This is a genomic window from Enterobacter sp. GER_MD16_1505_Eko_090 (assembly GCF_003331015.1).
Classification (GTDB): domain Bacteria; phylum Pseudomonadota; class Gammaproteobacteria; order Enterobacterales; family Enterobacteriaceae; genus Enterobacter; species Enterobacter roggenkampii.
Window position 1 is genome coordinate 230685 of sequence record NZ_PUQF01000002.1, and the last position, 55590, is coordinate 286274.

The window sequence follows — 55590 nt, forward strand, 5'->3', positions numbered from 1 at the left end:
CGATCAGATCGTTGTTCGCAATCGGGCGGAACACCTGCACGGCGCCCTCTTCGGAGAGCTGAACCAGGCCTTTCAGCAGCTGTTTCTGCTTAAGCGGATCGCGCAGACGAATGCGGCGGAACAGCTCCGGCGCGAAGTTCGGAATACCGGTGAACTTCATCATTTCGCCCTGGGTGAAGGTATCACCGATCTGGATGGTGCCGTGGTTGTGCAGCCCGATGATGTCGCCCGGATAGGCCTCTTCAACGTGCGAACGGTCACCCGCCATAAAGGTCAGCGCGTCGGAGATGACAACGTCTTTACCGATACGCACCTGGCGCAGCTTCATGCCCTTTTCATATTTACCGGACACCACGCGCATAAAGGCCACGCGGTCACGGTGTTTCGGGTCCATGTTGGCCTGAATCTTAAACACGAAGCCGGTGAACTTCTCTTCTTTCGCTTCCACTTCACGGGTGTCGGTTTTGCGCGGCATCGGCTGCGGCGCCCACTCCACCAGACCGTCGAGCATGTGGTCAACGCCGAAGTTACCCAGTGCGGTACCGAAGAAGACCGGGGTAATTTCGCCGCTCAGGAACAGCTCTTTGTCGAATTCGTGAGACGCGCCCTTGACCAGCTCCAGCTCGTCGCGCAGTTGCGCGGCCAGCTCTTCGCCGACCGCCGCGTCCAGATCCGGGTTGTCCAGACCTTTCACGATGCGCACTTCCTGAATGGTGTGGCCTTTACCGGTCTGATACAGGTAGGTTTCGTCTTTATAGAGGTGGTAAACGCCTTTGAACAGCTTACCGCAGCCAATTGGCCAGGTGATTGGCGCACAGGCGATCTTCAGCTCGTTTTCCACTTCATCCATCAGCTCCATCGGATCGCGGATGTCACGGTCGAGTTTGTTCATAAAGGTGAGGATCGGCGTATCGCGCAGACGGGTAACTTCCATCAGCTTACGGGTACGATCTTCTACACCTTTCGCGGCGTCGATCACCATCAGACAGCAGTCCACCGCCGTCAGGGTACGGTAGGTATCTTCGGAGAAGTCTTCGTGACCCGGGGTGTCCAGCAGGTTCACCAGGCAGTCATGATACGGGAACTGCATCACGGAGGTGGTAATCGAAATACCACGCTGCTTTTCCATCTCCATCCAGTCAGATTTTGCATGCTGGCTGGAGCCACGGCCTTTAACGGTACCCGCAGTCTGGATCGCCTGTCCGAACAGCAACACCTTCTCAGTGATGGTCGTTTTACCGGCATCCGGGTGCGAGATAATGGCAAAAGTGCGGCGCTTGGCCACCTCTTGCAGATAAGGAGACAACGTCATAATTAAATCTTCTTTTATAAGCGCGGCAGCACGCCACGCATCATGGAATACAAAATTGCGGCTATTTTACCCATCAACGGGGGGCAGGCAATCATTGTTTACACAGGAGTTGCTCCAGTTCGTTCAACGACGTCACGGTCCAGGTCGGCTCGATGCCTTCAGGCTTCACGCGGCCATGCGCATTGAGCCAGACGGTCGACAGACCAGCCTTCATGCCGCCCAGAATATCTGACTCTGCGGTATCCCCCACCATCAGGACACGATCGCGGTCGGGATTGCCGGCCTGCGCCAGCGCGTAGTCGAAAATTCGCGGATCCGGCTTCGGCACGCCAACCTCTTCCGAGATCACCAGCGCGTCAAAATGATCGCGCAGGCCGGTGCGCTCAAGGCGGATCTGCTGCAGGGCGGTAAAACCGTTGGTGATGATCCCCAGTTTCACCTTACCTTTCAACGCATTCAGCAGGGAAACCGCGCCCGGCAGGGGCGCACAAATATCGGCCATGGCGTTGAGAAAAGCCTCGTTCAGCGTTCCCGGACTGACCTTTAAGCGTTCCGCCCAGACGTCAAAGCGCTGGTGCTGAAGCTGTAACGCGGTGATGGCACCGTTCTGGTAATCCACCCACAGCGGTTTGTTGACCGCCTGATAGTCCTGAAAATCTTCAGCGGTGAAGGTTACGCTATAGTCGAGAAACATCCGCTGCAGGCCGCCGAACGAGTCGAACGTAAACAGCGTTTCGTCGGCATCAAAGAAAATCCAGTCCCATTTCATCGTTACAACCTTATTTTTTATTATCCAATCGGCAGAGCCATTATGATGGCGTCTTCACGTCCCTCTGCGGTGGGGTAGTAGTTACGGCGGATTGTCGCCTCGTTAAAGCCTAAGCTTTCATAGAGCGCGATGGCGGCGACATTCGACGCGCGCACCTCCAGCCACAGGGTGAAAACGTCACGGGTTTCGAGCTCACGGATGAGGTGCTCAAGCAGTTCTCTTCCAAGCCCGCGGCGCTGAAACGCGGGATCAACCGCGATATTAAACAGCGTCGCTTCATCAAGAACAACCTGCGTGATCGCGAAAGCGGCCATGGTGCCGTCAACGTCCAGGCGGTAGTTCAGATACCGTTCGCCCTGATTGCTGGCGAAGGTTTTTTCGCTCCACGGAAACGCGTGGGCGCGTGTTTCAATCGCGAACGCGGTGGACAGGTCAGGCGTCGTGAGGGAAGAAATCGTGTTCATATTCGCAGATTTGTTGCCATAGCGCGCTGCGCGCTTTTGGGTTGGCTTTCAGTTCGTCCAGCGCTGGCGTGCAGATCTGGCTCCCCTGAAGAGAGATCTCATTTGCCTCTCCGATACGCCAGCTGTTACAGCGGCTATCAGGAGGCAGCATCGCGACACGCTCTGGCGTCAGCGGTAAAACCTGGTCGGCCGTCAGCTTCAGGCTGCGAAGAACATCACCGATCAGGGGGTCATTCAGGGCAGGCAGTGCTTCCGCCACCATCACCAGGCGAACGTGCGCCGGGATGGAGATAGCGATTTCGCCCTGCAACGCCGTCGGGCGACGCAAAGCCCACTGGGTAATGCCCAGCTGCTGCAACTGCCAGTCTCGTCGGGATGTCATAGGGAAAACTCCTGTCTCTCAGGCGCGCAAATATAGCAAATGTGTCGAAAGTGCGCCATCTACCTACTATAATCCCCGCCTGAGTTTATTGAGGAACAATTCATGTCTGCATTTACCCCGGCAAGTGAAGTCTTGCTGCGTCACAGTGATGATTTCGAAGAAAGCCGTATTCTGTTTGCCGGAGATATGCAGGATGACCTGCCCGCGCGTTTCGACTGTGCTGAAAGCCGTGCCCACACCCAATACTACCACCACTGGCAGGTGCTGAGCCGCCAGATGGGCGAGCGCGCGCGCTTTAGCCTGGTGGCAGAGCAGAGCGATATCGCCGACTGCGATACGCTGATCTACTACTGGCCGAAGAATAAACCGGAAGCCCAGTTCCAACTGATGAACCTGCTCTCCCTGCTGCCGGTCGGCTGCGATATTTTCGTGGTCGGTGAAAACCGCAGCGGCGTGCGTAGCGCGGAACAGCTGCTGGAAGGCTACGCGCCGCTGAATAAAGTCGACAGCGCTCGCCGCTGTGGTCTGTACCATGGCCGTCTGGAAAAACAGACAACGTTTGATGCGCAGGCATACTGGGACGAGTACCAGCTTGACGGCCTGACCATCAAAACCTTGCCGGGCGTGTTCAGCCGCGATGCGCTGGATACGGGCAGCAAGCTGCTGCTTTCCACCCTGACGCCGCACACCAAAGGCAAAGTGCTGGACGTAGGCTGCGGCGCGGGCGTGCTCTCTACCGTGCTCGCCAGCCATTCGCCAAAAGTGCGCTTAACCCTGTGTGACGTGAGCGCCCCGGCGGTTGAAGCCAGCCGCGCAACCCTTGCCGCAAACGGCATTGAAGGCGAAGTCATTGCCAGCAACGTCTTCTCCGACATCACCGGTCGCTTCGACATGATCATCTCTAACCCGCCGTTCCACGACGGTATGGAGACCAGCCTGGAAGCGGCACAAGCGCTGATCCGTGGCGCAGTTCGTCACCTCAACAGCGGCGGTGAGCTGCGTATCGTCGCGAACGCCTTCCTGGCATACCCGAAAGTGCTGGATGAAACTTTTGGCTTCCACGAAGTTATCGCCCAGACCGGCCGCTTTAAGGTCTACCGCACCGTGATGACGCGTCAGGCCAAAAAGTAATCGCCTCCCCTCCAGGCCGGATAAGCGAAAGCGCCATCCGGCTATACACGGCGCGTCCATCGGCCATTTTTGCATCAATCAAGGCATCACGCGCACTTTTCTGTTGACGTAAAGCTGAAAACATCTAGAATGCGCCTCCGTGGTTACGATACTTTTACAGTATCGATGGTATGCGAAGGTGGCGGAATTGGTAGACGCGCTAGCTTCAGGTGTTAGTGTCCTTACGGATGTGGGGGTTCGAGTCCCCCCCCTCGCACCAACGAGGCGATATCAACATAGCAATAAAGAGTAAGATGACTGTGCGAAGGTGGCGGAATTGGTAGACGCGCTAGCTTCAGGTGTTAGTGTCCTTAGGATGTGGGGGTTCGAGTCCCCCCCCTCGCACCAATTATCTTACAACCCCTCTGAATTTCTTCTTTTTCCCTGTTATTTCAAACTCATCAGTATCACCAGAATTCCGCTGACCAGCGCGACACAGGATGGCAGTAAAACAAAGTGACGTAGTTGCTTATGCCAGATCATGCCTGACGTGGCTAACAGTCCTGACGCGATGATGGCTTTCCAGGTATCGAGAGAGAGATCGGCAAACGTCAAACCGCCGAGAATGGCTCCCGGTAGCAGTACCCCCCAACCACTGCCCAGCGCTCTGTTCAACATGATTTCCCCTCTTTCAACGATAATGATAACCAATATCATATAACAAAAATTATCATTTGCCAGCTGAATGAATCAAAATCCATCGACCTTTACCTTTCCCGTAATGACAGGAATTGTCTAAGGTGATAAATTGCGCACCTGTTAACAACGTCTAAAGATTTTCTGATAATTACTCTTTGAGTTTTTTGCATATTTTATTGCGAAATAACACCTATTTATCTGTTTTAATTAAATTTTAATAAAAACACGCGACTATGACATCACAATCCTGGCGGTCTTTGGTTCACAGAAAATATCAATTATCGTTACGTTTATTTTTATTTCTGAACGCAACCTCGGCAGTGTTCTCGGTAACAAATCCGCTCAATTCTGTACGCCTGTTTTCTGCCCCTCTGATTGCTATTTTCGCCATCAGTACTGGCCTGTTCGTCTGGCACTGGAGAAAGCGCGCGCGGAAGATAAATATTCCTGTCGTTTCAGCGATCTTCGGTATTTTATGGGCCTGGCAAATTGTCTCCAAATTCGCCTTAATTACTCAGGACCATGCGACGTATTTGCTAATTGCTCTTTTAACGGTACTTTTTATCGGCACGCTGGCGTTCGCCAGTAATATCAAAGCGTTTACGCTGCATTCATTGCCCACCTTTATTGTCTGCCTGTGGTTAAGCGATCACGATATATGGCTGCGAATGACCTATTCTTTCGCACTTCCTGTGGTGGCAATTGCTATTCATAACATTTTGCAAAGACGCAACGACCGTTTCGCTCAGGAGCTGCTCTCTCGCCTTCTGGAAGAACGAGAAACCCTTACCGACCTCAGCATGATGGACCCGCTTACCGGGCTCTATAATCGTCGCGGTCTGCAAAGCCGTCTGGAGAATCTGCCCACGGTAGAAAATGGCGAACACTTTGTCCTGCTGATGGATATCGACCACTTCAAAGCCTATAACGACCATTACGGCCATATGATGGGCGACCAGGCGCTGAAGCGCGTCTCTGCGGCAATCCGTGACGCCGTACGTTCTCGCGATATTGTGGCGCGTTTTGGTGGGGAAGAGTTTATGGTGCTGCTGACCAACATTTCACTCGAACACGCTCGCCAGACGGCCGAGCGGATCCGTCAGAAAGTGTATGATTTGAAAATCCCGCATCTGTTTAACGAAAGCGTCGCGACAAACGTCACTATCAGCATTGGCATCGCCATTTTTGAGGATGAAGACGTGGAAGGCGCGCTGGAAAAAGCGGACAAAGCCCTCTATGAAGCAAAGCATATGGGACGCAATAACATTCTGTTAAGCGAAGAGATTCAGACGGCATAAACCTACCGACGAGGTCACCAGGACAAAAGTCTTGCCATTGGTATGAGCAATAGTTAGGATTGGCAATCATTATCATTTAGATTTCTATCTATACTATGGCCACGCATACCGCACACATCGTCGAACCTCTCCTCTGGCGAGCGCCGCTCACCAGCGGGAATGCTTCGCTTGCAGATGCGATACGGGAAAAGATTGCGGAAACGCGTGCCCACCTGCTGGACTTTATCCGGCTTGATGAAGCGCCCCCGTCCCACGCGATGACGCTCTCAGAGTGGCGCCAACCGTCTAAGCTGCAATCACTGCTGGCCACCTATTCCGACCATATCTATCGCAACCAGCCTACCCTTACGCGGGAAAATAAACCCCTGCTCTCCCTCTGGGCGCAGTGGTATATCGGGCTGATGGTGCCTCCGCTCATGCTGGCGCTGTTAACACAGAAGAGCATGCTTGAACTCTCGCCGGATAATTTCCACGTCGAGTTTCACGAAACCGGACGTGCGGCCTGTTTCTGGATTGATCTCCACGAAGACCACAGCGCTGAACGCCTCACTGCTCAGGAACGTATGGAGCGGCTCATCACGCAGGCCCTGATCCCGGTGGTGGAAGCGCTGGAAGCGACGGGAGAGATTAATGGGAAGCTTATCTGGAGCAATACGGGCTATTTAATCCACTGGTATTTAACGGAAATGAAGCCGCTTCTCGGTGATGAGAACGTTGAGGCCCTGCGTCAGTCCTGTTTCTTTGCAAAGCAGCTTTCCGATGGCCGTGACAACCCGCTATTCCGTACCGTCGTGCTCCGTGATGGGCTTCTGGTTCGCCGCACCTGCTGCCAGCGCTATCGCCTGCCGGACGTTAAGCAGTGTGGGGATTGCACGCTGAAGTAAAGCAGTGATTTGCCCGGTGGCGCTTCGCTTACCGGGCCTACAAAAACAAAAAACGGCAACCTGGGTTGCCGTTTTGTTTTTACCTATGCCACCTGCTGATTGTCCTCTTCCGCGCTACGCTGCGCTTCTTCCGCTTCCTGCTCCAGCAGCTGCTTCTCATACACTTTGAAGAACGGGAAGTAGATGATCGCCGATACGCAGGCCAGAACCACAACCAGAATCGCCGCGCGGAAATCCCAGCCCAGGGCCCACGCTGCGCCTATCGGCGCCGGTGCCGTCCAGGGAACCACGGAGATGACGCGCCCAATCAAATCAAAGGTCATCGCCGCCCACGCCAGAACGGCGTTAACCATCGGTGCCAGCAGGAACGGGATAAAGAACACCGGGTTCATCACGATTGGCGTACCGAAAATGACCGGCTCGTTGATGTTAAAGAAGCTGGGTACTACGCTCAAACGCCCGATAGAGCGTAAATGCGCTGAACGGCTACGCAGATAGCAAATCACCAATCCCATCGTGGCGCCCGACCCGCCAATCACGATAAAGAACGTCCAGAACGCTTCCATAAAAATATGCGGCAAAGGCTGACCGGCGGCCAGCGCGGTCTGGTTTGCGCCAAGGTTCGTCAGCCAGAACATCTGCAGCATCCCGGAGACGATAGCGGCACCGTGGATCCCGGCGAACCAGAGCAGATGACCAATCAACACGGCCAGCAGGATCGCAGGCAGGGAATCTGCCGCGGAAACCAGAGGTTTAAAGACCGACATAATGGCCTGCGGGATCAGCATACCAAACTGAGACTGAATCACCAGGCTCAGAGGATAAAGGGTCACCACTACCACCAGCACCGGGATCAGCAGATCAAAAGAGTTTTTGATCATCGGCGGGACCTGGTCCGGCAGGCGAATGCCGATGTTATGCGCTTTGAGGAAACGCATCATCTCAACGCAGTAAATCGCCACCAGAATCGCGGTAAAAATGCCCGTTCCCCCCAGACTGTCGACAGGGAGCGTGCCTTTGGTTTTGGGTGCCGCGACCAGCAGAAACGCCATCAGCGACAGCATGGCGCACATAAACGGGTCCAGCTGATGAGATTTGACGTAGTGTTTGCCAAGGTTATAGGCAATCGCCGCACAGATATAAATGGACATAATGCCCATTGTCATATCAAACGGCGTCAGGATCTGGCCTTCAAACTGCTTCGCCATATCCAGCCAGGCGCGGGCGAAACCCCAGGTGGTATCAGGCGAAAAAGGTGGGTAAGCGAACACTAACAAAAACGAACCCACAATCATAAACGGCATCGCGGAGATGAACCCGTCACGAATCGCCATAACGTGACGCTGGGAAGAGATCCGCCCGGCTATCGGGCTGACGTAATTTTCGACGAAACGGAATATCAGATTAAACGCAGCATGGTTGGCAGACATGGCAGATCTCCTGTCAGACGTTTGTTACGGGCACATACGCGCCGCACGTTGTTCCATACATCAGCTTCACAACCTTGCTGGCTTGCCAACCAGCGGTACTGCTCAGACGAAATGGTTTCATATTTGGCTCTTATTATTGGATACAGGGGACGTTACGTACTCAGTATTAATCTACGCTCCGCGCTCTGCAACCGGTTACTGTAACCGGTTTCTGTGATTGTGAAGGGGATCCAGAAATCAGCCGTTTGGGGTATTTGTTACTTAAGAGATATTTACAGAGCATAAATTCTTATGACAGATTACGCAGGATATTTGTCAGGAGGAAACAATGAGTTTGCAGTCTGTACAGCAGTTTTTTGCCGACAACGCGCCGGATATAGACGTTATTGAGCTTAGTCAAAGTACTGCTACCGTTGCGTTGGCTGCTGCCGCCCATCGTGTCGAGCCGGGACAAATCGCCAAGACCCTTTCACTCAAGGTTAAAAATGAGGTGATCCTGGTGGTGGCGAAAGGCGACGCGCGTCTGGATAACAAAAAGCTCAAAGACACGTTCGGTGCGAAAGCGCGCATGCTCAGCAGTGATGAAGTGGTGACCATTACCGGTCATCCCGTTGGCGGTGTATGCCCGTTCGGGCTGGAAAACCCGCTCGCGGTATATTGTGATATCTCTTTGAAGCAGTACGCCGAAGTGCTGCCCGCCGCAGGCGCAATTCACAGCGCTGTGCGCATTTCACCTGACAGAATGGCAGAACTGACTTCCGCAAAATGGGTGGATGTCTGTATCTGATTGACGCGCCAGAGTGTATCTGGCGCGCAAAAGACGGGTTATAAAAATGTGGGCGTGAGGAGAGCCAAACATTGCGGCTCTCTTGCAGGAAGATGCGTAATAATATCCGCCGCATCGAGCAACCCTACGTCTGAATTCACGCCCAGTTTCACCATCGCATTAAACTTATGTGCCCGAATGGTCTTAATATTCCGTTCAAGCTGTGCCGCGATTTCAGGGATGGAATACCCGCAGGACATATAACGCAATATTGCCCGCTCTGTGGGGCTTAGCATCCTGTTCTGACTCCGGTACCAGTGATTCAGCATATTGTCATTGATGCGCAGCGTTTCGCTCAGCAACTCCACGAGTTCCTTCTGCAGATGCTCAAGCGTCACCGATTTACTGACTACTCCGTGCAGGCGCGATGGCGAAAGATGGCTAATTAGCCGTGCTTCCATCTCGTCAGAAACCAAAATGATGCGCTGGATATGACCGTGCGTAAACGCCAGATCCCGCAGGTGCGCCAGGCAGTTACGGCGCTCCTCTCGCGCATCGGAAAGGGAGTAGATCAGCGAGAAAAAATTAACGTGATGAAGTGCATTCTTAAAACTGTCAAATTCACTAAACAGGTGTAGCTGATAATGGCTCAGGCCGGGCATCGCAAAAAGATGCTGTAGCCCGACGGCACTCATCGCGCAATTTTCGATGATGGCGATATGTCTTGTTGAATCGGTTTTTTCCATTCCTCGAACTCTCCATAGGCTGATAGCAAACTCAGCTCTCTCATTCCCTGTGTACTGTTGATCCAGGCATACATATCCGCATTACTTCGTAATGACAGCCGTCGCATCGCACTGTTTTTCTGCGCACTGATGGTTTTATTGCTCTTCTTGAGCAATGTGGCGATTTGGTTAATCCCCCATCCTTTCCCTAACAGACGCAGGACCTTACGTTCGGAGTGCGTGAGCGCGATAACGTGTTCATTTTCATTCTCCGTACTCTGAGGTTCCGGAGTTAATAACGTCTGGCTAATCCGCTCTGCCCGCTCGCTACCGGCCCGAATAGCGTTAACCACGCCTTCAATAGGCTCCATGTCAGAAAGCAACGTGCTTTCCGGGCGCATAAGTAACTCAACCGCAATAGGGTAAAGCGGCCGCGAGACTAAAAAGATCCAGTGAATATCCCGGTATTGATTCAATAAACCGTAATACTCTTCAAGCGCACCCCGAGGGTTTCTGTATTCGCCTGAAATATCGGCAATAATGACGTCCGCGCGGCGCAACTGGAGCAGCGTTAATTCCTGCAATGAGCGGCAATAGCTCAATTCAAATTCGGGGAAATGACGTGCCATCAGGCCCCCTAACCCGTTTTGCATCACGGGCATCCGGCTAATGACAACGCCATGCTTACCATGCAATGACAACATAGACCCTCCGTGTCCATTTTTCATTTGATGAGTAACGTTAAAACGCATCAACGTATGAGTATTTTCGTCCCTGAGTGTAAGACTGGTTAATACAAGCAGAAGATGAGATGTATGCTTAGTTTAAGAAATGCCTAAACAGCAGTAATATCTCACAAAGCGAAACAAAAATTAATTGTGGAGACATTAAAATAACGACAATATAAAATTAGAATAACTAAATACAAATATTTTATATTTTGGTATTTATAATTCATGGTATTGATAAATTAATCCCTTCCCCCTTCCACGACACGGACTGCAACTGTTTGCACAAACCTTGATCTGGCCCACAGCAAGAGGGACTGCACTCTGTGCTAAAAGTACCCACTATGGGTTAACAGATAGCTATCCATCTTTTTCCAGGACAATACATGCAGGCAGAGCGGTCAACGCAGCGTGCTATCACGCGGCTATGTATTCAGTGCGGTCTTTTTCTGCTCCAGCACGGCGCGGAAAGCGCGCTGGTTGAGGAGCTTTCCACCCGGCTGGGGCTGGCGCTAGGGATGGACAGCGTCGAAAGCGCAATCTCATCCAACGCCATTGTGCTGACCACAATCAAGGACGGTCAGTGCCTGACCTCCACGCGCAAAAACCATGATCGCGGCATCAACATGCACGTCGTGACCGAAGTGCAGCACATTGTCATCCTTGCAGAACATAAGCTTCTCGATCTCAGTGACATTGAAAAACGATTCAACCAGATCAAGCCATTACGTTATCCGCGCTGGCTCGTCGTGGTGATGGTAGGGCTCTCGTGCGCCTGCTTTTGTAAGCTCAACAAAGGGGGCTGGGACGGTGCAATCATCACCTTTTTCGCCAGCAGTATCGCCATGTATGTTCGCCAGCTGCTGACGCATCGGCAGCTGCATCCGCAAATTAACTTCTGCATTACCGCGTTTGTCGCCACCACGGTTTCCGGTCTGCTGCTGCGCCTGCCGCAGTTTGCCAACACGCCGACCGTTGCCATGGCCGCCAGCGTGCTTCTGCTGGTCCCGGGCTTTCCGTTGATCAACGCCGTCGCCGACATGTTTAAAGGGCACATCAATACCGGCCTGGCTCGCTGGGCTATCGCCAGCCTGCTGACGCTGGCGACCTGCATCGGCGTGGTCATGGCCATGACACTTTGGGGGTTACGCGGATGGGCGTGATCGATTTTCTGCTGGCGCTTGCTCAGGACATGCTTCTGGCCGCCATTCCTGCCGTCGGCTTCGCGATGGTATTTAACGTACCGCAACGCGCGCTGCCGTGGTGTGCGCTGCTGGGCGCGATTGGCCATGGCTCGCGAATGGTGATGATGACGGCGGGTTTTAACATCGAATGGTCAACATTTATGGCATCCATGCTGGTCGGCAGTATCGGCATCCAGTGGTCGCGCTGGTACCTGGCGCATCCCAAAGTATTCACCGTTGCGGCCGTGATCCCCATGTTTCCGGGGATATCGGCCTATACCGCGATGATTTCCGCGGTGAAAATTAGCCATTTCGGCTATACCGAGCCTCAGATGATCCTTCTTCTCAGCAACTTTCTTAAGGCGTCATCCATCGTCGGCGCGCTCTCCATCGGGCTGTCGATCCCCGGCCTGTGGCTGTACCGTAAACGCCCACCCGTTTGATATTTGTGTTATTTCGCTGCCGTGGAGATAATCCGTCTGGTCCGTTTGGTGAAAATAAGGAAAGGATGTGGCTAACCCTGGCAGCGAACACCCCGAGCACAGTGAAGAATCCAGCCTGAAAGAGAAAATCTTTCAGAGCGCCATCGCGCTTTTTGCCGAGTATGGATTGAACGGTGCACGGATGGAACAGATCGCAGAGAAAGCGGGCACCACCAAACGCATGGTGGTTTACCATTTCAAGAATAAAGAGAACCTCTATCTCCTCGTACTTGAACATGTTTACACCCAGATTCGCGCCAGCGAAAAAGCGCTAAGCCTGACGGGAATGCCCCCGGTCGAAGCGCTGGTCAATCTGGTTGAAGCCACCTTTGACTATCATGCCGACCACCCTGACTACATTCGGATTATCTGCATGGAAAACATGCAGCGCGGCCGCTTTATGCAGCAGTCGAGCTATCTCCGCCAGGTCAACCGCAGCGCGCTCGACCTGCTGGAGGAGATCCTGCGCCGGGGGAAAGAAAAACAGCTCTTCAGTGAGACGGTTGACGCCCGCGATCTTCATCGTCTGATAAGCAGCTTCAGCTTTCACTACGTTGCCAACAGCTACACCTTTACGCTGCTGTTTGAAGAAGGCGCAGACGAGCAGGCGCAGCGCCAGCACTACCGTAAAATGGCCGTTCAGGTGGCGCTCCGTTACACCTGCCCATAAAATTGCTTGCAATTAAATCGTACACTATCTATATTCATATCATGAACGCGAAAACGAACGATGCAACCGCTGCGCTCAAGCTGGATAACCAGCTCTGCTTTGCCCTCTATTCGGCAAACCTGGCGCTTAACAAGCTGTACCGGCAGCTGCTGGCCCCGCTGAACCTGACCTACCCGCAATATCTGGTGATGCTGGTGCTGTGGGAGCAGGATGATATGACGGTGTCGGACATCGGTGAACGGCTGTTCCTTGACTCTGCGACCCTGACGCCGCTGTTGAAACGTCTGGAAAGCGCCGGGCTCATCAACCGCCACCGTTCGCGCAAAGACGAGCGTCAGGTCGCCGTCACCCTGAGTGAAGCGGGACGTGAACTCCAGCAGCAGGCATTGGGTATCCCCCATGCGGTGGGTTGCGCAGCGCAGTGTGATACAGACACCTTGCTGGCACTCAAACAGCAGCTCGAGCTTTTGCGACAACAGCTACACCGCGCGTAACGCTATACTTTACGCGTCACTATTTACCTATATATATCGCACGCTATTTAATAGCACGCATTAAAACAAAATGAGGAACCTGCCATGTCTTTAGAAAAAGTTGTTTATACCGCCAAAGCAAAAGCCACCGGTGGCCGTGACGGTCGTGCCACCTCCTCCGATGGCGTACTGGACGTCAAACTGGGTGTGCCAAAAGAGATGGGCGGCATGGGTGGAGACGTGACCAACCCTGAGCAGCTGTTTGCCGCGGGCTACTCTGCCTGCTTCCTGGGCGCGATGAAGTTCGTGGCGGCACGCGACAAATTTACCCTGCCAAAAGATGCCTTTATTGAAGGCGAAGTGGGTATTGGCCCGCTGCCTACCGGTTTTGGTATCGAAGCAAAACTGAACATCCATGTTGAAGGTATGGATCCTGCGGAAGCTAAAAAGCTGGTCGATGCGGCACACATTGTTTGCCCGTACTCTAACGCGACCCGCGGCAACATCGACGTCACGCTGAACATCATTGCGTGATAACTGCCTGATGGCGCTGCGCTTATTCGGCCTACGACTGTAGCCCCGGTAAGCGCAGCGCCACCGGGGAAATCCCCTCCTTTCCTTCCCCCTCTCTGTGCTACCATAAGCCCCTATCACGCCCGTAGTAATCAGTAGAGTAAGCGTTATGTCCTCCAGAATTCTGACCACCAGCATTGCTGGTATTGATGCCTTTATGCGCGACCCACGCGGTGTGTTGACCCACGCCGAAGGCGGCACGGTTGCGGTTTTTGCCGACAACGCGCCAGCGTTTTACGCAATCACACCGGAGCGTCTGGCACAGCTTCTGGAGATCGAAGCGCAATTGGCACGCCCGGCAAGCGATGTCACGCTGGATACCCAGTTCTTTGATGAACCGGTTAACGTTCCCGTGACCGTTCCGATGGGTAAATTTGCCCTCTATGCGGGCTGGCAGCCGGATGCAGATTTTCAGCGGCAGGCCGCGCTGTGGGGCATTGCGTTAACCCAACCCGCCACCGCGGAAGAGCTTGCCGCGTTTACCGCCTGGTGGCAGGCGGAGGGTAAAGTGTTCACCCATATTCAGTGGCAGCAAAAGCTCGCGCGTCATCTTCAGATTACCCGCGCCGGCAACAACGGCCAGCCAAAACGTGATATCAATGCCTTTTCAGAACCGGATAAACAGATCCCCAGCGGATTCCGAGGTGCGAAATGAAGAACGTCGGCGACCTGATGAAACGTTTGCAAAAAATGATGCCTGCCAACGTGAAGCCTGCTTTCACCACCGGTGAAGAGCTGCTGGCGTGGCAAAAAGAGCAAGGCAAGATCCGCGCCGCCGCGCTCGCCCGCGAAAATCGGGCGATGAAAATGCAGCGCACCTTTAACCGTTCCGGTATTCGTCCCCTGCACCAGAACTGCTCGTTCGATAACTATAAAATTGAGACCACCGGGCAGATGAACGCGCTCGCCGCCGCGCGTCAGTACGTGGATGAATTCGACGGCAATATCGCCAGCTTCATCTTTAGCGGCAAGCCGGGCACCGGCAAAAACCACCTTGCTGCCGCCATCTGCAACGAGCTGCTTCTGCGCGGTAAATCGGTCCTCATCATCACCGTGGCCGATATCATGTCCGCGATGAAAGACACCTTCAGCAACCGTGAAACCAGCGAAGAACAGCTGCTTAACGATCTGAGTAACGTCGACCTGCTGGTCATCGATGAGATTGGCGTTCAGACGGAATCCCGCTATGAAAAAGTCATCATCAACCAGATTGTCGATCGCCGCTCCTCGTCCAAACGCCCGACCGGCATGCTGACAAACCACAACATCGACGAGATGACCCGCCTGCTGGGGGAACGCGTCATGGACCGCATGAAGCTGGGTAACAGCCTGTATGTCATCTTCGACTGGGACAGTTACCGCAGCCGCGTCACCGGGAAAGAGTATTAAGACAGTTCCAGGAATCGCCGACAGGTCGCAGGTATATACTGGAACCCCTTCGGCCCAAAACGGACCTTTTTGAGAGAGCCATGATGAAAAAACAGATTCTAATCAGCACCTTTTTAGGCGCGCTGCTGGTAACCGGCGCAGCGCAGGCGGCGTCCTGGCAGGAGTCCCTGTCAAGCGCAGCAAATGAGCTGACCAAAGAGAGCAGCAGCACGCAGGGCGGACTCTCCGCCTCTTCCCTCACCAGCCTGCTGGGCAACAGTTCCCAGAGCCTGAGCGCGGGGACGATGAACAACGCGGCGGGGATTCTGGAATATTGCGCGAAGCAAAAGCTGGCCTCCGTGACCGACGCGCAAAATGTAAAAAACCAGGTGCTGGGTAAACTGGGTCTGGATACCCAGGAGCAAAAAGCGGACACCAACTACATGGACGGCATTCAGGGCCTGCTTAACGCGCAGAACGGTCAGCAGCTTAACCTGAGCACCCTCGGCAACTCTTCTCTGGCCAAACAGGTGAAAACCAAAGCCTGCGATCTGGTGCTGAAACAAGGCGTTAATTTCATCTCCTGATCCACCCCATTTTCTGCCACAACACGCCGCGTTTAGTGCGATAGTCTTGCAGCGCGGCGCTAAATGAGCGTTTTTCCTGCCTGCCACCGTCTCAGCGTCCGTTTGTCAGGATGTGCACATCTTCATAAAAACGATTTTCTAAACCAAATCCTAACAACAGCACACTTTCGTGACACTAAAATTGCAGCTTAACGACATCGCAATTACATTGTATCACCAAAAAAATAAACAGTTAGCCAGCGAAGCACCTGGCGTCATGAGGATATGCTGTTGTCAGAATTCTTGTCTCTTATCCTTTTTCTGGCTTCTGTCGGCGTTTACGCCTGGAAAGCCGGCCGTCACACCTGGTGGTTTATCGCCACGCTGGTGGTGCTCGGCATTTTTATTATTTTAAACATTACCTTATACGCCAGCGATTACTTTACCGGTGACGGTATTAACGATGCGGTGCTCTACACCCTGACGAACAGCCTGACGGGCGCAGGTGTGGGTAAGTACATACTTCCGGGGCTCGGCCTTATCGTCGCGCTGGTGATGATTTTTGGCGCGCTGGCCTGGGTGCTGCGTCGCCGTCGCCATCATCCGCACCATCATGGCTACAGCCTGCTGGCGTTATTCCTGGCGCTGGCCTCCGTCGACGCCAGCCCGGCGTTCCATCAGATCACCGAGCTGGTGAAATCCCAGTCGCGCGATGGCGATCCGGATTTCGCGGCTTACTACAAAGAGCCGTCGAAAACGATCGCCAACCCGACGCTCAATCTCGTCTATATCTACGGTGAAAGCCTGGAGCGCACCTACTTTGATAACGATGCCTTCCCGGACCTGACGCCAGATTTGGGCGCGCTGAAAAATGAAGGTCTCGATTTCAGCCACACCATGCAGCTGCCCGGCACGGATTATACGATTGCCGGGATGGTTGCCTCCCAGTGTGGTATCCCGCTGTTCGCGCCTTTTGAAGGTAACGCCTCAGCCTCCATGTCGACCTTCTTCCCGCAGAATATTTGCCTCGGCGATATCCTGAAAAACTCCGGCTACGAAAACTATTTTATGCAGGGAGCAAACCTGCGCTTCGCCGGAAAAGATGTGTTCCTGAAATCCCACGGTTTTGACCACCTGTACGGCTCAGAAGAGTTAAAAACGACGGTTGCCGATCCGAGCTACCGCAACGACTGGGGCTTCTATGACGATACGGTACTCGACGAAACCTGGAAGAAATTCGAGGAGCTGTCCCGCGCGGGCAAGCGTTTCTCTCTCTTTGCGCTGACGGTGGACACCCACCATCCGGACGGGTTTGTCTCGCGCACCTGCAAGCGCAAAAGCTATGAGATTGATGGCAAAAACAACAAATCGTTCAGCGCCGTCACCTGCAGTCAGGAGCACATCGCCGCACTGGTCGAGAAAATCAAAGCCTCGCCCTGGTTTAAAAATACCGTCATCGTCGTCTCATCTGACCATCTGGCGATGAAAAACAGCGCGTGGGATCAGCTCAACAAGCAGGATCGCAGCAACCTGTTCTTCGTCCTGCGCGGCGACAAGCCGCAGCAGGAGGAGATCGCCACCAAACGCAACTCCATGGATAACGGCGCCACCGTGCTGGACATTCTGGGCGGCGACAACTTTATTGGCCTGGGCCGCAGCACGCTGTCGGGGCAATCCCTGTCGGAAGTGTTCCTCAACATGAAGGAAAAAATTCTCGCCTGGAAGCCAGACATCATCCGCCTGTGGAACTTCCCGAAAGAGATGAAAGACTTCACCGTCGATCGGGATAAAAACACCATTGCCTTCTCGGGCAGCAACTTCCGTCTGCCGCTGCTGCTGCGCGTCTCGGAAGGACGCGTTGAGCCGCTGCCGGAAAGCGAGTATTCCGCGCCGCTGCGCTACCAGCTGGCCGATTTTGCGCCACGCGATAACTTCGTCTGGGTCGACCGGTGCTACAAAATGGGCCAGCTCTGGTCGCAGCCGCTGGCGCTCTCGACCGACTGGTGCGTCTCGCAGGGCCAGCTTGGCGGAGAGCAAACCGTGCAGCACGTGGATAAGGGGCAGTGGAAGGGCAAAACCGCCTTTAAAGATACGGTGATAGATACCGCGCGCTATCAGCGTAACGTCGACATGCTGAAAATCGTCGACAACGATATTCGCTACAAAGCGGACAGCTTTATCTTTAACGTGGCCGGCGCGCCGGAGGAAGTGAAACAGTTTAGCGGCATCTCGCGGCCGGAGTCCTGGGGACGCTGGTCCAACGCGCAGTTGGGCAATGAGGTGAAAATTGAGTACACCCATCCCCTGCCTGAACAATTTGATCTGGTGATCACCGCCAGGGCCTATGGGCCTAATGCTAACAAGCCCGTACCCGTGCGCGTGGGCGATCGGGAGCAGACGTTAACGCTTGGAAACGACGTGAGCACACAAACGCTGCATTTTGAGAATCCTTCGCGCAGCAATACCCTGGTGATTGTACCGCCGGACCCGCAGTCCACGAATGAGGGAAATATTCTTGGGCATTCGCCGCGCGAGATCGGAATTGGCATGGTCGAAATCAAAATCATCAGCAAAGCGGGCTAATGCACGTCGCGCCCGGCGTTCTGCCGGGCGCTTATGAAAATAAATAATCCTTTATAAATCTTATAAAATAGATAAAAACACTTTATATAAGCCATTTTTATCTATAAATATCCTGTCAAAATCCAAATCCATAAAATGTGCAGCTCCTGAAATCACCACGGAGCGTTACGCACTTTTATCATGCTAACCGGCTATAAGTTCGAATCCATCCGGGCACTGCGCAGTGAAAATGTGATTGCCTGGGAGGTATTGTCCACGGCAAAGCCCCACGTCAATCTTGAAGATTACTTTGGCTCGATGGCCGCGAACCAGCGTAAAGCGCACTTCTTTGCGCAGCTTCGTCACGCCATGTTTTGCAAGGATGGCGACAAGTATTACCTCAATGCGACATCGGATTTACTGCTGGACACGGACTTCCTCGACAGGCTCAAAGAAGAAACACCCTGCCCGGAGAGACTTGCTATCGAGGTCACCGATCTCCATTCGATGATACAACTCGACGATACGCAAAGCCGGGCGCTGCGGAAATGCATCGCAACGCTCCATGAGTGGGGGATAGAAGTGTGGGCAGACGATGTTTGCGAAGACCTTCTTCCCGAACTTCTGACCAGCCAGATCCGCTTCTGCGGCATCAAAATTGACAAACATACCTTCTGGAACGGACGGACCGAGCAGGCGAAGTTTCTGCATCTCACCCGCCAGTGCAAGCGCGTCGCCAGCAAGGTGCTGATCGAAGGCATTGAAACCGCAGGTGATTTCGCACTGGCCCGCGCCAGCGCGGCCGATTACGGCCAGGGCTATCTGTGGGGCAGAAAATGACCCCTCTCATTCCGAATGCTGGCGATATGGTCATCGTTCTGCGCGGCAATGCCTGTTTATGGCCTTGCCCCACTTGTTGCTGCCACAACCTGGCGGCATTCCATCAAAAACGCTGCCTGCTGGACGCTCAGTCATTCGCTTTGTAATTGCACTGTTACTCACGTCAGGAAATAAGATCATGAAAATTATTCCCACCGTTGTATGTTGTTCCGTTCTCCAGCTTCCTGCTGCTGCGATCGCCGCAGACAGCACCGCAAGCGCGACGATGCACGTATCACTTGAGGTCGTGAAGTCGTGCACCCTCAAAGCCAACGACCTCAACTTCTCGCGTCACGGCTCCGATGAGTCGAGCGAAATCCAGGCCAAAACGCAGGTCGATATCGTCTGCACCAACGGCACGCCGTTCACTCTGACCGCCACCAGCAACGACGGCGAAAATGGAACCTTCTGGCTGAAGCCGGAAAACGGCGACACGGGCGCGCAGAAGATTGCGTGGAAACTCTTTGCTGACGAAGGCAAACAGACGCAAATCACCGGCACGAATGGCCTGGACGATACCGGCAACGGTGCGGAACAGGAAGAAACGTTGTATGGCGTGATTGACGCCGGGGCGCTGACAACCGCCCAGGCAGGTACCTACAGCGACGATATCACGTTAAAACTGGAGTACTGATCGTGCGTCGCTATCTTTCCTGCTTCATTCTGTGGCTCATGATGCTGGCGCTGCTGTCACGCTACGCGCTGGCCGCCACGCTTCAGGTGGCCCCGGTAACGCTCGATCTGCAGAGCGACCAGCGGGCAGCGGCTATCTATCTCACTAACAGTGGGAAAGCGGCCATCCATGCGCAGATTCGGGTGTACGAATGGACGCAAAAAAACGGTAAAGATGTTCTGGTGGCCACCGGGGAGGTGGTCAGCAGCCCGGCGATGACATCACTGGCGCCGGGCCAGCAGCAGCTGGTGCGTATTATCGTCATGCAGCCCGGCATCCGTGCACAGGAGCAAAGTTACCGGCTGGTCATCGACGAACTGCCGGACGCCACGTCCCGTGCCGCCAATCCCACCGCGGTGCACTTCCTGCTGCGCTACTCGATTCCGGTGTTTATTGCCGGGAACCAGAGCGCGCCCGTCAGCCACGATGCCCTGAGCTGTGAGCAGTCTGAAATACCGGCCACCCTTCGCTGCTTTAATGCCGGAAACCGCCACATCCGTCTGAGCCACCTTGAGGCCCTGACGGCCGATGGGCAGGTTGTAGGGTCGATTAAAGGCCTGGCGGGCTATGTGCTCCCGGGACAAACCGCCCTTTTGCCGCTTAAACACGCTTCACGTCACGCGCTCAGCACGCTGCGCGTCTATCTCAATGATGACCACCATGCCAGCCAGATACCCCTGCGCCCGCTCGCTTCTCGCGCTCCTGTTTTGGCTACCGCTCATGCTGTCAGCCCGGACTGAACCCGCCGACACCGTACAATGGCTGGCCATTACCGTGAACCACGCCCCGCGAGGCGAGCTCTGGGCCTGCCGGGTGGTGGATAATGCGTTATGGATAAGCCGCAGCGACATGAAAAAGCTGGGGCTTCACGCCCCGGACGATCGCGCCGAATGGGTTGAGCTGACGTCCCTGCCGGGCCTGAAGGTTAATCTCGACGTGCTGTCCCAGCAGGTGTCGATTACCGCTGAGGCAGAGGCGCTCGAGGGCCAGCAGCATCTCACCGCCTCAAAGCCCGCGCCGATGTATCGCTACCCTGATGCGCAACCCGTCAGCGCCTATACGCTCGGATACGCGCTCTACGCCAGCGATGCGCAGGGGAAGCGCCAGCTCAACGCCCAGACCATGCTGACCGCATCCGGAGGATTACCCGGAACGTTCAGCAGCAGTTTCTCAAGCCATGCCGGGGAGGAAAACAGCGCCGGTCGACCGACCCACACGCGTCTCGAAACCCGCTGGCAGTGGGACAACACCGACTCGCTGACCACGCTGGCGCTGGGCGACAGCATCACCACCGGCGCACGCTGGAGCCGACAGGTGCGCTTTGGCGGGCTGCACTGGGCACGTAATTTTGAGCTCAATCCGCAACTCAATACTGAACCGCGCAGCCGCTACAGCGACACGGCCGTACTGCCTTCCACGGTCGATTTGTATATCGACGGCCTTAAGCAGAGCAGCCAGCGCGTCACGCCGGGTGACTTTCTGCTGGATACCCTGCCCTCCTTCACCGGAAGCGGGCAGGCGGAGGTGGTCATTACCGATATCAACGGCCAGCGTCGCACCGTACAGCTCGATCTCTACGGCGCGCCGGGCATGCTGGCGGAAGGGCTCAGCAGCGGTTCGCTGGACATCGGCTGGATGCGGGAAAACTACGCCCTGCACTCCGACGACTATGCCGCCTCGCCGCTGCTGGACGCGGGCTGGCGCTATGGGGTGAATAATCACCTGACGCTGGCGCTGCATACGGAGCAGCAGCGCAGGCTGCACAACGTGGGCACGGGCGCTGACTGGCTGGTCTCTCCCGCCGTAGGGGTGGTTAGCCAGCACGTTGCCGTGAGCGACAGCCCTTACGGTCAGGGCGTTCAGTGGGGCCTCGGCTGGCAGTGGAACGGCAGAGGAACGGGCATTTCTGCCAGCACCGTCCGCACCGAGGCGGATTTCGCCGACAACGCCCGCATGAGCGGTGCCGCCCCCGTCAGACGCAGCGACAGCGTTTGGGTAAGCCAGTCCGTCCCCCACTTCGGCACCGTGGGCGCGGGCTGGGTACAGCAGAACATTCAGGGCAGCACGCAGCGCTACCTCAATGCCTCCTGGTCGGTGTCGCTGCCGGCACACATCTCCACCACGCTGAGCTATACCCGCTCGTTTACGGATGCGTCGAGTCAGGTTCAGCTACTGCTTTCCGTCCCATTGGGTCGCGAGGACACGCTCTCCGTTCAGGCCAGCCGGGATAAACCACGCATGGATTACCGCCACCAGCCGGACGATGAGGCCGGCGGCTGGTCATGGGAGCTGGGCCAGGGCTTTGGCGAACGACGTGAAAGATATGCAGACGCAGGCTATCTGGGCCGCGCGGGCGAATGGCACGTTGGGCTGCAGCAAGGTGCCAGCCAGCGCAACCAGTACGCCTCAGCCGAAGGGAGCCTGACGCTGCTGGACGGCAGCCTGCACGCGCTGCGCTACATCCAGCAGGGCATGGCGCTGGTCTCCACGCACGGCATTGGGCACGTACCGGTGATGCTGGAAAACCGCCCGGCCGGTGAAACGGATGAAGACGGTTATCTCCTGCTGACCGACCTGCCGCGCTACCACAACAGCAAAGTCAGCATTAACCCGCTCGATCTGCCTGCCGATGTGATCGCCCCTGTAACCGACATGCATGCCAGACCGGGCAACAGCAGCGCGGTGAAAATCGAGTTTAACGTCCATCACGCCGTCACGGTTCAGGCCCGGCTGGTCGACAGCCGCCGCAGGCCGCTCCCGCTGGGCAGCGTCGTGTCAACGCCGCAGGGTGCCACCATCGTGGGCCGCGATGGCTTTATCTGGCTTGAAGATCCGCCCCTGCCGGGTGAACTGGTGGTGAAGACCGGTGAGGGAGAGTGCCGGGTCGCGCTTCCGGCGCCGCGCACCGGGTCATCTATACAGAATATCGGAGAACAACTGTGTCATTAAGAGCGCCGTTATTATTGCTGCTCGTCCTGTCCGTAAAGGCGATGGCGGCAGCCTGCTGGATAACCTCCATGCCCGCCATTAACTTTGGCAACGTCGTGGCGGGCAATACCACCTCCGTCAACACCGAGGTCAAGTTTAGCTGCCAGGCCGACAACGAGGGCAGGACGGAATATCTCAACGTCTGCCTGAGCAGCGTAGACGCCCCGCCCTTTGAGATGATCTCGCCGGGGGACCAGGAGGGAAAACAGTACACCCTCCTCTTCCGCCTGCTGAACGGCGCAGCACGCTCTCAGGAGCTGGGGCCTGCCAGCAGCGGGAACCTGATTCAGCAGACTCTGGCCGCGCAAAGCAATGCCAACGTCAGCGGTACCTTTCCGCTTATCGCTACCATTCCGGCCGGGCAAAGCCAGCTTCCGGCCTACCACTATTACAACTACAACATGAATCTGCGCATCGCCTGGCACAGCGCCCTGCGTCAGGATGCCCTGCAAAACTGCTCGGACGGTTCCGCAGAGGGGGAGCAGGTGCAGGGCGGCACCAGCGCGCAGGCCGAAATCAGCCAGGGATGCTACATCGAGCGCGTGACGCCCCTTAACTTCGGCACCCTGACCAGCACCGCGACCCTGCGTCCGACGCGTTCCACCGCCACCCTGACCACGCGCTGCCCGGCCGGAACCGCATTCACCCTTGCCATGGGCAAAGGCAACCATGCCAGCGGTAATCAGCGGCAGCTCTGCAACAGCGAGGGCCAGTGCCTGCGCTACGGGCTCTGGCAGGATGAGGCGGCCACGCAACGCTGGGGAGATCAAAGCAGCGGCGATGCGCTGCAGGTCACCAATCCCGCTGGCGGCACCCAGAACTACACCGTTTACGGCGAGGTCCCGGCACAGCCGCTAACCGGTACCGGGGAATTTATTGATGACGTGATTATCACGCTGACTTATTAAACCACCCAAAATCCTGTCTGGATCAATGTTATCGGTAACAGTGGCGTTAAAATAGCCAGCAATGCAGCCCGGAAGGCGTAGACCTTCTCTTTTTATTTTTTATCTCTGTTTTTATTACAACAACTTATGAAATACCTGCTTGCTGACGCCATCGTCTATAACGACGAGGACGGTTCTGTTTCTCTTATCAATGCGCCGGATGAGGATGCGCAGCTCCTCACCTGTACGGCCAATACCATCATGAAGCTGCTGGTACAGCATCATGGGAACGTGGTTGAACGGGAAACCTTTCTCCAGGAAGTCTGGGATCGGCGAGGGCTTCAGGGATCTAACAACTCCTTAAACCAGTACATCAGCATTTTGCGCAAGATGCTGGCGGCCCTGCTTCCCGACGCGCTGCTTATCGTTACCGTACCGAAAACGGGCTTTATGCTCAGCGCGGACGTTACGGTCACTCCGCTGGAGGAGGCTCCACCGACCGCCGAAACGGCGAAACCTGCATGGCGCGTTCGCCCGGAATGGCTGTTCTGCGGCGCGCTCACGCTGGTCGTCGTTGCGCTATGCCTCTGGATCGCGCTAACCAAGCCAGAAAATTCACAAAGGGAGATCCATCTGCTGACGCATATCGGCACCTGCCCGGTCTACACCTTTACGCCGCTGGCGGACGTATTTCACGGGAAGGCAATAACGCTGGCGCAAACGCTTCAGAAGGACGGCCATCTTCCGTGCCTGAAAAATTCAATTTTCTACATGCACATTCAGAGAACGCTTTTCTACGGCCACGAAGGGCGGCTGGTGCTCTCCCAATGTTCCCTCACGCAGGGTAAAGCCAGCGCCTGTCGTACGCTTTACTATTACGAGTGGTGATGATGAGACACAAAAAAGTTTGGCTAACCCTGATCCTCAACCTGCTGCTGCTGGGCACCGTGCTGGCGTGGTACTTTCACACGCCCCCGCTGTCGGTGGCCTGCGACGGAAACCTGACCTTTTCCGACCGGCGCGACAACCACGATTTCACCTTTGACGGTGAGATCATTATGCGTTTTCATCCCGACAAAACCGGGTACATCACGGTTAACGGCAGCGTGGTGAATGCCCCACGCAGCTGGGAGGTTTCCCGCCAGGAGATGTTTAAATGGCGTCACGTGGAGGGCGAACTGTATGAGATCGCTATTCAAAAAGTGGAGCGTTTTAGCCATGACGCCATGCCGCCCGGGGTCTTTGAAAAATACGTTGCCGGCCTGACGCTGGGCAATAAAAGGCTTCTGACGATCGAGCGCACGCCGGAAGACGCGCTGGTGATCAGCAATTTCTATTCGCCGGTGCTGATCTGCTCGGAATAATGTCGACGGGTCAGGCTATACTTGCCGCCATGACTCTTCGCATTCGCCCCACCACCCTCAACGACATTGCCGCCCTGCCCGCCATTGAACGCGCGGCGGCCGGGCGCTTCCGTGACTTCCCGGCACTCGCCTGGCTTGCCGGTGGCGAGGTCATTTCCGCTGAGCAACACCTCGACTATGTCGAACGCGGGTTAAGCTGGCTGGCGCTGGCAAACGACCAGCCCGTCGGGTTTATCCTTGCCGAAGCCCATCCGTCTTCACTGTTTATTGTCGAACTCTCGGTTGATCTGGACTGGCAGGGAAAAGGGATCGGCAGGCAGCTCATCACCCGCGTGGCAGACCATGCCCGTAACAGGGGGATGACAGCGCTGACGTTGACGACGTTCAGGGACGTCCTGTGGAATGCGCCGTTCTATGCGCGGCTGGGGTTTGAAAAAATAACGACGCTGACGCCTGAACTGCGTCAGAAAAGGGAAGAAGAGACGGCGCACGGTTTCGCGTATGAAACGCGCTGCGCCATGCGCCTGCCTCTGTAATACCGCCCGGTGGCGCTGCGCTTACCGGGCCTACAAAACCACAAACCGTAGGCCGGGTAAGGCGTAACCGCCACCCGGCAAAAGCCACAAACCGTAGGCCGGGTAAGGCGCAGCCGCCACCCGGCAAAAGCCACAAACCGTAGGCCGGGTAAGGCGCAGCCGCCACCCGGCACAACCACGAACCGTAGGCCGGGTAAGGCGCAGCCGCCACCCGGCACAACATACGGCGTTAGAACGTTTCCCAGTTATCACCTGCATCAGCGGTAACCGTTTTACGCGCCATCGCCGGTGCTGCAACGGTTTTCGCAGAAGCGAACTCACGCGCTTTCATCTGCTCCTGCTGAATGCGGAACACCGCCACGGCCTGGGTCAGACGGCTTGCCTGCTCTTCCAGTGCGGCCGCCGCTGCGGCAGACTCTTCCACCAGCGAGGCGTTCTGCTGGGTCACGCGATCCATCTCTGCCACCGCCAGACCGACCTGGTCGATACCGCGGCTCTGCTCGTCAGACGCAGAGGCGATTTCACCCATGATGTCCGTGACGCGGGTAACCGCATTCACGATCTCACCCATGGTTTCACCGGCGCTTTCGACCAGCGTTGAACCCACTTCCACGCGACCCACGGAGTCTTCGATCAGGCTCTTGATCTCGCGTGCCGCCTGGGCGCTGCGCTGGGCCAGGTTACGCACTTCACCTGCCACCACCGCAAAACCACGGCCCTGCTCGCCCGCACGCGCCGCTTCTACCGCCGCGTTCAGTGCCAGGATGTTGGTCTGGAAAGCAATGCCGTCGATCACGCTGATAATGTCGGCAATTTTCTGCGAACTGCCCGCGATATCGCGCATGGTCTGCACCACGTTGTCCACCACTTTGCCGCCTTTCTGCGCGGTTTCAGAGGCGCTCAGCGCAAGATGGCTCGCCTGACGGGCGTTCTCGGCGTTCTGCTTAACGGTCGCCGTCAGCTGCTCCATGCTGGCAGCGGTCTCTTCCAGGGAAGCGGCCTGCTGTTCAGTACGGGAGGAGAGGTCGTTGTTGCCCATCGCGATTTCACTCGCGCCGCTGTAGATCGCATTCGCGCCGTTACGCACGTCGCCAACGGTACGCACCAGTTCGCCCTGCATATGACGCAGCGAGTCGGCCAGTTCACCCATCTCGTTGGTGCCCTGAACCTCAATGCGCTTCACCAGATCGCCGCTGGCGATATGGCGAATGTTGTCGATCAGACGATTCAGCGGGGAGATCAGCGTCTGCTTGATGTTGAGCCAGACGGCCACAATCACCACCAGCACGGCAATCAGGACGCTAATCAGCACCCAGATAGCCTGGCTGTAGGAGCTGTTGCTGTCTTCGACCGCCATCTGGTACAGCTTGTCGTTCTGCTGCAGGTAGCTCACGTACTGCTTCTCAAAACCGTCCTGGTAACTCTGGGTTGGCTGGTCGAAGAAGGCGTTGATTTTGCCCGCGCCCAGCAGCTGGATCAGCTCCGCCAGCGCGCCGTGGTAAATATCATAGTTACGCTTGATCTCCATGGCATCCGCATCGCTTTGACGCGGATCGCGCGGCAGGGCTTCGTAGGCAGCCCAGTTTTTTTCCGCCTGTTTCAGAGACGCAGACGCGATTTGCATCAAATCGTTCACGGTCGCGCCGCTGCCGATATTGCTCTGATCCATCATGTAGCGGATACCCGCACGGTTCAGGGTATTACGGGTTTGCAGCAACGCTACCCAGCTGGCGTTCAGCGTGGACTGTTGCTGGCGAATGGTTTGCAGGACGGTGAAATTCTCTTTGTCATTCTTCAGAGCATTAAAGAAAAGACCACCGGATGTGAGTTGTAAAAGGCCAAATATCGCTAAAACCAGCATTAAGCTGGTGACAATCTTGATACGGTTTAACATGTTTTCTCTTTCCTCAGACAGATACAGAATTTTCGGCCTGGAAAGGGAAAACTTTACGAAATTCATCCTGAAATTTGTGGTTTTTACTCTTCTTCCCGCGCTGCGTTATGTCGGTTTCCGAGTTCAATAAACTCTTCCAGCAGCGCCGTCAGCTGTTTCATCTTCTCCGGCGTATATTCCGCCTCAATCTGCTGATACGCCTCCTCTACCTGCGCCTGGGCGTGCTCATACAGCGCATTGCCCTCTTTGGTCAGCGAGACGTACAGCTTGCGCTGGTCGTTCAGCGGCTTTAAGCGCAGCACCAGGCCGTCGCGCTCCATGCGCGTCAGAATGCCGGTGAGGCTCGGGCGCAAAATGCAGGTGCGAAACGCCAGATCGTGAAAATCCATCGACGGATGTTCAGCCAGCACGCGCACAATGCGCCACTGCTGCTCGGTCAGGTTATGGCGCTTCACGATCGGACGGAAGTAGGACATCGCCGCTTCCCGCGCCTGCAGCAGCGCGATGGTTAATGAATCATGCATAGCCTCTCCCCTTCACATCATTAACACGTAAACAATTCATAAAAGATGCTTTTATAAACAACACGTTTTCCGTCAAAAAGTCTAACAGAAACCCACTAATTTTATTAACCATCTGATTTTAATATCAATAAAAACCAATATGTAAATTTATTGTTATTCGTATCACAAATATTTCACTTCTGATTGCGAAATAATCAGCAAAAGCATAAAACCAGATCATTAACATATTAATGAAATCCAAACCGGACCTCCGGCCTGAGGAGTATGTGAATGAAAGGTACCGTCTTTGCCGTCGCCCTCAACCATCAGAGCCAGCGCGAAGCCTGGCGAGAGGCGTTTGAAAAAGCCCCCTACAACACGCCGCCGAAAACGGCGGTGTGGTTTATCAAACCGCATAACACCGTGATCCGTGCAGGCGAGCCCATTCCGTTCCCGCAGGGGGAAACGGTGCTGAGCGGCGCTACGGTAGCGCTGGTGGTCGGTAAAACCGCCAGCAAGGTGCGCGTGGAGGACGCCGCGGCGTACATCGCCGGATATGCGCTGGCCAACGAGGTGAGCCTGCCGGAAGAGAGCTTCTACCGTCCGGCCATCAAGGCCAAATGCCGCGACGGATTCTGCCCGCTCGGCGAACCGGTCGCCGTTGATAACGTGGATAGCCTGACCATCATCACGGAGATCAACGGCCGCGAAGCGGACCACTGGAACTCCGCCGATCTGCAGCGTAACGCTGCCGAACTGCTGAGCGCCCTGAGCGAGTTCGCCACCCTTAATCCCGGCGATGCGATCCTGCTCGGTACCCCGCACAGCCGCGTTGAGATCCGCCCGGGCGATCGGGTGCGTATTCTGGCGGAAGGATTTCCACCGCTGGAAAACCCGGTGGTGGACGAGCGCGACGTCGCTAGCACGCACCGCACGCCGCCGCACGCCACGCTGTTTGCCCTCGGCCTGAACTATGCCGATCACGCCAGCGAGCTGGACTTCAAGCCGCCCACCGAGCCGCTGGTCTTTATCAAAGCGCCGAACACCTTCAACGGCGACAACCAGACCTCGGTGCGCCCGAACAACGTCGAGTACATGCACTATGAAGCGGAGCTGGTGGTGGTCATCGGCAAAACCGCCCGCAAGGTGAGCGAAGCCGAGGCGATGGACTATGTTGCGGGCTACACGGTCTGCAACGACTACGCCATTCGTGACTATCTCGAAAACTACTACCGCCCGAACCTGCGGGTGAAAAGCCGCGACGGGCTGACCCCCATTTCCCCCAACATCGTGCCAAAAGAGGCCATTCCGGACCCGCACAACCTCGCCCTGCGCACCTTCGTCAACGGCGAGCTGCGTCAGGAAGGCACCACGGCGGATCTGATTTTCAGCATCCCGTACCTGATTGCGTACCTGAGCGACTTTATGACCCTGCAGCCGGGCGACATGATTGCCACCGGCACGCCGAAGGGGCTCTCCGACGTGGTGCCGGGCGATGAGGTGGTGGTGGAAGTGGAAGGCGTGGGACGCCTGGTGAACCGAATTGTGAGTGAGGAGACGGCAAAATGAAAAAGATAAACCATTGGATCAACGGTAAAAACGTCGCGGGCAGCGACTACTTCCAGACCACTAACCCGGCCTCCGGCGAGGTCCTGGCAGAAGTGGCCGCCGGCGGCGAAGCCGAAATCCATCAGGCCGTTGCCGCCGCCAAAGAGGCGTTTCCGAAGTGGGCCAACCTGCCGATGAAGGAGCGCGCGCGCCTGATGCGCCGCCTGGGCGATCTGATCGACCAGAACGTGCCCGAGATCGCCGCCATGGAAACCGCCGACACCGGCCTGCCGATCCACCAGACCAAAAACGTGCTGATCCCCCGCGCCTCGCACAACTTCGAATTCTTCGCCGAGGTGTGCCAGCAGATGAACGGCAAGACCTACCCGGTCGACGACAAGATGCTCAACTACACCCTGGTGCAGCCGGTGGGCGTCTGCGCGCTGGTGTCGCCGTGGAACGTGCCGTTTATGACCGCCACCTGGAAGGTCGCGCCCTGTCTGGCCTTAGGCAATACCGCGGTGCTGAAGATGTCCGAGCTCTCCCCGCTGACCGCCGACCGTCTGGGCGAACTGGCCCTCGAAGCGGGTATTCCGGCGGGCGTGCTCAACGTGGTGCAGGGCTACGGCGCGACGGCAGGCGATGCGCTGGTGCGGCATCACGACGTGCGCGCGGTCTCTTTCACCGGCGGCACCGCCACCGGGCGCAACATCATGAAAAACGCCGGGCTGAAGAAGTACTCCATGGAGCTGGGCGGCAAATCCCCGGTACTGATTTTTGAAGACGCAGATATCGAGCGCGCGCTGGACGCCGCCCTGTTCACCATCTTCTCCATCAACGGCGAGCGCTGCACCGCGGGCTCGCGCATCTTCATCCAGCAGAGCATCTACCCGGAATTCGTGAAGCGCTTTGCCGAGCGCGCCAGCCGCCTGCGCGTGGGCGACCCGACCGATCCGAACACCCAGATTGGCGCGCTCATCAGCCAACAGCACTGGGAAAAAGTCTCCGGCTATATCCGCCTCGGCATCGAGGAAGGCGCAACCCTGCTGGCGGGCGGCCCGGACAAACCGACCGATCTGCCTGCGCACCTGAAGGGCGGCAACTTCCTGCGCCCGACCGTGCTGGCGGATGTTGATAACCGCATGCGCGTGGCGCAGGAGGAGATCTTCGGGCCGGTGGCCTGCCTGCTGCCGTTCAAGGACGAAGCGGAAGGGCTGCGCCTGGCCAACGACGTGGAGTACGGCCTGGCGTCGTATATCTGGACCCAGGACGTCAGCAAAGTGCTGCGTCTGGCGCGCAGCATTGAAGCCGGCATGGTGTTCGTCAACACCCAGAACGTGCGCGACCTGCGCCAGCCGTTTGGCGGCGTGAAGGCCTCCGGCACCGGCCGCGAGGGCGGCGAGTACAGCTTCGAGGTATTCGCGGAGATGAAGAACGTCTGCATCTCCATGGGCGACCATCCGATTCCAAAGTGGGGGATCTGAAAATGGGCAAATTAGCGTTAGCGGCAAAAATCACCCACGTGCCGTCGATGTATCTCTCCGAACTGCCGGGCAAAAACCACGGCTGCCGCCAGGGCGCCATCGACGGACACAAAGAGATCAGCAAGCGCTGCCGGGAGCTGGGCGTCGATACCATTATCGTCTTCGACACCCACTGGCTGGTGAACAGCGCGTATCACATCAACTGTGCGGACCATTTTTCGGGCGTCTACACCAGCAACGAGCTGCCGCACTTTATCCGCGACATGACCTACGACTACGACGGCAACCCGGAACTCGGCCAGCTGATCGCCGACGAAGCGGTGAAGCGTGGCGTGCGCGCCAAAGCGCACAACATTCCGAGCCTCAAGCTTGAGTACGGCACGCTGGTGCCAATGCGCTACATGAACGCGGATAAGCACTTCAAGGTGGTCTCCATCTCGGCGTTCTGCACGGTTCACGACTTCGCCGACAGCCGCAGGCTGGGCGAGGCCATCGTCAGCGCCATTGAGAAATACGACGGCACCGTGGCGGTACTCGCCAGCGGCTCGCTGTCGCACCGCTTTATCGACGACCAGCGCGCGGAAGAAGGGATGAACAGCTACACCCGGGAGTTCGACCGCCAGATGGACGAGCGCGTGGTGAAGCTGTGGCGCGAGGGTCAGTTCAAAGAATTCTGCAGCATGCTGCCGGAGTACGCCGACTACTGCTACGGCGAGGGCAACATGCACGACACGGTGATGCTGCTGGGGATGCTCGGCTGGGACAAATACGACGGCAAGGTGGAGTTTCTCACCGAGCTGTTCGCCAGCTCCGGCACCGGCCAGGTCAACGCCGTTTTCCCCCTGCCCGCGTAAGGAGCCTCCATGCCGCACTTTATTGCTGAATGTACCGACAACATCCGCGAGCAGGCCGACCTGCCGGGACTGTTCGCCAAAGTGAACGAGGCGCTCGCCGCCACGGGCATCTTCCCTATCGGCGGTATCCGCAGCCGCGCCCACTGGCTGGACACCTGGCAGATGGCCGACGGCAAGCACGATTACGCCTTTGTCCATATGACGCTGAAGATTGGCGCGGGGCGCAGTCTGGAGAGCCGGGAAGAGGTCGGTGAAATGCTGTTTGCGCTGATTAAAACGCACTTCGCGGCGCTGATGGCGAGCCGCTATCTGGCGCTGTCGTTTGAGCTGGACGAGCTGCACCCAACGCTCAATTACAAACAAAACAACGTGCACGCGTTGTTTAAGTAGACATCTTTTCCGCCCGGTGGCGCTTCGCTTACCGGACCTACAACGGCTCGAACGTAGGCCCGGTAAGCGCAGCGCCACCCGGCAACAGCCGCATAAAGGATACGCCATGCTCGATAAACACACCCATACCCTGATCGCCCATCGTCTGCATCAGGCGGAGCAGTCCCGGGAGCAGATCCGCCAGATCTCCCTCGACTACCCGACGATCACTATCGACGACGCCTACGCCGTCCAGCGCGAATGGGTCAGTCTGAAGATCGCCGAAGGCCGCGTGCTGAAGGGCCACAAGATCGGCCTCACCTCTAAAGCGATGCAGGCCAGCTCGCAGATTAGCGAGCCGGACTACGGCGCGCTGCTGGACGACATGTTCTTCCACGACGGCAGCGACATCCCGGTCGACCGCTTTATCGTCCCGCGCATTGAAGTGGAGCTGGCGTTCGTGCTGGCAAAACCGCTGCGCGGCCCGAACTGCACGATCTTCGACGTCTATAACGCCACGGACTACGTGATCCCCGCGCTGGAGCTGATCGACGCCCGCTGCCACAACGTCGACCCGGACACCCAGCGCCCGCGCAAGGTGTTCGACACCATCTCCGATAACGCCGCCAACGCGGGGGTGATCCTCGGCGGCCGTCCGATTAAGCCCGACGAGCTGGATCTGCGCTGGATATCCGCCCTGCTCTACCGCAACGGCGTCATCGAAGAGACCGGCGTCGCCGCAGGCGTGCTTAACCACCCGGCCAACGGCGTGGCGTGGCTGGCTAACAAGCTCGCCCCGTATGACGTGCAGCTGGAGCCTGGCCAGATCGTTCTCGGCGGCTCGTTTACCCGCCCGGTGCCCGCCAGCAGAGGCGACACCTTCCACGTCGACTACGGCAACATGGGCTCCATCAGCTGCCGCTTTGTCTAGGAGATAACCATGCAAAACGCATTCAAAGCGGCGCTGCAGGCGGGCCGTCCGCAAATTGGGCTATGGCTGGGGCTGACCAGCAGCTACAGCGCGGAGCTGCTGGCCGGAGCAGGCTTCGACTGGCTGCTGATCGACGGCGAGCACGCGCCGAACAGCGTGCAGACCGTCCTGACCCAGCTGCAGGCCATCGCCCCTTATCCCAGCCAGCCGGTGGTTCGCCCGGCGTGGAACGACCCGGTGCAGATCAAACAGCTGCTGGACGTGGGCGCACAAACTCTGCTGGTGCCGATGGTGCAAAACGCCGACGAAGCGCGGCAGGCGGTACGTGCCACCCGCTACCCGCCCGCGGGTATTCGCGGCGTCGGCAGCGCCCTGGCGCGCGCCTCGCGCTGGAACCGCATTCCGGATTACCTGCAGCAGGCCAACGACGCCATGTGCGTGCTGGTGCAGATCGAAACCCGCGAGGCGCTGAAAAACCTGCCGCAGATCCTGGACGTGGACGGCGTCGACGGCGTGTTTATCGGCCCGGCGGATCTCAGCGCCGACATGGGCTTTGCCGGCAATCCGCAGCACCCGGAGGTGCAGGCCGCCATTGAACAGGCGATCGCGCAGATACGCGCTGCGGGTAAAGCCCCCGGCATCCTGATGGCGAACGAGCCGCTGGCAAAACGCTATCTTGAACTCGGCGCGCGGTTTGTCGCCGTCGGCGTCGACACCACCCTGCTCGCCCGCGGCGCGGAAGCGCTGGCGGCACGCTTTATCGAACAACCGGTTACGTCAGTTAATAACAATAAATCCGTCTACTAAACGTAAGATCTGGAGCGCACCATGACGACCTCTACCCTGCAAACCCATGATAATAAAGCCGTTGAACACCGCGTCATTCACAAGCTGTTCCGACGCCTGATCGTCTTTCTCTTTATCCTGTTTGTTTTCTCGTTTCTCGATCGCATCAACATCGGCTTCGCCGGGCTGACGATGGGCAAAGATCTGGGCCTCACCTCAACCATGTTTGGCCTGGCCGCGACGCTCTTTTACGTCACCTACGTGCTGTGCGGGATCCCGAGCAACATCATGCTGGCGAAGATCGGCGCACGCCGCTGGATCGCCGGGATAATGGTGGTGTGGGGTATTGCCTCCACCTGCACCATGTTCGCCACCAGCCCCGAAACCCTCTACGTCCTGCGCATGCTGGTGGGCATTGCCGAAGCGGGCTTCCTACCGGGTATTCTGGTCTATCTCACCTGGTGGTTCCCGGCCTATCACCGCGCCCGCGCCAACGCGCTGTTTATGATCGCCATGCCGGTGACCATGATGCTCGGCTCGATCCTCTCCGGGTACATTCTGGCGATGGACGGACTGTGGAACCTCAAGGGCTGGCAGTGGCTGTTCCTGCTGGAGGGTCTGCCGTCGGTGGTGCTCGGCGTGGTGACCTGGTTTTACCTCAACGACACCCCGGATCAGGCCACCTGGCTGGATGAGGACGAAAAGCGGGCGCTCAAAACGATGATCGCCCGCGAGCAGGAGGTTGCCATTGCCCAATCCGTCACGCCGCGCTCGACGCTGCGCGAGGTGCTGACCCCGGCGGTGCTGCTCTACACGCTGGCCTACTTCTGCCTGACCAATACGCTGAGCGCGATCAACATCTGGACCCCGCAAATCCTGCAGAGCTTCAACACGGGGAGCAGCAACATCGTCATCGGCCTGCTGGCGGCGATCCCGCAGTTCTGCACCATCCTCGGGATGATCTGGTGGAGCCGCCGCTCCGACAGGCTGAAAGAGCGAAAAAAGCACACCATCCTGCCGTACCTGTTCGCCGCGGCGGGATGGATGCTGGCCTCCGCGACCGATCACAGCCTGATCCAGCTGCTTGGCATCATCATGGCCTCAACCGGATCGTTTACCGCCATGGCGATATTCTGGACCACGCCGGATCGGGTGATTAGCCTGCAGTCCCGCGCGGTGGCGCTGGCGGTGATCAACGCCATCGGCAACGTCGGCTCCGCCGTTAGCCCATTGCTGATTGGGATCCTGCGCGACGCGACCGGCAGCTTCAGCTCGGGACTGTGGTTCGTGGCGGGTCTGCTGGTGGTCGGCGCGCTGGTGCTGACGCGCATTCCGATGACGCAGCGGGATCAACAGAGGAACGATCATGTGCCAGAGCCCTATCGCCAACATTGATATCAGCAAGGAGTACGACGAAAGTCTGGGCACCGACGATGTGCACTACCAGTCGTTCGCCCGCATGGCGGCCTTTTTTGGCCGCGACATGCAGGCGCATCGTCACGACCAGTATTTTCAGATGCACTTTCTCGATACCGGGCAGATTGAGCTCCAGCTCGACGATCACCGCTATTCGGTGCAGGCCCCGCTGTTCGTCCTCACCCCGCCGTCGGTGCCGCACGCGTTTATCACCGAATCCGACAGCGACGGACACGTGCTGACGGTGCGCGAGGATCTGATCTGGCCGCTGCTTGAGGTGCTCTACCCCGGCACGCGGGAGGCGTTTGGCCTGCCGGGGATCTGCCTTTCGCTTGCCGACAGGCCGGACGAGCTGGCGGCGCTGAAGCACTACTGGCAGCTGATTGCCCGGGAATCCACGGAGCAGCTGCCCGGGCGCGAGCATACGCTGGTCCTGCTGGCCCAGGCGGTGTTCACCCTGCTGCTGCGCAACGCGAAGCTCGACGACCACGCGTCAGGCGGCATGCGCGGCGAGCTGAAGCTGTTCCAGCGGTTTACCCAGCTGATCGACAGCCACTACCACCAGCACTGGACGGTGCCAGAATACGCCAGCGAACTGCACCTGACCGAATCCCGCCTGACCGATATCTGTCGCCGCTTCGCCAACCGCCCGCCAAAACGGCTGATCTTCGACCGCCAGCTGCGGGAGGCCAGGCGCCTGCTGCTCTTCTCCGACAGCACCGTCAGCGAAATTGCCTGGCAGCTGGGGTTTAAGGATCCGGCCTATTTTGCCCGCTTTTTTAATCGCTTAGTGGGGTGCTCGCCGAGCGCGTATCGGGCGCAGAAAGTACCGATCTCTTAGAATGAGACCTTCAGACGTACTGGATATTCATCGTGCCGCGATCGGTTCGATAGATGGAGGCATCCACCTGCCAGGTTGACTGAATCAGCTCCGGCGTAAGCACGGCGGCAGGTTCACCGGATGCCACAACTCTTCCTTCATTCAGAACGACAAGGTGCTGACAATAATTCGCCGCCAGATTGAGATCGTGTAAAGCCACGATGACGGTAACAGGCAACGCGGTAACAAGACGCATCAGCTCAAGCTGGAACTGGATGTCCAGATGGTTAATCGGCTCGTCCAGCAGCAGAATATCCGGCTGTTGAGTGAGCGCACGCGCTATCTGGCATCGCTGACGCTCACCGCCAGAGAGCCTCTGCCAGGTTCGGTGGGCCAGGGCATTAAGTTTCATCATCGAAAGCGCCTGCTGTACCGCATCCTCATCAGCCTGATGCCAGGGCGTAAACGCTCTGCGATGCGGTGTGCGCCCAAGGCGAACAATATCAAGAACGCTCATTTCCGCCTCCGCTTCCGCATGTTGCGGAACGAAAGCCAGCTTGCGGGAAAGCTGACGCTGGCTCAGGGTATTCGTCTGCTTACCGCCCATTGTGATTCCGGCATAAGTGCAGGGCTGGACGCCCGCCATGGCACGGATCAATGTCGATTTTCCCGACCCGTTAGGGCCGAGTAGCCCTACCGTTTGCGACCGTTGTGCCATAAAACTGATGTCAGACAACACCCGGCGCGCCTGGAGCGTCACGCTCAGCTTATCCACCACGACATGCATGCTTATTTCTCCCGGTTACGGTACAGAATCAGGGCAAAAACAGGCGCACCAACCAGGGCGGTGACCACACCAACTGGCAAAACCTGGTGGCTAATCAGCATGCGCGAAATCAGGTCTGCAAGGATCATGAAATGACACCCGCCGAGGAAGGCGAGAGGGACAGTGAGCAAATGGCGGTGCCCAGCAATCATGCGGGTAATATGCGGGATGACCAGCCCAACAAAGCCCACCGCACCAATAGCACTGACGATGACCGCCGTTATCAGCGCGGTGGTCAGCAGTAAAATCACGCGTACCCGCTGAACGCGTGTGCCAAGCGTCGCGGAAACGTCCATGCCAAAATTAAAGGTATCCAGTGAACGGGCGTAGCAGATTGTTATCAGCAACCCTGCCACAACGACGGTGAAGCACAGGAGTGCATCAGCCCAGCGCACACCGCTCAGACTCCCCAGCAGCCAGAACATGACCCCACGAGACTGCTCCGCGTTAGCCGACGTACTGACAATGTACGACGTGAGCGCGTTAAACAGCTGCGTACCGGCGATTCCGGCCAGTACAATCCGTGCTGCTTTCTCGCGCATACCGCCTGATAAGACGACGATCAGCAGAAACGCCATACAGGCACCAATAAACGCTCCGGCGCCTGTCGTAAGGACACCGCTGCCAATCCCCAACAGCATTACGCTGACGGCACCGGTTGAGGCACCGGCAGAGATCCCCAGCAGGTAAGGGTCCGCAAGCGAATTACGCAACAGCGACTGCATGACCAGACCGCACAACGCCAGGCCACCGCCGCTGCTGGCCGCCATCAGCGCACGACTCATACGGTATTGCCAGACAATTCCGGCTTCAACGGCAGGCAAATCGACGTGGGTGATACCCAGACCATTGGTTATTGCCCAAAACGCAGTGGCATAGCTCACCGGTATATCACCAGTCGCAGCAGCCAGCGTTATCATGATCGGCAGACTCAGGATCCCAGCGCAGATGATCGTGCCGGTTCGCCAGTAATAAACGGTCTTGTGCATCATCTGGCTTGAGTCATCTCTTTCATATGCTGGCCGATGAGCTCAACCGCTTCGACGTTACGCAGTGAGGGATCCAGCGACATGGCAGGAACCACCACGATATTCCCTTGCCTGACCGCAGCCATTTCACGCGTAACGGGATCGGTTTCCAGGAACCGTTTTTTTGTCACCACGTCATCTGCGGGATGCAGTCGTCTGTCCATACTCGCGATGACGATAATATCAGGCTGAGATTTAACGATATGTTCCCACGTCACCGCAGGCCACTCCTCGCCAGAATCGATGATATTTGTCAGACCAAGGGTTTTACTGATCCAGCCTGGTGCTCCTTTATTGCCCGCTACCCACGGATCGCCTTTCAGGCGGGAGCTTGAAAACCAGTAAACCACCTTAAGCGGCGCCTGCGCGTGCTGCTGCGCGGTGGCAATGCGCCCGGAAACTTTCTGTTTCAGCGCTTCGCCACGTGCCGGTACGTCAAAAATGCGAGCCAGAGCCGTAATCTCTTCAAGAATGATATCAATGGAGTAAGGCGCAGAGCGTGCGCCGTCGCCATTGGAGGTGGCTGTGACGGCCTTATTGGTACAGTCGGCTGGCGAGATCCAGGTCTTGATGCCTAACTGTTCAAATTGCTGACGCGTAGCAACCTCACCTTGCGGCCCGACATGCCAGCTGTACTGGGCGAGAACAAGCTCAGGACGTTGAGCGACTACGGCTTCGAACCCAGGAGCATTCTCTGCCAGTCGCTTAAGTCTAGCACCCTGCGCGCTGACATCGTCGGGTAAGGCGCCAAACCAGACGGTAGTACCCGCAATCTTATCTGCCAGCCCCAGGGCGAGCATCAGTTCTGTTTCGTGCTGACCAATTGTCACCACGCGTGAAGGGGCATGCGTGAAGGTTTCTTTAATGCCGCAGTTTTCGATGGTTATCGGATAACGAGTATCAGCCGTGCTCACCAGAGGAAAGGTCAGCAATGCAGAGAGCATAAGGGGGATTGTAAATTTCATCATTTCGCTCAAAGTTATGTTATAACATAACAATATGCACAGTATAAAACATGCTGTCAAGTCAACGCGAGGCGAGGCGACAACGATCACAAAGCCCATACCCACCCGAAAAGTACCCGTCGTTGTCCCAATCGTCCCTTCACGTTACGCCCCTCTCAGGCTTCAATTAAACAACAAAAACAAAACATAAATTTAACAACACAATTCCGATACGAGGTCCCTATGAAGCCTGAAGAGTTCCGCGCAGACGCCAAACGCCCGTTAACCGGTGAAGAGTATTTAAAAAGCCTGCAGGACGGACGCGAGATTTACATCTACGGCGAGCGCGTCAAAGACGTCACCACCCATCCGGCGTTTCGCAATGCGGCGGCCTCCATCGCGCAGATGTACGACGCGCTGCACAAGCCGGACATGCAGGACACGCTCTGCTGGGGCACCGACACCGGCAGCGGCGGCTATACCTACAAGTTCTTCCGCGTGGCGAAAAGCGCCGACGACCTGCGCCAGCAGCGCGACGCCATCGCCGAGTGGTCGCGCCTGAGCTACGGCTGGATGGGCCGCACGCCGGACTACAAAGCCGCGTTCGGCTGCGCGCTGGGCGCCAACCCGGCCTTCTACGGCCAGTTCGAGCAGAACGCCCGGAGCTGGTACACCCGCATTCAGGAAACCGGCCTGTACTTTAACCACGCCATCGTTAACCCGCCGATCGACCGCCACAAGCCAGCGGACGAGGTAAAAGACGTCTACATCAAGCTGGAGAAGGAGACCGACGCCGGCATTATCGTCAGCGGTGCGAAAGTGGTGGCAACCAACTCGGCGCTGACCCACTACAACATGATCGGCTTCGGCTCCGCGCAGGTGATGGGCGAAAACCCAGACTTCGCGCTGATGTTCGTCGCGCCGATGGACGCCGAGGGCGTGAAGCTGATCTCCCGCGCCTCCTACGAGATGGTGGCAGGCGCAACCGGCTCCCCTTACGACTACCCGCTCTCCAGCCGCTTTGACGAAAACGACGCGATCCTGGTAATGGATCACGTGCTAATCCCGTGGGAAAACGTGCTGATCTACCGCGATTTCGACCGCTGCCGTCGCTGGACGATGGAGGGCGGCTTTGCGCGAATGTATCCGCTGCAGGCCTGCGTGCGTCTGGCGGTGAAGCTCGACTTCATCACCGCCCTGCTGAAGAAATCCCTGGAGTGTACCGGCACCCTGGAGTTCCGCGGCGTGCAGGCGGATCTCGGCGAAGTGGTGGCCTGGCGCAACATGTTCTGGGCGCTGAGCGACTCCATGTGTTCCGAAGCCACCCCGTGGGTCAACGGTGCGTATCTGCCGGATCACGCGGCGTTGCAGACCTACCGCGTGATGGCCCCGATGGCCTACGCCAAGATCAAGAACATCATCGAGCGTAACGTCACCTCCGGGCTGATCTACCTGCCGTCCAGCGCGCGGGACCTGAACAACCCGCAGATCGACCAGTATCTGGCGAAATACGTGCGCGGCTCCAACGGCATGGACCACGTCGAACGCATCAAGATTTTGAAGCTGATGTGGGACGCCATCGGCAGCGAGTTTGGCGGCCGTCACGAGCTGTACGAAATTAACTACTCCGGCAGCCAGGATGAAATTCGCCTGCAGTGTCTGCGCCAGGCGCAGAGTTCCGGCAATATGGACAAGATGATGGCGATGGTCGACCGCTGTATGTCCGAATACGACCAACACGGCTGGACGGTGCCACACCTGCACAACAACAGCGATATCAACATGCTGGACAAGCTGCTGAAATAGCGCAGCGGGAGGTTGCAATGCATTCAGATGAACAACGCCTGCGTTTTCGCGACGCAATGAGTAGCCTGTCGGCGGCGGTTAACGTGGTCACCACCGAGGGCGAGGCGGGCCGCTGCGGCATCACCGCCACCGCCGTCTGCTCGGTCACGGACACCCCGCCGTCGGTCATGGTGTGCATCAACGCCAACAGCGCCATGAACCCGGTATTCCAGGGCAACGGCAGGCTGTGTGTTAACGTGCTGAACCACGAGCAGGAGATCATGGCGCGCCATTTCGCCGGGATGACCGGTATGGCGATGGAAGAGCGCTTTGCCCTCTCCTGCTGGCAGAAAGGGCCGCTGGCGCAGCCGGTACTCAAGGGCGCGCTGGCCAGCCTTGAAGGCGAAATAAGCCAGGTGCAAACCATCGGCACGCATCTGGTTTATCTGGTTGAAATTAAAAACATCATTCTGAGTGACGCGGGCCACGGCCTGATCTACTTCAGGCGCCGCTTCCACCCGGTCATGCTGGAGACGGAAGTCGCCGTGTGACCCCCCTCGCGCTGGCCTTTTTTCCGGCCAGCGCCGCTTTCTGCAAAAACTCCTAAGGTTTCCGCTAAATCACGCCGTTATATACCCATAAGAGAAATTTTCTGTGCCTGAATACTGACGCCGCCTGTCAGTGCACCCGCATCATTCAGCGCATACCTATATATACAGGATGACCTTATGGCTAAAACGACGCGGAGCCGCTCGGCTGAACGTCTGGTCGATATTCTCCTTGAGCTACATTTAAACGGTGTGGTAAACCGCGGTGCGCTAATGGAGAAATTTAAAATTACCGAACGCACCGTCTACCGGGATTTAAATGCCCTCTCGCCCATTGTTGAACATACCGGTAACGGTCTATATCGGCTGATTCATTCCGCACAATCGCCGGGTGGGCAAGGATTGCATCACACTCTGGCTAACTTTCTGAATGCCGACAGCTTTTTCCCTGAAAGAAATATGGAATTCTGGCAAAAGCTTGAAAGGCGCGTAGACGAAAACCATATTCTTATTCTTGGCAATGAAGCGGAACATACGGTAGAACGCGATATTCGCCGTCATTTAACGAAAATCGAGAAATCGATTAAAAACCATAATGTTTGCCAGATCGTTTATAAGGGTAAAACCCGCCTGATTAATCCCTATAAACTCATTAACAAAAAAAATATATGGTATTTACAAGCCACCGAAAATAGCCGGCTGAAATCCTTCTCATTGAGCCAGATTAGCTGGTTTGATATTCAGAAAACGACCTTCACTCCCGAAGAAAATGTTCTTGAGCTGCTGGAGAAAAGCCTCGACCCCTGGGTGTCCGAAGATACTTTCGCGGTGAAAATATTCATCAAAGATAATATTTCACATTACTTCCTGCGCCGGGATCTTCTGCCGGAACAGGAGCTGCTGGAGGAGCAGCAGGACGGCGTCACGCTGCGCTGCCAGGCGGCTCACGAGAACCAGATCCTGCCGCTGCTGTTCTACTGGCTCCCCCATATTCAGATCCTGGAACCGAGCTGGCTGAAGGAGAAACTCATCAGGACGCTGGAGAGCTATCTGGCCGTGGAGCGCAACCCGAATAATCAAGTGATCTCAATCACATAATTTCGCCCTCTGGCGGCGCACCGAAACCGCTCGTCGCCGCCTTTGACCGCTCACCCGGCACTTTCAACCACTCATTCATTTACCGTCCTTTACGCGCGCGGGGATCTGGCACGATCGCTCCAGCATTAATCAATACCTCCTCACAACGAACCCTGACCCTTTTTTCTTTACATAAAAAACCAGGTCTTACTATGGATACTAAAAAACTACTGAAGCACGTGCCCTGGGCCTTACTCGGGATCCTCGGTGCTTTCTGTCTGGCGGTTGTCGCATTACGCCGGGGCGAACACGTCAGCGCCCTGTGGATCGTGGTCGCGTCGGTTTCCGTCTACCTTGTGGCTTATCGCTACTACAGCTTATACATCGCGCAGAAGGTCATGAAGCTCGACCCGACGCGTGCCACCCCGGCGGTCATTAACAATGACGGCCTGAACTACGTGCCTACCAACCGCTACGTGCTGTTTGGTCACCACTTTGCCGCCATCGCAGGCGCTGGCCCGCTGGTCGGCCCGGTACTGGCCGCGCAGATGGGCTACCTGCCGGGTACGCTCTGGCTGCTGGCGGGCGTGGTGCTGGCGGGGGCGGTGCAGGACTTTATGGTGCTGTTTATCTCCTCGCGCCGTAACGGTTCGTCGCTGGGTGAGATGATCAAAGAAGAGATGGGCCGCGTGCCGGGCACCATCGCCCTCTTTGGCTGCTTCCTGATCATGATCATCATCCTCGCGGTGCTGGCGCTGATCGTGGTGAAAGCGCTGGCCGAAAGTCCGTGGGGCGTCTTCACCGTCTGCTCTACCGTACCGATTGCGCTGTTCATGGGCATCTACATGCGCTTCCTGCGCCCTGGCCGCGTTGGTGAGGTGTCGGTGATCGGTATCGTGCTGCTGGTCGCCTCCATCTACTTCGGCGGCGTGATTGCGCACGACCCGTACTGGGGCCCGGCGCTGACCTTTAAAGACACCACCATCACCTTCGCGCTGATCGGTTACGCATTCGTTTCTGCCCTGCTGCCGGTGTGGCTGATTCTGGCTCCGCGCGACTACCTGGCGACCTTCCTGAAAATCGGCGTGATCGTCGGGCTGGCAATCGGGATTGTGATCATCAACCCTGAGCTGAAAATGCCGGCGGTAACCCAGTACATTGACGGTACCGGTCCGCTGTGGAAAGGCGCCCTGTTCCCGTTCCTGTTTATCACTATCGCCTGCGGTGCCGTGTCTGGCTTCCACGCGCTGATCTCCTCCGGCACCACGCCGAAGCTGATGGCCAATGAAACCGACGCGCGCTTCATCGGTTACGGCGCAATGCTCATGGAGTCCTTCGTGGCGATCATGGCGCTGGTTGCGGCGTCGATTATCGAGCCTGGCCTGTACTTCGCGATGAACACGCCACCAGCGGGTCTGGGCATCACCATGCCTAACCTGCATGAGATGGGCGGCGAAAATACCGCGCTGATCATGGCGCAGCTGAAAGAGGCCAGCGCACACGCGGCGGCGACCGTCAGCTCCTGGGGCTTTGTGATTTCGCCTGAGCAGATCATGCAGACCGCGAAAGACATCGGCGAACCGTCCGTGCTGAACCGCGCAGGTGGTGCACCGACGCTGGCGGTAGGTATCGCACACGTGTTCCACAAAGTGCTGCCGTGGGCGGACATGGGCTTCTGGTACCACTTCGGTATTCTGTTCGAAGCGCTGTTCATCCTCACCGCGCTGGACGCCGGTACCCGTGCGGGCCGCTTCATGCTGCAGGATCTGCTGGGTAACTTCGTGCCGTTCCTGAAGAAAACCGACTCTCTGGTGGCGGGCGTACTCGGCACCGCGGGCTGCGTAGGCCTGTGGGGTTACCTGCTGTATCAGGGCGTGGTTGACCCACTCGGCGGCGTGAAGAGCCTGTGGCCGCTGTTCGGTATCTCTAACCAGATGCTGGCTGCCGTGGCCCTGGTGCTGGGTACCGTGGTCCTCGTGAAAATGAAACGTACCAAATACATCTGGGTTACCGTGGTGCCTGCGCTGTGGCTGCTGCTCTGCACCACCTGGGCGCTGGGTCTGAAGCTGTTCAGCACCAACCCGCAGCTGGAAGGCTTCTTCTTCATGGCTAACCAGTACAAAGAGAAGATTGCTGCAGGCGGCGCGGATTTAACCGCGCAGCAGATTGCCAACATGAACCATATCGTGGTGAACAACTACACCAACGCGGGTCTGAGCATTCTGTTCCTGGTGGTGGTGTACAGCATCATCTTCTACGGCATCAAAACCTGGATGAAAGTGCGCAACATCGATGGCCGCACGGATAAAGAAACCCCGTACGTGCCGGTACCGGAAGGCGGCGTGAAGACCTCTTCACACCACTAAAACAATGGCGGGCGGCGCTGCGCTGACCCGCCCTACAACGGTGCTGTAGGCCCGGATCGCTGCGCGCCACCGGGCTTTTTCTTATCAGGACACGTTATGTTTGGTAACTTAGGCGAAGCAAAAAAATACCTCGGTCAGGCGGCGAAAATGCTGATTGGCATCCCGGACTATGACAACTACGTTGAGCACATGAAGACCAACCATCCGGATAAGCCGTACATGACCTACACCGAATTCTTCCGCGAGCGTCAGGAAGCGCGCTACGGCGGAAGTGGAGAAGGCGGCGTCCGCTGCTGCTAAAGGAGAGACCATGACCCCGATTGCCGTTACCCTGCTGACCGGTTTCCTCGGCGCCGGTAAAACCACCCTGCTGCGCCACATCCTGAACGAGCAGCACGGCTTCAAAATCGCCGTCATCGAAAACGAATTTGGCGAAGTCTCCGTAGACGACCAGCTGATTGGCGATCGCGCCACGCAGATCAAAACCCTGACCAACGGCTGCATCTGCTGCACCCGCTCTAATGAATTAGAAGACGCCCTGCTGGACCTGCTCGACAGCCGCGACCGCGGGGAAATCGACTTCGACCGCCTGGTGATCGAGTGCACCGGCATGGCCGACCCCGGCCCGATTATTCAGACCTTTTTCTCGCACGAGATCCTTTGCCAGCGCTACCTGCTGGACGGCGTCATTGCCCTGGTCGACGCGGTCCACGCCGACGATCAGATGAACCAGTTCACCATCGCCCAGTCTCAGGTGGGCTACGCCGACCGCATCCTGCTGACCAAAACCGACGTGGCGGGCGAAAGCGTTAAGCTGCGCGAGCGCCTGACGCGCATCAACTCCCGCGCGCCGATTTACACGGTGACGCACGGCGATATCAACCTGTCCCAGCTGTTCAACACCAACGGCTTTATGCTGGAAGAGAACGTCACCGCAAAACCGCGCTTCCACTTTATGGGAGACAAGCAAAACGACGTGGCGTCGATTGTGGTCGAGCTGGATTACCCGGTGGACATCAGCGAGGTCTCCCGCGTGATGGAGAACCTGCTGCTGTCGTTTGCCGACAGGCTGCTGCGCTACAAAGGCATGCTGTGGATTGACGGCGAGCCGAACCGCCTGCTGTTCCAGGGCGTGCAGCGCCTGTACAGCGCCGACTGGGACCGACCGTGGGGCGATGAAGCGCCGCACAGCGTGATGGTGTTTATTGGCATCCAGCTGCCGGAAGAGGAGATTCGGGCGGCGTTTGCGGGGCTGAAGAAATAGCCTCCCCGCTTAACTATGCGCTCCGAACAATCCCCCTCTCCCCTGTGGGGAGAGCGGTGAGCGGTAAACTTATTTCACCGCCTCCGGCAGCGTCACAATCCACAGCTCGCTGTCGGACTCCGGCTTCTTCAGCGGCTTCACGCTGAGCGTGGTTTCCACCGGTTTATCCTCCAGCGTCAGCTTGCCTTCCGCGTTCACCCGGTAATCCTTAAGCTTCTTGCCCTCGACCGGGTTTTGCATCGCGACCTTCACGCCAAAATCGTTATCGTTCGCCACCGCAAGCGTTTTGCTGTCGATCAGCGCCAGTCCTTCAGCCTTCTCCTGCTGCCAGCCCAGCGCGCGGAGATCGACCACCTGCGTTTTTGCCGCAAGGGTAATGCCGCGCTGCGCCAGGGTTTTCTCATCATCAAACTCCGGGTACTCGCCCGGCTTGTCGAAGGCGGAAAGATCGCTCGCCTTGCTGAGATCCACCTTGTAAATCAGGTTGCGCATCCCGTCGTTTTTATCGCTTCCCTGCTCAATCAGCAGGATGTGCTGATTATCGAGCGCCACGATGTCGCCGATTTTGGCGTCGCTGTTTTTGTCGTAGGCCGCGCTGTCGATAGGGTAACCGTACATCGCGGTTTTGCCGGTCGCCGGGTCAAAACTCACCAGACGGGTGAACAGCGCCTGCTTTTTGCTCTTCCCGTCGATGTCCAGCGTGCTTTGCACGGCGGCGATAATCCGTCCGTCCGGCATCCGGGTCAGGCCTTCAAAGCCCCGGTTGGGCTGACGCCATTTGATGATGTTTGGCAGACCGCCCGCGATAGATTTTTCCCCTTCCGCGGCCTGCGGCCCGTGGATCGCGAGGATTTTCCCTTTGCTGTCGACGTTAATCAGGAACGGGCCGTACTCGTCGCACAGCCAGTAGCCGCCTTTGCCGTCCGGCGTAATGCCTTCCGTATCCAGTCCGCGGTTATCACCTTTCAGGACCTTGAGGGTGTCGCTGAACGCCACTTCATTGGTGGAGCCAATCACGCCGCTTTGCAGCGGCAGACCGTTAATCTCGCCTTTATCGTCATGCAGCGGGCGGGCATCAACCGCCTCCGCTTTGCCGTTCTGGACGCGGATGGTCATCAGGAGCGGCGCGAAATCCGGCGTAACAAAGATTTTGGCTTCGTTTTTACCCATTTTTGGCGCATCGGCGTTGGGACCGCGATCGGTCACGGTCGCAAACGTCAGGGCATCGCCCTGCTTGCCCGTAAACAGCAGGCCAGAGCCAATCCCCACCGGGAGCCCGTTCGGGAACGCATCGGCAAACGCGCCGCTGTATTTCACATGGGAGCCGTCAGGGAAGCTGACGATATAGCGCTCAGCGGTAGGCTGCGCAGCCAGGCCAGAGAAAGAGAGCGCACAACCGATAAGCACAGGAATAATTTTTCTTTTCATATTGTTAGTGTCCAGTGAGTGAAGCCAACAACGTAAAGAATAAACGTGTCAGAAAAATGACATAGAAAGGCAACCGGCGTGCGCGGGTGAACGTATATTCATTGCCCTGAAATGTAAGGTTGTGTTGTATTATGTGACATCTGAAATACTTCTGGAAATTATTAGAAACCCAATTAATTCACCTCTAATCACTATCCCTTCCTCGTTCAGTTTATGTTTAGTCAAAAAATTAAACGGTGCCTAAACGTCCGAACATCACGCGTTGACACCTCGACAATCAAACATCGATGCAACATTTCGAATAAAAAAGTTAACAATATCAGCATAAAACAGCGACCTTCATCACATTTGCAGTCATAAACATCGCTTGTTAAGGTGCCCCCAGATGAATTTAATGACGAGGCATAAAACATGAAAAAACTGAATATCCTTCTTCTTTCTGCTCTGACCGCCCTCTCGGGTTCCGCTCTGGCAATGGGCGGCAGCATTGAGCAGGGTAAAAACTTTACCAACCTCAACCTCGAGATGGGGAAATCCTCATCCGGCCTGTATGCCGAAAGCAACTGGCTTAAAAACACCGATGACGGTACCCAGACCGGCGGCGTGGGCGCAGGCTACAACCTGGAAGTGGGCCCGGTGATGCTGAATGCGGGTGCTAAAGCCATTTACATCGGCCCGAAGAAAGGCGATAACGGCGTGGCGTTCCCGATCGGCGGCGGTGTGAACGTTGCCCTGACCGACAGCATCCACGTGTACGGTGAAGGCTACGTGGCGCCAGAAGGGCTGAACAACAGCGTGAAAAACTACGTGGAAGCCAACGGCGGCGTAAGCTGGACGCCAATTACGCCTGTGACCCTGAAAGTGGGTTACCGCCACGTGAGCGTTGATGGCAAGGACGGCCGCCCTGGCCACACGCTGATTGACGGCGCATATGTAGGCGGTGGAGTCACCTTCTGATGAAACACCGCATGACCGCGCTTTGCGTTCTGAGCCTCACGCTGATGCTCACCGGCTGCGTCCAGTACAAATGGGTGAAACCGGGCGTCAGCGATGCGGAAATGAATAAAAAGCTCACGGAATGCGAAGCGCAGGCGCTGATCGATCTTCCCCCGGATAACGTGGTGACCGGTTCGAGCTCGGAAAAAACGGACAAATCGAAAAAGAAAAAGGATATTTCCACGAGCTACACGGTTGAAGACGCGAATGAATATCGCCGGGATACGCTGGTTGACAGCTGCATGTTCAAAAGCGGCTGGGACAAGATCGTAGTGCAATAACCCCATAAAAAACCTGCCGGCTGGCAGGTTTTTTTTATGGCCTCTTACTGACGCACCACCACCAGCTTCTGGTTCACAAACTCTTTGATCCCCAGATCCGACAGCTCGCGTCCGTAACCGGAGCGCTTCACGCCGCCGAACGGCAGCTCTGGCGCGGTATCGGTGAGCCAGTTGATATACACCATCCCGGTCTCAATCCGCGACGCCATTTTTTTCGCGCGCTCGATATTCTGGCTGAATACCGCCCCACCCAGGCCGTAGTGTGAGTCGTTCGCCAGCGCGACCGCCTCGTCGTCGTTTTTTACCACGTACATCTGCGCCACCGGGCCGAAGAACTCTTCAAAGTACGCCGGGTTGTCGCGCGAGATATTCGTCAGGATCGTCGGTTCGAAGAAGCTCCCCTCACGCTGCACCGGCTTGCCGCCATAGTGCAGCGTCGCGCCGTTTTTCACCGCCTCGTTGACCTGTTTGGTCAGCGTTTCCAGCGCATCTTTCGACGACAGCGGCCCCAGCGTGGTGCTTTCGTCGAGCGGATCGCCAATCTTCACCTGCTTAAACGCCTCGGTAAATTTGCTCAGGAAGGTGTCGGCAATCTTTTCATGCAGGATAAAGCGCTTCGCCGCGGTACAGACCTGCCCGGCGTTGTTGAGCCGCGCATTCACGCCAATCCTGACGGCTTTGTCCAGGTCCGCATCGTCCAGCACCACGAACACGTCGTTACCGCCCAGTTCAAGGGTGGATTTCTTGATGTGCTTCGCCGCCTGCGCGGCCACCACGCTGCCGGCTTTTTCGGAGCCGGTTAATGCGGCACCCTGCACGCGATCGTCAGCAATGATGTTCGCCACCTGCTCGGACGAAATAAACAGGTTGGTCCACGCCCCTTCCGGCGCCCCCGCCTCACGCACCAGGTGGGCAAAGGTCTCGGCGCAGTGCGGCACGATGCTGGCATGCTTGGCGATAACGGGGTTACCCGCCGCCAGGTTTGGCGCCAGAACGCGCATCAGCTGGTAATACGGGAAGTTCCACGGCTCAACGGCCATCAGCACGCCGATGGGGTGATGCTCCACCCACGCTTCCCCGAGTTCGGATTGATACTTCACCGGGGCCAGGAACTGCTTCGCGTTGTCGGCGTAGTAGCGGGCGATCTGCGCGCACAGCTTCACTTCGCCACGGCTCTGTTCGATGAGCTTACCCATCTCCTGACTGGCAATTTTCGCCAGCTCCTCGGTGCGCTCGTCGATCAGATCGGCAAGCTTATGCAGCACCGGCAGGCGCTGATTGATGTCGCCTTTCGCCCAGTCCGAATGGTAAAGCGCATCGGCCGCTTTCAGCGCCGCGTCGATATCCGCGTCGGTATGCGAGGGGTATTCTTTGATGAGCTGGTTAGTGGCAGGATTTACTGTCTGATAAGCCATGTCGAATCTCCTTGTTTTACCGCTTAGGGTATTAAGGGTAGTCAACATGACTGGCTGTGGACGTAAAGTTGGGTATATCCGGAAGGTTCTTAATGAAGCGCTGCAAGACGGTTCGCTGACGTGGTATAAAAAACGTCCAGAAGGAGTTCATATGACCGATACCCGACACATCCGGCAGACTTTTTACCGTGCCTCAGGCCTTGAGCTGCGCAGCACGTGGCAGAGCACGCAGCCGTACAAACGCCACAGTCACCCTCAGCTCTCTATCGGCGCGATTATGGAAGGCCAGACCTGCTGCGTGTGCCATGACAGAGAATACATCCTTAACCCCGGTGACCTCATTGTGATCCCGGCCTCTGCGCCGCACAGCTGCAACCCCGTCGCCGGGCAACCGCGCAGCTACCATATGCTCTATATCGACACCGATATTCCTCAGGCGTTACAGGTGATTCGCGACCCTGCGCTCTTTAAGCGCTACCTGGATATTGTTGAGGCAATGTCGCCTGCCTCCGTAGACACGCTGCTTTCAGCCCTGCCCCGCTGCGTGGCAAACGCAGATGCGCTTCGCTCAACCAGCCAGCACGTGCGGCAGGCGTTTCTTGCCGACCTGGCCGCACCGCCTTCGCTTGACGAACTTGCCCAACGATTCTCGCTGCGCAAGGAGACGCTGATCCGCACCTTCCGGCAGGATACCGGCCTGACGCCGGGCAGCTTCCTCAACATCTCCCGCGTGGAGTTCGCCAAAGCGCGACTGCGTGCCGGGGACGACATCGCCGACGTTGGCTACCAGAGCGGGTTTGCCGACCAGAGCCATTTTCATAAGACCTTCGTCAGCTATACCGCCGCCACGCCGCGCCAGTACGCGACGGGCCGATCAATATCTGACAATAAATAACGTTGGCATCACCGTAGCCTGACCTCAGATTGTTAACCGAGGTTGCTATGGAACTGTTCTTCCCTTCCGCTTTTCTCGCCCTGGCGCTGGCGCATTTTGTCGCCCTGTTAAGCCCGGGGCCGGACTTCTTCCTGCTGGTGGGCTACGCGGCGCGCTACCGACTGCGCGGCAGCGCCGGATTGTGCGTCGGCATCGCCGCGGGTAACGCGCTTTATATTGTTCTGGTGATTATCGGCTGGAGCGCGCTGCGGCAGTTTGCCTGGCTGTTTACGCTGATAGAGTTTTGCGGGGCGCTGTACCTGCTGTGGATCGGCTCGCATCTGGTGCGCAGCCAACCGCAGGCGATGAGGCTGAATGAAACCCGTCAGCGCTGCCCTTCGCTGCGCAAGCAGATCCTGCTGGGGCTCGGCTCGGCGCTGCTTAATCCGAAGAACGCGCTGTTCTATCTGGCCCTGATGACGGCGCTACTGGGACCGGACGTGACGCTGCTTCAGCAGGCAACCTGCGGCGTCTGGATGGTGACGGTGGTGCTGGCGTGGGATCTGGCACTGGTGACGCTGATGGGTTTGCCCGCGGTCCAGCAGAAGCTCAGCCGTGCGCTGTGGCTGATAGAGCGCACGGCGGGGGTGGTGCTGATGGGGTTTGGCGGGTGGGTGATGTGGCGGGTGATATGAAAGAATCTTATCAGCCGTTTTCTATGCCCCTAACCGATAATCCCAGTCATCCATGTGAATAACGTTACCGTCACGGTAATGCCAGGTTATCTTTTCATAACGAAGCAAAACAAGCTCAAGATGCCCCTGTTTTTCATGGTAAGTCTCTTTCACGTCATGCATTAATGAAAACACCGTGACGACCTTCACCGCTTCCAGCGTTATCGTGAAATAGATGTCTTCCTGACCGGCATCATTGATTCTGTACAGGTCGATAGTCGCTTTTCTGAACGTACCGCCCGTGCTGAGTGCTTTATAGAGAAAAACGCTGGAGGCATCTATTTCTTTCTCAATCAGAAAGGGACGATGCTGGCGTTTGCTCAATGCTCTGCCATTATGCAGGTCAGAATTATAGCTTACGTTATGATAGAGCCCTAAAACCTCAATCTGGTTTTCATGGTCTTTAACTTTCACGCTGCCTTTTATGCTATTACCCGCATCGTCAGTTAATGACATATATCCCGGAATGGCCATTTACATATCCTTATCGAATGGAACAGAGTGTTCAACAGTCGCGATCATAACAGCGAGACATCTTTTACCCTGCGGGGTTGTTATTTTAAACATTTCCCTGATTGAATCCACAAAGAGCTTATTACCCTCTGCTTCCGTTTCTGGATAACTGGCAAAAGCACAGATTTGTTGAATAGTGAGTAACGGCTTATCGTCTTTTAAAATGGCTAAAACGCCTGCAGGATTATGAGGGATAGCTTCAGAAAGCGCTGCTTTTAAATCTTCAGCCGTACTGGCGTCCACGCCCGGCTCAAGCGCACTCGCGACAGCTAACCATTTCTGATTTCCTTTGCTAATCTCTGGGATAACATGATTCCACCATTCCGACTCATCGCTATCATTAGCATATAATTGTGCAACAACATGCCTGGCGCCTTTGCCGTTTATCATCTGCAAGATCTGTTCAGGAGTGTGGTTTTTGGCAAATAACCCCATCGGTAAGCACAAGAAGAATAGCGCAATAATACACTTCATTATCGCACCACCAGTATTGTATCACCCGAATCATAAATCATATGACGCTTGTCCTGGCCGTTCATAATGATGCAACCAGCTGATGCTGATCCTGGTGGCTGACCTTTTTTATCACCATGAATTTGAAAATGATCTCTACCAAAGGTATTGGTCCCCGCTATAGGCTCAAGAATAATGGCCTCTGCACTTTTATGATTATTCCACCCGGCAATAAAATAAATACCTCTGGGAATGGGGCCTCTGTTTCGTTGACTTTCACACTCTGGCTTATCTTTCGATTCACCCGCACCGCTGTAGCAGTTAGCAACAAACTCACCATTATGGCTCAATACCCCCGTCGAAACTTTATACTCCCATGTCATCATTACCGTCTCCTTTCATAAATAGTCCTTTATCTTATGACTAACAAGAGCGTTAAAATGACTACGACGGTCACAAAACATGACGTCCAAAATAAATAAGCACAAAAAATATAGAAAAATTAATAATAGATAATTTTGATGTATATAATTTTTATATAAAAGCCGTGTGTTCAGGCAGAGATTGCGTCTACCCTTTCACCAGTTTTGCACTTTTGGTTCACTTGCCTCTATCCTTAACCCATGGAAAAAATAGCTGAACTCAAACGCGCCAAGCTGCTGGCGCTGTCGCTGCTGCTGATTGCCGCCGCGGCCTTTATCACCACCCTGTTCCTGCCGCAGACCTTTTGGGTGCGCGGCGTCAAGGCCATTGCCGAGGCGGCAATGGTTGGCGCGCTGGCGGACTGGTTTGCGGTGGTCGCGCTGTTCCGCCGGGTGCCGATTCCCTTTATCTCCCGCCATACGGCGATCATCCCGCGCAATAAGGACCGGATCGGCGACAATCTCGGCCAGTTCGTGCAGGAGAAGTTTCTGGATACCCAGTCGCTGGTGGCGTTGATCCGCCGCTATGAGCCCGCACAGATGATTGGCGCCTGGTTCAGCAAGCCCGACAACGCCCAGCGCGTCGGGCTGCATCTGATGCAGGTGATGAGCGGTTTTCTCGAACTCACCGACGACGGGCGCATTCAGCGCCTGCTCAAACGCGCGGTGCATAAGGCCATCGACAAGGTCGACTTCACCGAAACCAGCGCCGTGATGCTGGAGAGTATGACCAAAAACAACCGCCACCAGGTGCTGCTGGACGCCATCATCAACCGGTTGATTACCCTGATTCAGCGGGAAAGCACGCGGGACTTTATTGCCGACCAGATCGTCCACTGGCTCAAGACCGAACACCCGCGCAAGGCGATGGTGCTGCCCACCGAGTGGCTGGGCGATCAAAGCGCGGAGATGGTATCGAACGCGGTCAACACGCTGCTGGACGATATCAGCCACGACCGCACGCACCAGATCCGCCAGGCGTTTGACCGCGCCACGCTGAAGCTTATCGACAACCTGAAAAACGATCCGGACATGGCGGCAAAAGCCGACAACATTAAGCACTACCTGAAAAACGACGAGGCGTTTAACCGCTATCTGGGGGAGATGTGGGCCGACCTGCGCCAGTGGCTGAAGGCGGATATGCAGAGTGAGGACTCGCGCGTGAAGCAGCGCATCGCCAACGCCGGGCTGTGGTTTGGCGAAACGCTGTCTAACGACGCCAGCCTGCGGGCGTCGCTGAACGAGCATCTGGAGCAGGCCGCGCATCGCGTGGCGCCGGATTTCGCGGCGTTTCTGACCCGCCACATCAGCGACACGGTCAAAAGCTGGGACGCCAAAGACATGTCCCGCCAGATTGAACTGAACATTGGCAAGGATCTGCAGTTTATCCGCGTCAACGGTACGCTGGTGGGCGGGACGATTGGCCTGATCCTGTTTTTACTCTCGCAGCTGCCTGCCGTGCTGGGACATTAATCTACTTTGGGCGGCGCGATGACGTAGCGCGTCGCCTCGAAGCGGTTGAGGATCAGGTGCATCAGAAAGACCATCGTCAGCGTCGCCACCAGCGAAAAGGTAACGGAGGTGATGCGGTACAGATCGCTGAACACCAGGTCAGTGTCCGGGTGCATGTTCTGCCCGAACATTATCCCGATGGTGGTGATGCTGGAGAAGCCTACGCCCGCCCCGACCTTCTCCATCACGTGGAGTCGCGCGCCAAACGCCAGCCCAAGGCCGATCAGCGGCATCATCAACAGCATATGGCTGCTGTGATCGTAGAGGATCAGCTGCACCACCAGAATATAGAGGCAGCCCAGCACCACGCCGACCACGCGCCAGATGGAGCTCATCACCGCGCCGCGATAGTGCATCGGGAACAGGATCAGAATCCCTGCCATCAGCGCCGAGAGCGAATCGCTTAAGTCGCTAATCTGAAACACCACGAAAATCATCGTCGCGACGCTGCCGGAGAGCAGCGACTCGTGGCGCACGCGGGCATCGTCTTTCTCAATCAGCGGCGGCGGCTTGCGGGGCTCCACGTCCGGCAGGAGGTAGTTCATCAGCGCGCTCAGGCACACCGCCATCACGCTGGCTTCGATGTTCGAGAACAAAAGCGTATGCCAGTTGGTGGTGGGGTAGCTCATAAAGTTGAGCATCACACTCTGGCACACCACGCCCATCGAACCGAACAAAAACAGCGGCCCTTTACTCATAAAGCGAAAACGCATCACGTAGAGGGCGAAGACCACCAGCGTCATGATC

At 56.8% G+C, this 55590-nt stretch carries 59 protein-coding genes and 2 tRNA genes (2 of these 61 running past the window's edge); 42 read left to right on the top strand and 19 right to left on the bottom strand.

Translation table 11 applies throughout. The features are described 5' to 3' along the window. The 4 genes from prfC to C6A40_RS03480 form a co-directional block, all read right to left on the bottom strand. Positions 1–1312 carry the 5' portion of a peptide chain release factor 3 gene (gene prfC, locus C6A40_RS03465; protein WP_008502076.1) on the bottom strand. It extends 278 nt beyond the left edge of the window, so the window shows 1312 of its 1590 coding nt (coding positions 1–1312); it begins with the start codon at positions 1310–1312; its stop codon lies off the left edge, out of view. Positions 1313–1403: 91 nt separating this feature from the next. Beyond that, on the bottom strand, positions 1404–2081 hold the full coding sequence (gene yjjG, locus C6A40_RS03470; RefSeq protein ID WP_008502077.1) for a pyrimidine 5'-nucleotidase: 678 nt from the start codon (positions 2079–2081) through the stop codon (positions 1404–1406). A gap of 20 nt (positions 2082–2101) precedes the next feature. After that, positions 2102–2545 (bottom strand): ribosomal protein S18-alanine N-acetyltransferase, encoded by a 444-nt coding sequence (gene rimI / locus C6A40_RS03475; RefSeq protein WP_008502078.1) that lies wholly within the window; start codon positions 2543–2545, stop codon positions 2102–2104. Beyond that, positions 2514–2927: a DNA polymerase III subunit psi gene (locus tag C6A40_RS03480; protein ID WP_039265275.1), complete on the bottom strand. Its 414-nt coding sequence runs from the start codon at positions 2925–2927 to the stop codon at positions 2514–2516. The genes rimI and C6A40_RS03480 overlap by 32 nt, the downstream gene beginning before the upstream one ends. Positions 2928–3029: 102 nt before the next feature. On the opposite strand from C6A40_RS03480, the gene rsmC reads away from it, so the two are divergent. The 3 genes from rsmC to C6A40_RS03495 all read left to right on the top strand — a co-directional run bounded on the left by rsmC (position 3030) and on the right by C6A40_RS03495 (position 4445). Further along, a complete protein-coding gene (gene rsmC / locus C6A40_RS03485) occupies positions 3030–4058 on the top strand; it encodes a 16S rRNA (guanine(1207)-N(2))-methyltransferase RsmC (protein WP_008502080.1) in 1029 nt (342 codons plus the stop codon). Between the two features lie 172 nt (positions 4059–4230). Beyond that, positions 4231–4317, top strand: a tRNA-Leu gene (locus C6A40_RS03490). Positions 4318–4359: 42 nt separating this feature from the next. Beyond that, positions 4360–4445, top strand: a tRNA-Leu gene (locus C6A40_RS03495). Positions 4446–4484: 39 nt separating this feature from the next. Here C6A40_RS03495 and C6A40_RS03500 read toward each other — a convergent pair. Further along, positions 4485–4754: a DUF1435 domain-containing protein gene (locus C6A40_RS03500; RefSeq protein WP_072205004.1), complete on the bottom strand. Its 270-nt coding sequence runs from the start codon at positions 4752–4754 to the stop codon at positions 4485–4487. 215 nt (positions 4755–4969) lie between these two features. Here C6A40_RS03500 and C6A40_RS03505 point away from each other — a divergent pair, with 215 nt between their 5' ends. After that, positions 4970–6034 (top strand): GGDEF domain-containing protein, encoded by a 1065-nt coding sequence (locus C6A40_RS03505; protein WP_023293335.1) that lies wholly within the window; start codon positions 4970–4972, stop codon positions 6032–6034. Positions 6035–6129: 95 nt separating this feature from the next. After that, positions 6130–6918 (top strand): siderophore-iron reductase FhuF, encoded by a 789-nt coding sequence (fhuF, locus tag C6A40_RS03510; RefSeq protein WP_021240589.1) that lies wholly within the window; start codon positions 6130–6132, stop codon positions 6916–6918. A gap of 83 nt (positions 6919–7001) precedes the next feature. On the opposite strand, the gene C6A40_RS03515 is transcribed toward fhuF, so the two are convergent. Beyond that, positions 7002–8348: a PTS cellobiose transporter subunit IIC gene (locus C6A40_RS03515; protein WP_008502084.1), complete on the bottom strand. Its 1347-nt coding sequence runs from the start codon at positions 8346–8348 to the stop codon at positions 7002–7004. 328 nt (positions 8349–8676) lie between these two features. Here C6A40_RS03515 and C6A40_RS03520 point away from each other — a divergent pair, with 328 nt between their 5' ends. Next, positions 8677–9135, top strand: coding sequence for a YbaK/EbsC family protein (locus C6A40_RS03520; RefSeq protein WP_008502085.1), 459 nt, complete (start codon positions 8677–8679; stop codon positions 9133–9135). 38 nt (positions 9136–9173) lie between these two features. Here C6A40_RS03520 and bglJ read toward each other — a convergent pair whose 3' ends face one another. Together bglJ and C6A40_RS03530 are read right to left on the bottom strand one after the other, a co-directional pair. After that, complete coding sequence (bglJ, locus tag C6A40_RS03525) at positions 9174–9809, bottom strand: DNA-binding transcriptional activator BglJ (protein WP_032622978.1); 636 nt, start codon at positions 9807–9809, stop codon at positions 9174–9176. Next, the gene (locus C6A40_RS03530; protein ID WP_008502087.1) at positions 9806–10543 is read right to left on the bottom strand and encodes a helix-turn-helix transcriptional regulator; all 738 of its coding nucleotides are present in this window, start codon (positions 10541–10543) and stop codon (positions 9806–9808) included. Before C6A40_RS03530 ends, bglJ begins: the two co-directional genes overlap by 4 nt. A gap of 410 nt (positions 10544–10953) precedes the next feature. On the opposite strand from C6A40_RS03530, the gene C6A40_RS03535 reads away from it, so the two are divergent. From C6A40_RS03535 to C6A40_RS03615, 17 genes are all read left to right on the top strand, one after another. Next, the gene (locus tag C6A40_RS03535; RefSeq protein ID WP_021240591.1) at positions 10954–11730 is read left to right on the top strand and encodes a threonine/serine ThrE exporter family protein; all 777 of its coding nucleotides are present in this window, start codon (positions 10954–10956) and stop codon (positions 11728–11730) included. Further along, on the top strand, positions 11721–12194 hold the full coding sequence (locus C6A40_RS03540; RefSeq protein ID WP_114191236.1) for a threonine/serine exporter: 474 nt from the start codon (positions 11721–11723) through the stop codon (positions 12192–12194). The genes C6A40_RS03535 and C6A40_RS03540 overlap by 10 nt, the downstream gene beginning before the upstream one ends. 67 nt (positions 12195–12261) lie before the next feature. After that, positions 12262–12903, top strand: coding sequence for a TetR family transcriptional regulator (locus C6A40_RS03545; RefSeq protein ID WP_008502090.1), 642 nt, complete (start codon positions 12262–12264; stop codon positions 12901–12903). 41 nt (positions 12904–12944) lie between these two features. Continuing rightward, positions 12945–13397, top strand: a complete 453-nt coding sequence (locus tag C6A40_RS03550) for a MarR family winged helix-turn-helix transcriptional regulator (RefSeq protein WP_023293337.1) — start codon at positions 12945–12947, stop codon at positions 13395–13397. 84 nt (positions 13398–13481) lie between these two features. Next, positions 13482–13910, top strand: coding sequence for an organic hydroperoxide resistance protein (locus C6A40_RS03555; protein ID WP_008502092.1), 429 nt, complete (start codon positions 13482–13484; stop codon positions 13908–13910). Positions 13911–14058: 148 nt separating this feature from the next. After that, the gene (dnaT, locus tag C6A40_RS03560; protein ID WP_021240595.1) at positions 14059–14604 is read left to right on the top strand and encodes a primosomal protein DnaT; all 546 of its coding nucleotides are present in this window, start codon (positions 14059–14061) and stop codon (positions 14602–14604) included. Further along, positions 14601–15338 (top strand): DNA replication protein DnaC, encoded by a 738-nt coding sequence (gene dnaC / locus C6A40_RS03565; protein ID WP_008502094.1) that lies wholly within the window; start codon positions 14601–14603, stop codon positions 15336–15338. The genes dnaT and dnaC overlap by 4 nt, the downstream gene beginning before the upstream one ends. A gap of 83 nt (positions 15339–15421) precedes the next feature. Further along, the gene (locus C6A40_RS03570) at positions 15422–15904 is read left to right on the top strand and encodes a DUF2501 domain-containing protein (RefSeq protein ID WP_021240596.1); all 483 of its coding nucleotides are present in this window, start codon (positions 15422–15424) and stop codon (positions 15902–15904) included. Between the two features lie 270 nt (positions 15905–16174). After that, positions 16175–18466 (top strand): phosphatidylglycerol--membrane-oligosaccharide glycerophosphotransferase, encoded by a 2292-nt coding sequence (gene opgB / locus C6A40_RS03575; protein WP_045335722.1) that lies wholly within the window; start codon positions 16175–16177, stop codon positions 18464–18466. 180 nt (positions 18467–18646) lie between these two features. Then, positions 18647–19285, top strand: coding sequence for an EAL domain-containing protein (locus tag C6A40_RS03580; protein ID WP_114191237.1), 639 nt, complete (start codon positions 18647–18649; stop codon positions 19283–19285). Between the two features lie 178 nt (positions 19286–19463). Continuing rightward, on the top strand, positions 19464–19958 hold the full coding sequence (locus tag C6A40_RS03585) for a Csu type fimbrial protein (RefSeq protein ID WP_045335620.1): 495 nt from the start codon (positions 19464–19466) through the stop codon (positions 19956–19958). Between the two features lie 2 nt (positions 19959–19960). Further along, positions 19961–20737: a fimbrial biogenesis chaperone gene (locus C6A40_RS03590; protein WP_025912124.1), complete on the top strand. Its 777-nt coding sequence runs from the start codon at positions 19961–19963 to the stop codon at positions 20735–20737. After that, entirely contained in the window at positions 20658–22946 is a 2289-nt protein-coding gene (locus C6A40_RS03595; protein WP_239991042.1) for a fimbria/pilus outer membrane usher protein, read from the top strand. Before C6A40_RS03590 ends, C6A40_RS03595 begins: the two co-directional genes overlap by 80 nt. Further along, a complete protein-coding gene (locus tag C6A40_RS03600) occupies positions 22937–23893 on the top strand; it encodes a Csu type fimbrial protein (protein WP_023326652.1) in 957 nt (318 codons plus the stop codon). The genes C6A40_RS03595 and C6A40_RS03600 overlap by 10 nt, the downstream gene beginning before the upstream one ends. Positions 23894–24019: 126 nt before the next feature. Beyond that, positions 24020–24760, top strand: coding sequence for a winged helix-turn-helix domain-containing protein (locus tag C6A40_RS03605; RefSeq protein WP_058657708.1), 741 nt, complete (start codon positions 24020–24022; stop codon positions 24758–24760). Between the two features lie 2 nt (positions 24761–24762). Beyond that, a complete protein-coding gene (locus tag C6A40_RS03610; protein ID WP_025912120.1) occupies positions 24763–25236 on the top strand; it encodes a hypothetical protein in 474 nt (157 codons plus the stop codon). Positions 25237–25265: 29 nt separating this feature from the next. Further along, positions 25266–25772: a GNAT family N-acetyltransferase gene (locus C6A40_RS03615; RefSeq protein WP_045335617.1), complete on the top strand. Its 507-nt coding sequence runs from the start codon at positions 25266–25268 to the stop codon at positions 25770–25772. 229 nt (positions 25773–26001) lie between these two features. On the opposite strand, the gene tsr is transcribed toward C6A40_RS03615, so the two are convergent. Together tsr and hpaR are read right to left on the bottom strand one after the other, a co-directional pair. Continuing rightward, the gene (gene tsr / locus C6A40_RS03620; RefSeq protein ID WP_045335615.1) at positions 26002–27666 is read right to left on the bottom strand and encodes a methyl-accepting chemotaxis protein; all 1665 of its coding nucleotides are present in this window, start codon (positions 27664–27666) and stop codon (positions 26002–26004) included. A gap of 83 nt (positions 27667–27749) precedes the next feature. Further along, a complete protein-coding gene (hpaR, locus tag C6A40_RS03625) occupies positions 27750–28190 on the bottom strand; it encodes a homoprotocatechuate degradation operon regulator HpaR (RefSeq protein WP_008502106.1) in 441 nt (146 codons plus the stop codon). 270 nt (positions 28191–28460) lie between these two features. On the opposite strand from hpaR, the gene hpaG reads away from it, so the two are divergent. The 8 genes from hpaG to hpaA all read left to right on the top strand — a co-directional run bounded on the left by hpaG (position 28461) and on the right by hpaA (position 36398). Then, positions 28461–29738: a 4-hydroxyphenylacetate degradation bifunctional isomerase/decarboxylase gene (gene hpaG / locus C6A40_RS03630; RefSeq protein ID WP_045335613.1), complete on the top strand. Its 1278-nt coding sequence runs from the start codon at positions 28461–28463 to the stop codon at positions 29736–29738. Beyond that, positions 29735–31201: a 5-carboxymethyl-2-hydroxymuconate semialdehyde dehydrogenase gene (hpaE, locus tag C6A40_RS03635; RefSeq protein WP_023293348.1), complete on the top strand. Its 1467-nt coding sequence runs from the start codon at positions 29735–29737 to the stop codon at positions 31199–31201. Before hpaG ends, hpaE begins: the two co-directional genes overlap by 4 nt. A 2-nt stretch (positions 31202–31203) precedes the next feature. After that, positions 31204–32055 carry a 3,4-dihydroxyphenylacetate 2,3-dioxygenase gene (gene hpaD / locus C6A40_RS03640; RefSeq protein ID WP_008502109.1) on the top strand — a complete coding sequence of 284 codons (852 nt, stop codon included), beginning with the start codon at positions 31204–31206 and terminating at the stop codon, positions 32053–32055. A 9-nt stretch (positions 32056–32064) separates the two neighbouring features. After that, positions 32065–32445 carry a 5-carboxymethyl-2-hydroxymuconate Delta-isomerase gene (locus tag C6A40_RS03645; RefSeq protein WP_008502110.1) on the top strand — a complete coding sequence of 127 codons (381 nt, stop codon included), beginning with the start codon at positions 32065–32067 and terminating at the stop codon, positions 32443–32445. Between the two features lie 106 nt (positions 32446–32551). Then, positions 32552–33355, top strand: a complete 804-nt coding sequence (gene hpaH, locus C6A40_RS03650; protein ID WP_021240607.1) for a 2-oxo-hept-4-ene-1,7-dioate hydratase — start codon at positions 32552–32554, stop codon at positions 33353–33355. Between the two features lie 9 nt (positions 33356–33364). After that, on the top strand, positions 33365–34162 hold the full coding sequence (hpaI, locus tag C6A40_RS03655) for a 4-hydroxy-2-oxoheptanedioate aldolase (RefSeq protein WP_045335611.1): 798 nt from the start codon (positions 33365–33367) through the stop codon (positions 34160–34162). 21 nt (positions 34163–34183) lie between these two features. Continuing rightward, entirely contained in the window at positions 34184–35536 is a 1353-nt protein-coding gene (gene hpaX, locus C6A40_RS03660; RefSeq protein WP_045335609.1) for a 4-hydroxyphenylacetate permease, read from the top strand. Further along, positions 35508–36398 carry a 4-hydroxyphenylacetate catabolism regulatory protein HpaA gene (hpaA, locus tag C6A40_RS03665; protein WP_045335608.1) on the top strand — a complete coding sequence of 297 codons (891 nt, stop codon included), beginning with the start codon at positions 35508–35510 and terminating at the stop codon, positions 36396–36398. Before hpaX ends, hpaA begins: the two co-directional genes overlap by 29 nt. A gap of 10 nt (positions 36399–36408) precedes the next feature. Here hpaA and C6A40_RS03670 read toward each other — a convergent pair whose 3' ends face one another. From C6A40_RS03670 to C6A40_RS03680, 3 genes are read right to left on the bottom strand one after another with little or no spacing between them, the layout of a single operon-like run. Continuing rightward, the gene (locus C6A40_RS03670; protein ID WP_045335605.1) at positions 36409–37164 is read right to left on the bottom strand and encodes an ABC transporter ATP-binding protein; all 756 of its coding nucleotides are present in this window, start codon (positions 37162–37164) and stop codon (positions 36409–36411) included. A gap of 2 nt (positions 37165–37166) precedes the next feature. Beyond that, positions 37167–38192, bottom strand: a complete 1026-nt coding sequence (locus tag C6A40_RS03675) for a FecCD family ABC transporter permease (protein WP_370976482.1) — start codon at positions 38190–38192, stop codon at positions 37167–37169. Continuing rightward, complete coding sequence (locus tag C6A40_RS03680; protein ID WP_045335601.1) at positions 38192–39196, bottom strand: ABC transporter substrate-binding protein; 1005 nt, start codon at positions 39194–39196, stop codon at positions 38192–38194. The genes C6A40_RS03675 and C6A40_RS03680 overlap by 1 nt, the downstream gene beginning before the upstream one ends. Before the next feature lie 222 nt (positions 39197–39418). On the opposite strand from C6A40_RS03680, the gene hpaB reads away from it, so the two are divergent. The 6 genes from hpaB to yjiA all read left to right on the top strand — a co-directional run bounded on the left by hpaB (position 39419) and on the right by yjiA (position 46215). Then, on the top strand, positions 39419–40981 hold the full coding sequence (gene hpaB, locus C6A40_RS03685; RefSeq protein ID WP_114191238.1) for a 4-hydroxyphenylacetate 3-monooxygenase, oxygenase component: 1563 nt from the start codon (positions 39419–39421) through the stop codon (positions 40979–40981). Positions 40982–40998: 17 nt separating this feature from the next. Further along, positions 40999–41511 carry a 4-hydroxyphenylacetate 3-monooxygenase reductase subunit gene (locus C6A40_RS03690; protein ID WP_008501308.1) on the top strand — a complete coding sequence of 171 codons (513 nt, stop codon included), beginning with the start codon at positions 40999–41001 and terminating at the stop codon, positions 41509–41511. A gap of 177 nt (positions 41512–41688) precedes the next feature. Further along, positions 41689–42606, top strand: a complete 918-nt coding sequence (locus tag C6A40_RS03695; protein WP_045335597.1) for a helix-turn-helix transcriptional regulator — start codon at positions 41689–41691, stop codon at positions 42604–42606. 191 nt (positions 42607–42797) lie between these two features. Then, positions 42798–44951, top strand: a complete 2154-nt coding sequence (locus C6A40_RS03700) for a carbon starvation CstA family protein (protein WP_008501310.1) — start codon at positions 42798–42800, stop codon at positions 44949–44951. 96 nt (positions 44952–45047) lie between these two features. Beyond that, positions 45048–45251 (top strand): YbdD/YjiX family protein, encoded by a 204-nt coding sequence (locus C6A40_RS03705; protein ID WP_003856610.1) that lies wholly within the window; start codon positions 45048–45050, stop codon positions 45249–45251. A gap of 10 nt (positions 45252–45261) precedes the next feature. Continuing rightward, the gene (yjiA, locus tag C6A40_RS03710) at positions 45262–46215 is read left to right on the top strand and encodes a GTPase (RefSeq protein ID WP_039023939.1); all 954 of its coding nucleotides are present in this window, start codon (positions 45262–45264) and stop codon (positions 46213–46215) included. Between the two features lie 69 nt (positions 46216–46284). On the opposite strand, the gene C6A40_RS03715 is transcribed toward yjiA, so the two are convergent. Then, positions 46285–47643, bottom strand: a complete 1359-nt coding sequence (locus C6A40_RS03715) for an esterase-like activity of phytase family protein (RefSeq protein WP_023293355.1) — start codon at positions 47641–47643, stop codon at positions 46285–46287. Positions 47644–48054: 411 nt separating this feature from the next. Between C6A40_RS03715 and C6A40_RS03720 the strand changes: the two genes are divergently transcribed. Together C6A40_RS03720 and C6A40_RS03725 are read left to right on the top strand one after the other, a co-directional pair. Then, on the top strand, positions 48055–48600 hold the full coding sequence (locus tag C6A40_RS03720) for a YfaZ family outer membrane protein (protein ID WP_008501313.1): 546 nt from the start codon (positions 48055–48057) through the stop codon (positions 48598–48600). Then, a complete protein-coding gene (locus C6A40_RS03725; protein ID WP_045335593.1) occupies positions 48600–48920 on the top strand; it encodes a hypothetical protein in 321 nt (106 codons plus the stop codon). Before C6A40_RS03720 ends, C6A40_RS03725 begins: the two co-directional genes overlap by 1 nt. 44 nt (positions 48921–48964) lie before the next feature. On the opposite strand, the gene C6A40_RS03730 is transcribed toward C6A40_RS03725, so the two are convergent. Beyond that, positions 48965–50335: an NAD-dependent succinate-semialdehyde dehydrogenase gene (locus C6A40_RS03730; protein ID WP_023326641.1), complete on the bottom strand. Its 1371-nt coding sequence runs from the start codon at positions 50333–50335 to the stop codon at positions 48965–48967. 151 nt (positions 50336–50486) lie between these two features. Here C6A40_RS03730 and C6A40_RS03735 point away from each other — a divergent pair, with 151 nt between their 5' ends. Beyond that, positions 50487–51230, top strand: coding sequence for a helix-turn-helix domain-containing protein (locus C6A40_RS03735; RefSeq protein ID WP_045335589.1), 744 nt, complete (start codon positions 50487–50489; stop codon positions 51228–51230). 47 nt (positions 51231–51277) lie between these two features. Then, positions 51278–51904, top strand: a complete 627-nt coding sequence (locus tag C6A40_RS03740; protein WP_045335588.1) for a LysE family translocator — start codon at positions 51278–51280, stop codon at positions 51902–51904. Between the two features lie 21 nt (positions 51905–51925). Here C6A40_RS03740 and tssD read toward each other — a convergent pair whose 3' ends face one another. The 3 genes from tssD to C6A40_RS03755 are packed head-to-tail and all read right to left on the bottom strand — an operon-like array spanning position 51926 to position 53295. Continuing rightward, positions 51926–52417, bottom strand: coding sequence for a type VI secretion system tube protein TssD (tssD, locus tag C6A40_RS03745; protein WP_045335586.1), 492 nt, complete (start codon positions 52415–52417; stop codon positions 51926–51928). After that, complete coding sequence (locus tag C6A40_RS03750) at positions 52418–52930, bottom strand: hypothetical protein (RefSeq protein WP_045335584.1); 513 nt, start codon at positions 52928–52930, stop codon at positions 52418–52420. Continuing rightward, on the bottom strand, positions 52930–53295 hold the full coding sequence (locus tag C6A40_RS03755) for a tlde1 domain-containing protein (RefSeq protein ID WP_223825734.1): 366 nt from the start codon (positions 53293–53295) through the stop codon (positions 52930–52932). Before C6A40_RS03755 ends, C6A40_RS03750 begins: the two co-directional genes overlap by 1 nt. Positions 53296–53532: 237 nt before the next feature. Between C6A40_RS03755 and C6A40_RS03760 the strand changes: the two genes are divergently transcribed. After that, positions 53533–54804 carry a DUF445 domain-containing protein gene (locus C6A40_RS03760; RefSeq protein WP_045335582.1) on the top strand — a complete coding sequence of 424 codons (1272 nt, stop codon included), beginning with the start codon at positions 53533–53535 and terminating at the stop codon, positions 54802–54804. Here the strand turns inward: C6A40_RS03760 and C6A40_RS03765 are convergent. Next, positions 54801–55590, bottom strand: partial view of a DUF2955 domain-containing protein gene (locus C6A40_RS03765; protein WP_045335580.1) — the 3' portion only. The gene runs 287 nt beyond the window's last position; the window shows 790 of its 1077 coding nt (coding positions 288–1077); its start codon lies off the right edge, out of view; its stop codon occupies positions 54801–54803. The two genes, C6A40_RS03760 and C6A40_RS03765, sit on opposite strands and share 4 nt — an antisense overlap.

Bases quoted from the DNA above. Each gene is read 5' to 3' on its own strand.
- C6A40_RS03610 (WP_025912120.1), top strand. From the start codon at position 24,763: ATGAGACACAAAAAAGTTTGGCTAACCCTGATCCTCAACCTGCTGCTG.
- C6A40_RS03595 (WP_239991042.1), top strand. From the start codon at position 20,658: ATGCCAGCCAGATACCCCTGCGCCCGCTCGCTTCTCGCGCTCCTGTTT.
- C6A40_RS03550 (WP_023293337.1), top strand. From the start codon at position 12,945: ATGAACGCGAAAACGAACGATGCAACCGCTGCGCTCAAGCTGGATAAC.
- C6A40_RS03720 (WP_008501313.1), top strand. From the start codon at position 48,055: ATGAAAAAACTGAATATCCTTCTTCTTTCTGCTCTGACCGCCCTCTCG.
- hpaX (WP_045335609.1), top strand. From the start codon at position 34,184: ATGACGACCTCTACCCTGCAAACCCATGATAATAAAGCCGTTGAACAC.
- C6A40_RS03690 (WP_008501308.1), top strand. From the start codon at position 40,999: ATGCATTCAGATGAACAACGCCTGCGTTTTCGCGACGCAATGAGTAGC.
- C6A40_RS03585 (WP_045335620.1), top strand. From the start codon at position 19,464: ATGAAAATTATTCCCACCGTTGTATGTTGTTCCGTTCTCCAGCTTCCT.
- C6A40_RS03670 (WP_045335605.1), bottom strand. From the start codon at position 37,164: ATGCATGTCGTGGTGGATAAGCTGAGCGTGACGCTCCAGGCGCGCCGG.
- C6A40_RS03725 (WP_045335593.1), top strand. From the start codon at position 48,600: ATGAAACACCGCATGACCGCGCTTTGCGTTCTGAGCCTCACGCTGATG.
- hpaI (WP_045335611.1), top strand. From the start codon at position 33,365: ATGCAAAACGCATTCAAAGCGGCGCTGCAGGCGGGCCGTCCGCAAATT.
- C6A40_RS03760 (WP_045335582.1), top strand. From the start codon at position 53,533: ATGGAAAAAATAGCTGAACTCAAACGCGCCAAGCTGCTGGCGCTGTCG.
- C6A40_RS03555 (WP_008502092.1), top strand. From the start codon at position 13,482: ATGTCTTTAGAAAAAGTTGTTTATACCGCCAAAGCAAAAGCCACCGGT.
- C6A40_RS03700 (WP_008501310.1), top strand. From the start codon at position 42,798: ATGGATACTAAAAAACTACTGAAGCACGTGCCCTGGGCCTTACTCGGG.
- rsmC (WP_008502080.1), top strand. From the start codon at position 3,030: ATGTCTGCATTTACCCCGGCAAGTGAAGTCTTGCTGCGTCACAGTGAT.
- hpaH (WP_021240607.1), top strand. From the start codon at position 32,552: ATGCTCGATAAACACACCCATACCCTGATCGCCCATCGTCTGCATCAG.
- C6A40_RS03615 (WP_045335617.1), top strand. From the start codon at position 25,266: ATGACTCTTCGCATTCGCCCCACCACCCTCAACGACATTGCCGCCCTG.
- C6A40_RS03680 (WP_045335601.1), bottom strand. From the start codon at position 39,196: ATGAAATTTACAATCCCCCTTATGCTCTCTGCATTGCTGACCTTTCCT.
- C6A40_RS03500 (WP_072205004.1), bottom strand. From the start codon at position 4,754: ATGATATTGGTTATCATTATCGTTGAAAGAGGGGAAATCATGTTGAAC.
- C6A40_RS03730 (WP_023326641.1), bottom strand. From the start codon at position 50,335: ATGGCTTATCAGACAGTAAATCCTGCCACTAACCAGCTCATCAAAGAA.
- C6A40_RS03570 (WP_021240596.1), top strand. From the start codon at position 15,422: ATGAAAAAACAGATTCTAATCAGCACCTTTTTAGGCGCGCTGCTGGTA.
- yjiA (WP_039023939.1), top strand. From the start codon at position 45,262: ATGACCCCGATTGCCGTTACCCTGCTGACCGGTTTCCTCGGCGCCGGT.
- C6A40_RS03520 (WP_008502085.1), top strand. From the start codon at position 8,677: ATGAGTTTGCAGTCTGTACAGCAGTTTTTTGCCGACAACGCGCCGGAT.
- C6A40_RS03580 (WP_114191237.1), top strand. From the start codon at position 18,647: ATGCTAACCGGCTATAAGTTCGAATCCATCCGGGCACTGCGCAGTGAA.
- dnaT (WP_021240595.1), top strand. From the start codon at position 14,059: ATGTCCTCCAGAATTCTGACCACCAGCATTGCTGGTATTGATGCCTTT.
- hpaA (WP_045335608.1), top strand. From the start codon at position 35,508: ATGTGCCAGAGCCCTATCGCCAACATTGATATCAGCAAGGAGTACGAC.
- C6A40_RS03715 (WP_023293355.1), bottom strand. From the start codon at position 47,643: ATGAAAAGAAAAATTATTCCTGTGCTTATCGGTTGTGCGCTCTCTTTC.
- C6A40_RS03540 (WP_114191236.1), top strand. From the start codon at position 11,721: ATGGGCGTGATCGATTTTCTGCTGGCGCTTGCTCAGGACATGCTTCTG.
- tsr (WP_045335615.1), bottom strand. From the start codon at position 27,666: ATGTTAAACCGTATCAAGATTGTCACCAGCTTAATGCTGGTTTTAGCG.
- hpaE (WP_023293348.1), top strand. From the start codon at position 29,735: ATGAAAAAGATAAACCATTGGATCAACGGTAAAAACGTCGCGGGCAGC.
- C6A40_RS03695 (WP_045335597.1), top strand. From the start codon at position 41,689: ATGGCTAAAACGACGCGGAGCCGCTCGGCTGAACGTCTGGTCGATATT.
- hpaB (WP_114191238.1), top strand. From the start codon at position 39,419: ATGAAGCCTGAAGAGTTCCGCGCAGACGCCAAACGCCCGTTAACCGGT.
- C6A40_RS03705 (WP_003856610.1), top strand. From the start codon at position 45,048: ATGTTTGGTAACTTAGGCGAAGCAAAAAAATACCTCGGTCAGGCGGCG.
- hpaG (WP_045335613.1), top strand. From the start codon at position 28,461: ATGAAAGGTACCGTCTTTGCCGTCGCCCTCAACCATCAGAGCCAGCGC.
- dnaC (WP_008502094.1), top strand. From the start codon at position 14,601: ATGAAGAACGTCGGCGACCTGATGAAACGTTTGCAAAAAATGATGCCT.
- fhuF (WP_021240589.1), top strand. From the start codon at position 6,130: ATGGCCACGCATACCGCACACATCGTCGAACCTCTCCTCTGGCGAGCG.
- C6A40_RS03675 (WP_370976482.1), bottom strand. From the start codon at position 38,192: ATGCACAAGACCGTTTATTACTGGCGAACCGGCACGATCATCTGCGCT.
- C6A40_RS03645 (WP_008502110.1), top strand. From the start codon at position 32,065: ATGCCGCACTTTATTGCTGAATGTACCGACAACATCCGCGAGCAGGCC.
- C6A40_RS03530 (WP_008502087.1), bottom strand. From the start codon at position 10,543: ATGTTGTCATTGCATGGTAAGCATGGCGTTGTCATTAGCCGGATGCCC.
- hpaR (WP_008502106.1), bottom strand. From the start codon at position 28,190: ATGCATGATTCATTAACCATCGCGCTGCTGCAGGCGCGGGAAGCGGCG.
- tssD (WP_045335586.1), bottom strand. From the start codon at position 52,417: ATGGCCATTCCGGGATATATGTCATTAACTGACGATGCGGGTAATAGC.
- C6A40_RS03480 (WP_039265275.1), bottom strand. From the start codon at position 2,927: ATGACATCCCGACGAGACTGGCAGTTGCAGCAGCTGGGCATTACCCAG.
- rimI (WP_008502078.1), bottom strand. From the start codon at position 2,545: ATGAACACGATTTCTTCCCTCACGACGCCTGACCTGTCCACCGCGTTC.
- C6A40_RS03755 (WP_223825734.1), bottom strand. From the start codon at position 53,295: ATGATGACATGGGAGTATAAAGTTTCGACGGGGGTATTGAGCCATAAT.
- bglJ (WP_032622978.1), bottom strand. From the start codon at position 9,809: ATGAGTGCCGTCGGGCTACAGCATCTTTTTGCGATGCCCGGCCTGAGC.
- C6A40_RS03505 (WP_023293335.1), top strand. From the start codon at position 4,970: ATGACATCACAATCCTGGCGGTCTTTGGTTCACAGAAAATATCAATTA.
- C6A40_RS03740 (WP_045335588.1), top strand. From the start codon at position 51,278: ATGGAACTGTTCTTCCCTTCCGCTTTTCTCGCCCTGGCGCTGGCGCAT.
- C6A40_RS03535 (WP_021240591.1), top strand. From the start codon at position 10,954: ATGCAGGCAGAGCGGTCAACGCAGCGTGCTATCACGCGGCTATGTATT.
- C6A40_RS03750 (WP_045335584.1), bottom strand. From the start codon at position 52,930: ATGAAGTGTATTATTGCGCTATTCTTCTTGTGCTTACCGATGGGGTTA.
- C6A40_RS03605 (WP_058657708.1), top strand. From the start codon at position 24,020: ATGAAATACCTGCTTGCTGACGCCATCGTCTATAACGACGAGGACGGT.
- hpaD (WP_008502109.1), top strand. From the start codon at position 31,204: ATGGGCAAATTAGCGTTAGCGGCAAAAATCACCCACGTGCCGTCGATG.
- C6A40_RS03515 (WP_008502084.1), bottom strand. From the start codon at position 8,348: ATGTCTGCCAACCATGCTGCGTTTAATCTGATATTCCGTTTCGTCGAA.
- yjjG (WP_008502077.1), bottom strand. From the start codon at position 2,081: ATGAAATGGGACTGGATTTTCTTTGATGCCGACGAAACGCTGTTTACG.
- C6A40_RS03735 (WP_045335589.1), top strand. From the start codon at position 50,487: ATGACCGATACCCGACACATCCGGCAGACTTTTTACCGTGCCTCAGGC.